The sequence below is a fragment of the Citrobacter sp. CK189 genome (assembly GCF_030333505.1).
In the GTDB taxonomy this organism is placed as follows: domain Bacteria; phylum Pseudomonadota; class Gammaproteobacteria; order Enterobacterales; family Enterobacteriaceae; genus Citrobacter_B; species Citrobacter_B koseri.
In genome coordinates this window covers 57672-114475 of record NZ_JAOWFV010000035.1, presented here as the reverse complement: position 1 = coordinate 114475, position 56804 = coordinate 57672, and the positions used below count along the sequence as shown (strand labels likewise).

Here is a 56804-nt window from a genome sequence, read left to right as displayed (position 1 = left end):
CTCCGTTTCAAAAGAGACATATTCCGTGGTGGCGTAGGGCTTATTTTTTGATTTCACGTACACGATATATTGCACGGTACTGGCCGTCAGCCCCGTTTTCGCCGCGATCTCTTTGAGACTCAACGTCTCAGAGGCATAAAGCGCCTGAACCTGCGCTATGCGTCGGTGATTATACGCCGTCACCCGAAGGCTCAGTTTCAGCCGATAGGCCATATTCCGCACGGCGGTAATATTAGTGTGAAGCAGTTGCGCTATCTGCTCTGTCGTGAGGATGCCCGCGTTTTCCCGCAGAATCGCAAGGCTTTCGTCGTTCCAGATAAATGCCATTGGGTATCTCTCCGTACGCGTCGTTCATCGCGCCGCCAGGCGCGCAAACGTGGCCTCTAACTCAGGCGGCTTACGCATACCCTGGTGTAGCTCCAGAACGCGTCCTTCGGGGTCAATCAGTACGGAGGTCGGCGTGCCGATCACCTGATAACGTTCCTGGGTAATGTTGAGCTGATCGCGCACCACCGGATAGGTTATCTGATGTTTTGCCAGCAGATCGTTGATCCTGACCGTTTCAGGGTCGGTATTGACCGCCACAACCACCACTTTATCGCCCCATTTTTTGCTCAGCGCTTCCAGCGTGTCCATTTCCGCCAGGCACCCCCCGCATCCCGCAGACCAAAAATTCAGGTACACCGCCTTTCCTTGCCAGCGTTCAAGGCCTGACTCCTGGCCTTGCAGATCAAACGCCGCCAGCGCCGGGGCCGGTGCCCCGACCGCCAGCTTTTCTTCTTTACACCCGCTTATCAGGATCGCCGCCGCGAGTAACAGCACATTATGCCAGCGCATGTTGATTGGCCTCCTCACCCAGATATTTACCGTGTTGCAGCCGCAGAATACGGTCGGCAAACTGCCCAAGCGCAGGGTTGTGCGTCACCATCACAATAGTGCGCCCCTGACGATGCAGATCGGTGAGCAGATCCAGCACCCGCTGCTCATTCTCTTCATCCAGGTTGCCCGTCGGTTCATCCGCGAAAATAACCGGCGGTTCGTTGACCAGCGCCCGGGCGATACACACACGCTGCTGCTCACCACCGGAAAGCTGGCTCGGCAGGTGCGTCACACGATGCCCAAGCCCTACCTGCTCCAGCACTTTCCTCGCCGCCGCTTCATCCACCACGCTGTGGTAATGCTGGGCGAGCATGATGTTTTCCAGCGCAGTTAAGAACGGGATCAGATGGAACTGCTGAAATACCAGGCCGATTTTCTCGGCGCGAAAGCGACGGCGCCCCTCTTCATCCAGCGCGGCGGCATCGGTGCCGTCAAGAAACACCTGCCCTTCCGTCGCCGTATCAAGGCACGTCAGAATATTCATCAGCGTGGTTTTACCAGAACCAGAAGCGCCCATAATGGCGACAAATTCACCCTGCGCAATGCGCAGATTAATGTCATCCAGGGCGGTAACGTCACCGAACCGTTTGTATAAGTGGCGGGTTTCGATCGCCACCTGAGGGATATGCGTAACGGACATGGCGCTACTCTCCTTTCAGCACTTTAGCAGGCTCGACGCTTACCGCGCGTCGCACCGGAACAATCGCCGCCAGAATGGCGACCAGTAAAGACAACACCAGAGTAATGGGCAACACCGGCAGACGCAGCGAAATGGCGGCATTAAACACCGTTAATCCCAACAGTTGCGCCAGCAAATATCCCAGTACCCAGCCGCACGCCACCGCCGCCAGCGCGATGATGCTGGTTTCCAGCAGAATTTGCCGCACAATATCGCCGTTGCTGGAACCAAGCGCTTTTTGCAGCGCAAACTCGCGCGCCCGCTCGCCGACAATCGCCATCAGCGTGGTATTCACGCACAGCGAAGAAAGCGCCAGAATCACGATCGAGACCAGTCCCATCAGACCTTTAATTTTATCCAGCACCTGCCCTTCGGAAGCAGAGACCTTACGCACCGGACGAATCTCCAGGTCAGGATACTGCGCCTGCAACCGGCTGGCGTAGTTCTCCACCTGGCCGACATCGTTACTGACGCTCAGCAAGCCGTGGCTGATTTTGCCCGGCTGATGCAGCCAGGCCTGCGCCACGTCGAGGCTGACGATCAGCATGTTGTCCGTCGCATCGCCAGACTCCACAATGCCTTTAATCTGCAAATTCTTACGCTGATTGTGATCCACCAGCGTGATGCTGTCGCCCGGCTGCACGTTAAGGCGCTCCGCCAGTTTGACGCCGATCATTGCATTACGGTCGTCAAAGCTGACGCCAATCCAGCTACCGGTGACCTGCCAGTACGGCACCAGTTTTTGCAGCGACTCGAACCACACGCCAACCATCACCACTTTTTCCAGCTCGGTACGCGCCATGCCGTACAACCACGGACTGGCGCCATGCACCAGCCCCTGCGGCGCCTGATCGAGAATGCTCTGCAACTCCTGCTGCGGCATACTGGAACCGTGCCCCGGCCCGATGTAAAAATTCGCGCCGAAGGTGCGCAGTTCTTCGCTCATTTTGGTGTTAATGTCGAACCAGACGGCAGAAAGCGCCGTCACGATGGTCGCCCCCACCATCAGCGCGGCAAACACCACGCTGACCCGCTGAAAACGCAGACGCAGCGCCCGCCACACCAGCAGCCAGAGCATGGTACGTTTAGCGGCCATACAGCACCTCCACAGGATACAGTCGGGCGATCCGCCGGGCCGGGAACCAGGTGCCGATCAACGCAATCAGTACCGCAATCACCAGTACGCACGGCACCACAATCCAGGCAAAATTAAGCGGCGCGTCGAAGAGCATGACGCCAATCGCTTTCGCCAGCCCCCACCCGGCAATACATCCCAGCGCGCCGCCAGCCAGCCCGCTGGACGCCGCTTCCAGGTAGAACAGCAGCATGATTTGCCACTGTCGCGCACCCAGCGCCTTCATCAAACCGATCTCTTTGGCGCGTTCCATAATGGTGCTGGTCATCAGCGAGGCGATCCCCATTGAGGAAGCCGCCAGCGCCGCGACGGTAACGACCGCCATCAGCAGCTGAATTTTATCGATCACCACCCCTTCGGACGCCGCGACCTGCCATACCGGGCGCACTTCCGCGCCGGAAATCGCCTCTTCCAGCTGATGCGCGATCGACGACACATAGGCCGTGCAATACCAGAGGTCGTACTCTTCGGCATTGAGCGCGTCCAGGTTTTCCCGCGCGCGGCGGGACAGCTCGTTTTCCGGCACCGTCAGCGCCGAGACGCGAATCGCCTGCACTTTTCCGGGTAACCCCAGCAGGTGCTGTACCGTACTTAGCGGCATCACCAGTTGGTTATCTTCATCGCCGCCGCTGGAGAGGATACCGCTGACGGTAACCTGCACCGCTTCGCCTTCGGTACGTAATGTCAGCTTATCACCGGGTTTCCAGCCCATTTGCCGCGCCAGCGCGTGCCCGACTAAGGTCTGCGGCTCTGCGCCTGCGGGTTCCTGCGGCCAGTCGCCGGTCACCTGCCAGTAAGGGCTGACCGTTTTCTGCCCCGTCTCATATCCCTCTTCATCAGGAATATCCACTGACTGACTGAAGAAGGTGCCCAGAATCCGCACCGGTTCTCCCTCCACGCTGGCTTCGCCGCCGAGCATCGGCGCAAACCCGACAATGTTGTTTCGCCAGAAGATATCTTTGATGTTCGGCAGTTCGGCTTCATCAAGAAAATCCTGGCCGGAAAGCGGATTACTGCTCTCACTAAACAGCGCGGGCAGCGCAGCCTGTCCGGCGGGTTCAATCAAAATGTTCGCGCCATAAGACTTCAGCTCTCTGGACATTTTGTCGCCGATATCAATGGACACCGCCAGCAGCGCCGAGATCAGGCTGGAGGCCAGAAAAACGGTGATTATCGCCAGCACTTTGCGGCGTAAATTGCGCCCCCAGGATTGTCGTAACATCCGCCACAGCATGATTATTCCTCCCTCATGTCGGCAGGAACAAACTGCTCCGGCGTTTCACGGAAGCGTTCATAGTTAGCCTCTGACGAGAAGAACCAGGTCTTGCCGCCATAGCTGTATTTGTAATCGGCTGAGGTATTGGTCAACGTTGAACCATCGACCGGATCGGTCACTTTAATAGTCATGACCGTCGAGAAGTAGTTCACCCCTGTCGCCAGTTCTTTACCGGGGATCACCAGCTCTTTTTCATCATTGTGCCAGTTTTCAATCGGCACCGGGTTACAGCCACCGGCCTTGCCGATAGACGGAATAAAAATATGCACTCCGCAGGCGACGCAGATGACCTGATTGCCCTCCATGACATAACCCTGATCGCCGCACAGCAGGCAGGCGTCGAACACCACGCCAAAACGCAGCTTGTCGGGATAGCGGTTAATCACGAAGAAGCGCACCGCTTTGCCATCGTCCGCCACCCAGACGAAACGATGCAGTTTACCGTCACGAAGCTGTTCGACCGGCAGGCGCACCATGCCATCGCTCCCCAGCGTTACGGGCACGGCTTCAGAGAGTTGCGGCGGCTGCGAGGCCACTTTATCCCACCACAGCTGGCCTGCGATAACGACCACCGCGCAACCGATTGTGACCAGCCACAGCCGCAAAGCGTTGCGACGCTGCGCCAGCGCCAGACGGTGAGCGATCGGTTCTTCTGTTTCCCGCGTCTGTCGAAAAGCCCGCAACAGCGCCGGAAGCCAGCACAGCGCCAGGGCCAGCAGCAGCGCGGCTCCCGCCCAGTTATACAGCGCCGTGTTATTTGTGACTTTCGCCACGAAGCTCAGCAGTGATTTACCCAGCGGAACAACCTGTAATTTCATCAGCAACAGCAGCAGGTTGCCGCTCAACGGCAGCCAGATCATCACCAGCAGAATCAGCGTTAACGGCCAGTACAGGCCGCGAATACGCCGCAGCAACATCGCGCAGAGTACGCCCGCCAGACAGAGAATCGCAAAAGCGAGAACGACGGCCGTCAGGTTTAACAGCAGGTCAGTATTCAGCACATGCGTACTGGTCAACCCGCCCAGATTAGGGTCCAGCGCCCAATGGCGGGCAGCGCCGAAAATCAGAATCCCCTGCCACAGATAGCGGATACGCGTTGAAGCCCACCAGAAACTGAGGACAAACAGCAGCGATACCATGACCTCCGCCCCAACCAGCAGCAGTTGTACCGGTTGGCTGCCGTGAATAAACAGTCCCGCCAGCACGCCGGCAATCAGCCCGGTCAGCAGCGTCCAGGTCAGTGGACGTAAAGAGGGAGGATCGTTTCGACTCCAGAGAACACCGGAAAGAAGCGCAATGCAGAAAAAGACCTGTAGCGTCGTGACGAAAAAGTAACTCATAACTTCGACTCTGTACGGCGGGTTGAATTAGGCGACGGGCATATGATCGGTCTGACCAACGCGCCAGAAGGGGGAATCCTCCAGGCGCGTTGGTTAGTCGGTTTTAGTTCAGACCGACATATTTAAACTCGTAGCTCACATCAAACGGTTTCCACCAGCGGCCTACGCCTGTTTCGCTGTCAGTATGGCGATGCATCCCGGCTTTTGACGGCGGTTCAATGTGGTAGGTCACTTTATAGTTGCCCACGCCCATCATTTTGATGTTCGCGCCATAGTGCGGGCCATCGCTGGCAACCATCGGCATGAAGGTGCCTTCCTGTTTTTCGCCCGTGTCGTTGTTGACCAGGGTGTAGCTGATGGTCAGGTACGGGATCCATTCCCCTGCGCCAAAGCCGTTTTTATTGCCTTCTACAGCGTGGATATCCGCTTCAAGGTGAACATCGGCTTTTGCTGCCGGTAAGCCCATGCCGCGCGGTTCCATATCAATCGGTTGCAGGTAAACGGCCGCCAGCTCCATTTCATTCATGGTGACAGGCTCGCCTGCCGGGTACTCTTTAAAAGCAAACGCGGCTGGCGCAGTGAAAATACTGGCCATCACTGCGCTGGCGATCAGGGTTTTCTTCATGGTCATCAAACGTATCCTCTCGTCTAAAACAACGGCTATACAACGATTATGGGTTATTTTTTATCGTCTCCCCGGGAACCGCGCTTTTGCGCCGCATCACCCACAGCGCCACCAGCGCCGCGAGCAGCAATACGACCTGCGGTAACAACGTTTCCACGTAGGGATAAATCCCCAGCCAGCTGATTTCAGGGAAGCCGTTAATCAACGTAGGCTGGAACAGTTTGCCTTCCACCAGTTCCAGAACGCCTTTGCCCGCAAAGACGAAGGCCATCAGATACATGAAACTGCCGGTAAACATAAAGAAGGGTTTCAGCGGCAGGCGTACCACTGAGTAACGCATCACCAACCAGGCGAGCAGCAGCACCACACAGCCAATCACAAAACCGGCGCCAATCGCCATATGGCCGGATACCGTGTTTGCATCGCCAATCAGAGCGTAATAGAACAGCACCGTTTCCGCCCCTTCGCGGTACACCGCCAGGAAGCTGGTCAGCCATAGTCCGACCAGGGAGCCTCGCGACAGGGAATGAGACAGTTTGCCTTCCAGCCAGGCTTTCCAGTGGCGCGCTTCCACTTTGGACAGCAGCCAGTAACTCATAAAGAACAGCATCACGACGGCAATCAGCATCGTTATGCCTTCCAGCAGTTCACGGCTGGCGCCGGAGTTAGTAAACAGCATCTGGAAGATAGCGGCGGTGATAACGCTGGCGATCAGCGCCACAATTACCGACTGACGAATAAGCGGCAGCTTATCCTGATGGTTGTTTTTCACCATGTAAGCCACGATTGCCGCCACAATCAGCAGCGCTTCCAGCCCCTCGCGCACGATGATCATCAGACTATAGAGCAGCAGACTCCACTGGGTTTCTTCGCCTTCGCCCAGCATCGTCACGGCTTTTTGCAGATCCTGCGCCAGCGCGCTGGCCTCCGCATTCAGGCGCTCAACCGGCTGACCGGCCTTCATCAGACTGACCAGGCGGGTAAAATACGCCTCCAGCGTGGTTTTAAATGCCGAATCGCGAGAGCCGATTTTGTTTTCCATGCCGCTGGCTTCGAAGCGGTCGAAGTAGGTATCCTGGATATCCAGAATCGCATTCTTCGCATCGCCGCCCTGATAGCGCGCTATCGCGTCCTGAATGCTCTGGTTAATTCCCGTCGTCACCTCAGCCCAGTCGGTGCGGTTATTTCCCTCGTCCGCCGCCGGAATGTTGTCTGCGCTTTGCGCTGCGGCAACCTGCTGATCGTCACGGGTGGTTGGCAAGCCGGGTAAGATATCCTCGATATCCTGTAGCAGCGTAGTGACCTGATAGGAGACATCGTTGAGATGGTCAGGTTGCGCGGTCAGCGCAATCAGGGATGAGAATTGTTGGTTAATGGCGGCGGCATCTTTTGCAGAACGGTTTTGTCTGAGGGACATCTCCATCTCAGAGTTCTTAAAGCCCTGATAGTGCGCCTGTTGAACGTGCTGACTGGCAACGCTGTAGTTCCCGGCCTGATATTCAGTGACCGCCTGCGCCAGCAGATCGTCGATCGTCCTGAAACTCTCCTGCCAGTGAACGGCAATGTCGTCTCTGGACAGCGCGTTGTGCTGCTCTTCGGCCACCAGACGATGTCCGCCATCCAGCACCGGTTCCACTTCGCGCAGTGCGGCTTTCAGCCAGTCAATGCGCGCCTGAACGTCAGCGAGCGGTTTTTTCTCGCCAATCATTCGACGGATCTCGCCGAATGCGCTCTCCATCTCGTAACTTTTGCGCGCGGAAATGTTGATGCGGATCGGCCCTTCCAGGTTCTCGAACACCTCAAAATAGGCCATTTGTACCGTGCGGCGCGCCTCGTCGGTATGCTGTTGCTGATAAAGTTCCGCTGTTTTATCAAGACGTTGCTCGATATCTTCAATCAAAGGCGCATAATTCGTCGACGCCCAGACACTCATGCTTATAAACAAGCCAAAGAGAGTAACCAACAAAGAGTTACGGAAGTTACGCACGTGCACACCGCCAAAGAATACAAATGATAATTATTATCATTATATCTTTTTGTCGCGTTGTACATGACCTGGATCATAAAAATGTCAGCAGACGACAAGTTATGTAAACTTATTTCATCAAATCGTGATGAACACACACATTATGCGTTGATAAAAGGGACGTTATCTCCCTGTTTTTCTCATGGAATTAACGGCAAGGCAGGCGCGGTAACAGAGGAATAAATTCCCCTGCCGACAGTGATGTCATTCATTGTCGGCAGGCAGAAATAAAACGCGTTATTGCGTACAGCAATATTCAAAGATTAAGGCTATTTCGATCGCTGGCAAGACGCTGTAAGAATTGACCATATCCCTGCGGCCCCATCCAGTAGTTAATACTTTTCTCAACGCCGGTTGATGTCAACGTCGCACCGGAAATACCGTCAACGGTATATTCATCGGCATGTTCAGGTTTATCCTGTACTATTTTCAATGCAGGATGTCCGCTGTTATCTAATAATCGTTTCCCTGGCCACTGTTTGCGCCAACTGGCGTCTTCCACCCTAGCCCCCAGAAACGGCGTTTCCCGTTGCTGATAATAATACAGATTTCTCACCGTACGACCGTCCAGCCCCAGAGCAAGAAACGCATGCATCATGGATTTCGCGCCCTTACCGGTAACCGGAATGATAACCTGCTGAATTTCATTATTTTTATCTTTCACAAAGAACACATCCGCCACCGTACAGCGCTGACGAACCTGCGCTGGGTCGCGTTCAGGGGCGAGTTTTTCACACTTCTGACGTGCGGCGTCCGCACTGCTGTCAGCCACCAGCTCGCCGGAATCTAAATTAACATGGCGTTGAATAATATAACGATGATAGAGCGTTTCGACTGATTTTTTATCCTGGGCCTCTGATTTCATCAGGCCCGCTGCGTGTAAAATCGCCGCCTGTTTTTCCTCCCCTGTCGGCTCCGTCATTTCTCCCTGGAACAGCATAAACCATGCCGCCGCCGCAACAAAAATAAGGACACAAAGCACCATCATTGATGCAACAATAATTTTACCCTTGCGCATTGAATTGTTATCCCTGTCAAAATGGAAATCGAAAAAATCGCCTGAACGTATCACAGACTTTCATTCAATTAAAACAGATATGCCATTATCAATTCAGGTTTGCAACGTCAGGCAGCGGTAAAAAATAATAACTGGCGTCGGTAAAAAAGCAGTAAAAATAACAGAAAACACGCTCTCCGCTCGTTTTACACATCCTGACAATGGGTTAAAAAATGCCGGGTTTCCCCGGCACGCTATCAAAACATGGCTGCCCGCCACAGACGTAACTTCATGCCCCAGTAGCTGGTCCAGCCGCTGGTCGTGGTTACCACCTGCCCCTTCGACACCACTACCAATGTTGGCGTGACGCTGATTTCCCAGTTTCGTGATATCTCACCGCCGCTATCATTCACGACGGGGAACGTCACCCCTTTACGCGATAACCAGCGGGAAACCTCCCCATCATTACCGGAACGCAGCGCGATGGTCATGACGTTATCCCCTTCCGACTGCAAACGGGCGACATCCGGCGTGGTGAAACGGCAGATACCGCACCAGCTCGCCCAGAAGTAGAGCAGCACCGGGCGTTCTTCACTGATCGACGCCAGCGTTACGGTTTCCCCGTCCAGCGTATGCAGCGGCGTGCTGTCAAACATGGCCGGCATCTGCGGAGAACGCCAGACATCCAGCAGGATTATCACGCCAGCCAGCAGAACCAGTAAGATCGCGCCTTCACGCAGCCAGCGGCGCAGTTTACTGAGCATGGGCCACCGCCAGTTTTTCTTTCACCACTGCCTCAAGGGTCTCCCACGATACCGCACCGGGGATCATCTCGTCGCCAATGATGGTTGCCGGCGTCCCCTGAACGCCAACCAGCCGGGCAAGTTGCAGATTGGTGCTCAACGTCTCCATGCTTTTCTCATCCAGCGTAACCGGCGTGGCGGCGGACTTTTCCTGCGCCTGTTTAATACTGGCGGCGGTGTGGTAGCCCTTTTTCTGCATCAGTTTCTCATGTAGCGCTAAAAACTGCTGCGGATGCTCACGCCAGGTGGTTAACGCGGTACGCGCCGACAGTACCGAGCTTTCGCCCTTAAACGGCAGCGGCTTAATCACTACCGCGACCTGCGGATACTTTTGCACGATCTTCTCCAGCAACGGATCAAGCTGCTTGCAGTACGGACAGTTGTAGTCCGTAAAGTTGACGAGCGTCAGCGTCGCCTTCTCCGCGCCTATCCGTGGGCTGGCAGGATCGTTAAACAGCGCTTCCTGGATCAGCGCTTCAATTTGCCTTTCCTGCTCCGGCGTAAACGGCGCGGGTTCTTTCGCCGCGCTCAGACCGGTAAACAGCGCTAACAGCATAATCATCAGATATTTCATGGCGTAACTCCTTTCGCATCGCGCAACGTTTGCAGCACCGCATCGCGCGTCAGCAGCGTGGGCAATGACTGACCCTGCGGTAAACCGGGGCCATAAATCTGGTTAAACGGCACAGCCACCTGGCCGCGTTTTTTCAAAAAGTTGGTGATGTCATCCGCAGGCAGCGTCCAGTCGCCGCGCAATGCGACAACATCCGGCTGTTGCAGCGCATCCTGTATCTCTTCTCGCTGTAACACGTTGTACTTATTGACCTTGCAGGTAATGCACCACTCAGCGGTAACGTCAATGAATACGCGTTTGTGCTGCGCAAGCGCGTCCTGGATCGCCTGTTCGCTCAACGGCTGCCAGACGACGCGCTCTTTCGCCGGGCTGCTTGTCGCGTATCCCAGATGCGGCAGCAGGAGCGTCGCCAGCCAGATTGCCGAACCGAGCATCATAACGCCCAGTACGCGCCGCAATCCGTTCATCCAGCGTCCGGGACGCGGCAGGCGCAGCGCCAGACCAGGGCGTAGCGCGACAAACAGCCACGGCAGGCTCATCCCCACCCCGAGCGCCAGAAACAGCCCCCATAACACCGGGAAGGAGGCCGTCAACGCCACCGCAACGGCCGTCCCGAGAAACGGCGCGCTGCACGGCGTCGCCAGCAGCGTGGCAAACGCGCCCTGCCAGAAATGACCGGCCATCCCGTTGCCGCCGTGGGTGGCAAGTCGGGTCGTCATCGCGGAAGGCAGACGGAATTCAAACAGCCCGAACAGGCTGGCGCTGAAGATCAACATCACCAGCACCATAAACCCGATAAACCACGGGCTCTGGAACTGAATGCCCCACCCGAGCGCCTGATGGGTCAGCCGCAGAACGGTCATTAGCATCGCCAGCGCCATAAAAGAGGCAATAATCCCGGCAACCGACGCCAGAAACTGCCGCCGTATCCGCTGACGACTTTTCTCTTCGACGAGCAGAATCGAGCCGAGCTTCATCCCCAGCACGGGCAGCACGCAGGGCATCAGGTTGAGAATTAACCCACCCGCCAGCGCCATCAACATCACCTGCCAGAGCGGCAGTTCGGCGCTATCGGCCATTTTTGCCGTCGTACTGCCGATCGCCAGGGTACTTTCCTGAGCCACGCCGTCATTCGCCAGTACCAGCGTGACCGTTTGACCACGCAAATCGGGCGCCCCTTCTCCCCAGCCGTCGCTGACAGGAACCGTCACCAGCAGTTTTTCGCCCTCAACACGCAGTTGCGGCTTGCCAAAATCAGCGTTATCAACGGCGTCGAGAAACAATGCTGGCGATGACCAGCCTCCGACACGCGTGGCTTCAACCACCAGCGCACCAGGACGAGCGCCCACGCTGAGCGTCTGCGTCAGCCCCCGGGAGAGCGGGATCTGCCCCATCGCCTGGGCATAGTCATGCGCGAACGCCGGGTCATGCGCCGAAGGTTTGAGGGTAAAGGGGTAATCGGTCAACAGGCAGACATTGCTGCAAGTGGACAAGGTCAGCACGCCGCTGAGCATCGCGGGTGACGGACCGCGAACCGCCATCGGGAAGGTCACGCGGTGGTGATAACCCTGAGTGGTCATACCGGCGACGTCAAAGCGCGACGGCGTCGGCCAGAACCAGTCAACCGCAGGCATATTTTCTTTCCAGGCAATGGCGGGCGCCACGCCCCCTTCCCCCGGCGAACGCCAGTAGGTTTTCCAGCCGTTTTCCAGTTTTACATCCAACAGTAGCCGGGTTTCGCCTTCCGGGGACGTGTCCGCGCGCAGGCGGACGCTGGCATGGTCGTTATCCGGCGAGCGCAGCCAGCCGCTTTCTGCCGCCCACGAGACGGGCAGCCATAGCAATAACAGACAGCACAAAGTCTGCCTGAAAACAGTGATCATATTTTTTCTCCGTGAACAGGTAATTAACAGTCAGCAACGGCCAGACTGTCATTCACGGAATACGCAGAAGCGTAGATGGACTCTGAGTGTGGGAGGCGAGATTGCTCGCGGTGGAAAGAATGGCAGGCGTACGGCGCGTACGGGCGCCAGCAGGGACAACAACAGACACAGCGCGAGAATCGCCCCTTCAAACAACACGGGCGGCGCGGCAAGCAATGATTTCGCGCTGAGTTCGCATGGCGTCACGGGCGAGGCATCATCAGCAGACGAGCTATCCGCCTGAGTGACGACCGCCGTCGCGGCTGGCGCCATCTGCAAGGCGTGCAGACCCGCCATGCGCTGCGCGGTGCACACTATCACCACAACACATGCCAGGCAGAGGAACCACCATCCCAGTTGTTGACGTTTCGCCATGACATCCTCACTGATTGACGCGAGTTATCTTAGCCACTGACAAGGTTTTAGCAACCTTTGCGCTGTAAAGTTATGTCGGCATCGCCCCGCTTATTACAGGCGAAACGCATTAGTTTTAATAATGATTTTGCTGTTTTCATACGCATCTTTCGGGTTTACCCTACACTTAACAACGATGACTTTTCCGGGGATTCCCTGCCGTATGTATTGATTTACGCGAGATAACACTATGGAATTAAAGGATTATTACGCCATTATGGGCGTGAAACCGACGGACGATCTCAAGACTATCAAGACCGCCTACCGCCGACTGGCCCGCAAATACCATCCTGATGTCAGCAAAGAGCCTGATGCCGAAGCCCGCTTTAAAGAGGTGGCGGAAGCATGGGAAGTGCTGAGTGATGAACAGCGCCGCGCCGAATACGACCAATTGTGGCAACACCGCAACGATCCGCAGTTCAACCGACAGTTCCAGCAGGGCGAAGGCCAGAGTTATAACGCCGAAGATTTTGACGACATTTTCTCGTCCATCTTTGGGCAACACGGCCGACAATCCCGCCAGCGTCAGGCGACGCGCGGCCACGATATTGAGATTGAAGTGGCGGTGTTCCTGGAGGAAACCCTTGCCGAGCACAGCCGTACAATCAGCTATAACTTGCCGGTGTATAACGCGTTCGGTCTTGTGGAGCGTGAGATCCCTAAAACGCTGAATGTGAAAATTCCCGCAGGCGTTGGCAACGGCCAGCGCATTCGTCTAAAAGGCCAGGGAACGCCGGGGGAAAACGGCGGGCCGAATGGCGATCTGTGGTTAGTGATTCATATCGCGCCGCATCCTCTGTTTGATATCGTCAATCAGGATCTGGAGATTGTGGTTCCTCTCGCCCCGTGGGAGGCCGCGCTGGGCGCGAAGGTCGCCGTACCAACGCTAAAAGAGAAGATTCTGCTGACCATCCCGCCAGGCAGTCAGGCCGGGCAGCGCCTGCGCATCAGAGGCAAAGGCCTGGTCAGCAAAAAACACACGGGCGACCTGTACGCTGTGATCAAAATCGTGATGCCGCCGAAACCCGACGACAGTGCCACAGCCCTGTGGCAGCAACTGGCGGACGCGCAGTCCTCCTTTGATCCACGCAAAGAGTGGGGGAAAGCATAATGGCTAACGTAACCGTCACCTTTACAATTACCGAATTTTGCCTGCATACCGGGGTTTCGGAGGAAGAGCTTAACGAAATTGTCGGGCTTGGGGTGATCGAGCCCTGCGAGAACGAAACCGCATCCTGGTTATTTGACGATCATGCGGCGATCGTCGTGCAGCGTGCTTTACGCTTGCGCCAGGAGCTGGCGCTGGACTGGCCGGGCATCGCAATGACGCTGACCTTGCTGGAAGAAAATGACCGGCTACGCCAGGAAAACCGCTTGCTGATACAGCGTCTTTCCCGCTTTATCAAACACCCATAAAATAATAAACGGGGGTTGGCACACTGCCCGCCCCCTTATTTTTATCACCGCGATACGGTAAAAAATTCACATTAACGTCACAGGGAAGCTGCTGGCCTCAACGGTTAAACCTTGCAGCCTTTTCCATTCTTTCGGCTGGTCACGCGACTTTCTTTTCTTGTTTCTGACGTTCCGCAAGAAAATCGCTCGCCGTAATCACCCTGCTCATCTCTACCTGAAGGCGGGCATTGTTTTCAGTTTCCCATACATCTACAGCAGTCTGTAGGTTCATCCAGAACTCTACAGAGGTATCGAAAACTTTAGACAGGCGAAAAGCCATGTCAGTCGTGAGTTTACGATTGTTGTTAACCAATGCGCTGGCGGTATTACGATGCACCTGCAACATTTCCGCGAGATCATTAATTTTGAGGTCAAGCGGTTCCAGGTATTCATACAGAAGGATATCACCAACTGTCGTGGGTTTTCTGGTTGCCTGGTTCATGAGTTAGTCCATCCATTTTGAGGGCAATTAAGCCGCTGACTCGGCTTAACCTTGTACAAATGGCTAAGCCGATAGTTTCACGCTTGTTTAATACTCATGTGGATCAAGGTAGAGGTCTTGTGCCTTGCCGTTCACCCATTTGAATATCAAACGATATTGCTTGTTAACTCTTATCGAAGAATATTCCTGCAATTTACCTTCCAGTTCTTCGTATCTGTTACCCGGCGGTGACTTCAAATCCTTGTAGCTCACTGCCGCGTTTATGATATCGAGCTTACGGGCCAATGCTGAATGTATATCCGGGGGAATTTTCTTATGTGGTGCAGAGTACATAAAAAAATCATCCAGCCACTGGTCACGGAAGTCTTCAATACTGACAAGTTTCTTTGGCATTCCAGCTTGCCTTCCGTTTCCTCAGGACAGGAACATTGTAACGCACACACGCACTGTGCACAAGTGCATCCATTTTAACTCAACTCCAAAAGCAGACGCTCGCAAAACAGCTCCATCGTCATTATTCCGTGGCAAAAGCCGTTAATCCGATATAAATCAAATCCTGCCCCCGGGAACCGCCGTAGCATAGTGGCATTCTGAATACATGTTCACAGGGAAATAAAGATCATGGGTGGGATGAAAAGAACGCGCTGGCAGCGTCGACCAGGCACCATCGGCGGTAAATTGCCGTGGAATGACTGGCGAAATGCATCGACCTGGCGCAGGGCGACACAATTTCTGCTCCTGCTGATCAATATTTATATTGGCATCACATTCTATTTTTGGGTCCGGTATTACGAAACTGCCGCCGCCAGCGTTTACGTCCCCAGACCCGGTGGTATTGAAGGCTGGCTTCCTGTCGCCGGTTTGATGAACATCCGATACACCTGGGAAACCGGTCTGCTCCCTCCTGTTCACGCCGCCTCCATGCTGCTTCTGGTTGCATTTATCGTCATCAGCCTGCTGCTAAAAAAATCTTTTTGCTCATGGCTGTGTCCTGTTGGCGCGTTGTCAGAGCTGATCGGCAAACTCGGGGAAACGCTCTTTGGGCCGTCGATTACCCTGCCCCGCTGGCTGGATATTCCCCTGCGCGGTCTGAAATATCTGTTATTGAGCTTTTTTCTTTATATCGCGTTATCCATGCCTGCACAGGGTATTCAGATGTTCCTGATGTCAGCTTATGGCATTATTATCGACGTTAAAATGCTCGATTTTTTCCGCAATATTGGAACAACCACGCTTATCTGCGTCATATTTTTCGCCGTCGCCAGCTTATTTATTCGTCATTTCTGGTGTCGTTATCTGTGCCCTTACGGCGCTCTGCTTGGTCTGTTTTCGTTTTTTTCTCCCTTTAAAATCCGCCGCAATGCCGACAGCTGTATTGATTGTGGAAAGTGCGCTCAAAATTGTCCCTCCCGTATCCCGGTAGACAAGCTGATTCAGGTCAGAACCGTTGAATGCACAGGTTGCATGACCTGCGTGGAGTCCTGCCCGGTTGCCTCGACGCTCAACTTTTCATTACGCACGCCTTCTGGCGCGCCGGAAGGAAAACGCGAGGCGATAAAACCGTTATGGCGACAGGCCGCACTCTCGGGCGTCGCCATGACAATATTGATACTCGGGATACTTTTTGCCGCTATCGCGATTGCGATGTATGCCGGCGCCTGGGATAGCCCGGTGCCGGAGCATCTTTATTTCCGCTTAATTCCCCAGGCGAGGATGATTGGGCATTAGTTAAGAAATAACGCGCCCACGCTGGCGGTGTTTTCATCCTAAATGGCGCTTCGCCTCCTGGCGCACCCGGTGCAATACGTGATGTTTGATCCCACTGTAAGCCGGGTGTTCAGCCAGGGTTTCGATATCGCGTTCGCGCCCAAAAGGCAGGATAACCTCCTCAACGATTTTTCCAGGCTTCGCCGACATAATCAGAATACGATCGGCCAGAAACAGCGCCTCTTCTACGTCGTGAGTCACAAACAGCAGCGTGGTGCCGGTGGCAAGCCAGGCATCGCGCAGGAGTTCCTGCATCATCAGACGTGTTTGCGCATCCAGCGCGCCGAACGGTTCATCGAGTAGCAACACCTCCGGCTCCGGCAGCCAGGCGCGGGCCAGCGCCACGCGTTGTTTCATCCCGCCGGAGAGTTGCCAGGGCGCATGATGTTCAAAGCCTTTCAGCCCTACCCGCGTCAGCCAGTCCAGCGCCTGGGCGTTGACCTCATCTTTGTGGTATTTCCCCAGCCGTGGGCCAAAGGTGACGTTTTCCAGTACCGACAGCCAGGGAAACAAATTTGGCTGCTGGAAGATCATTCCCCGGTCTGGCCCTGGCAGCTTCACTGTCTTTCCGCCTGCCGCCACGCGCCCGCGATCCGGCTTGTTGAATCCGGCGACCAGATTCAGGATCGTGGACTTCCCGCAGCCGGACGGCCCCAACAGAACAACAAACTCCCCTTTCTCCAGAGACAGGCTGATATCGTCCAGCACCGTGAACGGCTGCGGTTTTGCCGCAAAAGAGAGCGATACGTTTTCCAGTGTGATGGCACTCATTACTCTTTCCCCGCCCAGGGCACAAAAAAGCGTTGCAGCCCCAGCAGCAATAAATCCAGTAAATAGCCGATACCGCCGAGCAGCAGGATCCCCAGCATCACGATATCGGTTCGCAGATACGAGCTGGCGTTAATCACCATCCAGCCGAGACCCGAACTGGCCGCCACCATTTCCGCCGCGATGAGCGATGTCCAGCCGATCCCTATCGACAGCCTGACGGTGGTAAACAGTTCCGGCAGCGCATCCGGCAACACCACGCGCAGAAAAATCTGTTTGCGCGACGCGCCGAGCGTTTGCGCCACACGAATACGCGAGCGACCAATACGATCGACCGCAGCAGATGCCCCCACGACCACGCTCAGGAAGGTGGCGATGAAGATCAGAAAGAACTTCGACGCCTCACCGATCCCCAGCCAGACGACCGCCAGCGGAATAAGCGCAATCTTGGGTAGCGGGCGCAAAAACTGCACGAACGGATTCAGTACCGCCGCCAGACCTTCCGACAACCCCATCAGCAACCCCAGGGGGATGCCGATGAGAATTGCCACAGAAAAAGCGCTTAGGGCCCGGGCCAGGCTGACTGCGACATGCTCCCACAACGGCACCTGACGATAACCATCAGCCAACAGCTCTTCGGTTGTCAGACCGATATCCTGTAGCGACGGCAGCAGCAGCGGGTCCACCCATTGCCGCATCGTCGCCACTTGCCAGACGATAAAGAAAATAGCCACCGAAACGACGCTGATGGCGATGTGATAACTCAATCTCATTGCGCTGCTACCGCCGCGTCATGGATGTAGCGGGAGTTAATGGCGCTGTCCCAGTTCGCCGGGATATCACGTTTGCGGATCTCGCCAATCCCCGCCAGGAAGTCAGAGGTTTTGGTCAGCGCTTTACCAATACCGCTGTCAGTCGTCTGGGTTCCATTGCCAAGCCAGTCCGCCGTACCCTGCTGCGTCAGGGTTGGGTATTCCAGCCCACCCAACGTATTCACGGCAGTCGTCACCGGCGCGCCCACCTCTTTCGCCACAATCGCCGCCGCGCGTTCCGGGTCTTTCTTAAACTCATCAACTTTTTCCTGATGAACGCGCAGGAACGCGCTGACGGTTTGCGGATACTGCTCGGCAAAGGCTTTACGCACGACGTAGTTGTTGTAAATCAGGTAGCCGTCCTTTTGCAGATCTTTGGTCGCGAATACCTGATGCCCGCCGGAGGCTTCAAGTTCCTGAGCAAACGGCGCCCAGACATAGCCCGCGTCGATATCGCCGCGTTTCCAGGCCGCGACCATTTCCGCCGGACGCAGCGGCAATAAGGTTATTTTGCTGCGATCGAGATGGTTAACGCTGATGGCGGCTTCAAGCGCATATTGCGCCGTCGAGTTTGGCGGATAGGCTACGCGTTTGCCTTCAATATCGTTAATACGGGTAATGCCGTCTTTACCAATTAAACGCTCGTAGCTGGCAATCACCCCGGAGACGCCGACAATCTCCACCGGCAGTTTTCTGACAATGCCTGCCGTTGCCGGGCTGGAGCCGAAATTGGCAATATCAATCGCGTTACTGGCAAAATAATTTAACGCGTCCGCACCGGACGCAAATTGCACCCATTTGACCTTGCTGTGTAAAGCGTTATCCAGAGAACCATCGGCTTTTGCCAGCATCAGCACCTGAGAACCGCCGCTGTATGCCACGCGGACTTCTGCGGGTGTTTCGGCAAAGCTGGTATTGACCCACAGGCCACCCGCTGCAAGTAATACGCAGAGACTTTTTTTCATTTAATTTACCCTTTAAATAATAACGTTATTAATGCCATGCTTCGCGCTGCGTTAGCCATAACCGGGCACACTGTTGCGCCAGCGCTTCTGCGGGATCAATCGACACGGCTAAATGCGGGGATGTCACCTCCGCCAGCGCAACCGGCACTTCCGTGCAGGCCAGCACCAGCCTCTCTGCGCCGCGATCGCGCAATGCCTGAGCCTGTAAACTCAGCAGCTCACCACCGGTACGCAGTTCGCCGCGTTTTACCGCATAGCACCCCGGCACAAACCACTGCCGCAGCTCCTCTGGCGTCGGCTGCACGCTTTCAATCCCCATAGAGGCGAAACCGTGCTGGAACCAACCGGCATCCAGCGTGCCCTGCGTAGCGATAAGCCCGACCCGGCGGGGCTTCTCTTTCCCTTCAAATACCGCCAGCGTGGCGTCCACAATATGCAGCAACGGCGCGTCGCTGTGCTGCGCCAGCGCCTCATACCAGTGGTGCGCCGTATTACAGGCGATCACAATGTGGCTGGCGCCCGCGCGGTTCAGCTGTTCCACACCGAGCAAGAGCTGCGGCAACGGCGAAGGCCCCGTTCCCGCCAGCGCCTGTTGGCGATCCGCAATTTGCGGCACATTCCACACCACATGGGGGATTTGCTGTTGATCGCTGCTGGCGGGCGTTGCGCGCAGCAATTTATGCATCAAATCAAGCGTCGCCAGCGGCCCCATGCCGCCAAGAATCCCCAGCAGAAAAGGTGTGCTCATGATGACAAAGAATCTGCGATGACCTGACGATAGCCAAACAGACCCGCGCTTCCTCCCGTATGGATAAACACCACATTCTCATCCTTGCGGAAATGGCCTTGACGGATCAGATCAATCAATCCGGCCATGCCTTTACCGGAATAGACAGGGTCGAGCAGAATCCCCTCGTGCTGCGCCAGCAGTTGCAGCGCTTCAAGCATCCCCTCGGTGGGCAGACCATAGCCTTCGCCCACATAATCACTGTTGGCGACCACCGCCTCACGCGGCAATTCACCCGGCACGCCGAGCAGTTCCCGGGTCTGCTGCGCCAGACGCCAGACGTTGTGTTCCTGTTTATCACGCGGGGCGCGTACGCTAATCCCGAGGAGGGGAATGCCGCTGTGCGTGGCGGTTAAACCCGCAATCAGGCCAGCCTGCGTGCCTGCGCTGCCGGTGGCATGGACGATATGATCGATACGCAGCCGTAACTGGCTGGACTGCCAAAGCAACTCTTCCGCGCAGGATACGTAACCCAGCGCCCCGATTGCGTTCGAACCGCCACCGGGGATGACATAAGGGGTATGGCCCTGCGCACGCAGGCTTTCCGCATGATGCTCCATTGCCTGCTGCATATCCGTACCGCCAGGCAAATGGGCAATAACTTTGCCGCCGAGCAAACCGTCCAGCAGCACATTGCCGGATTGCTGATACTCATCACCCAGCGTCGTGACGCGTTGTTCGAGAAAAATATGCGCTTCCAGACCCAGTCTGGCCGCCGCCGCGACGGTCTGACGCACATGGTTAGACTGCGTGGCGCCCTGGGTAATGATAATATCCGCCTGTTTTGCCTGGGCGTCGCCGAGCAAAAACTCAAGTTTGCGGGTTTTATTGCCGCCAGTGGCAAGGCCGGTGCAATCGTCTCGTTTTATCCAGATATTTGGCCCCCCCAGCAAGCGTGAAAGTTGAGTGAGGGGCTCCAGTGGAGTCGGGAAATGGCCAAAATGAAGCCGGGGAAAACGCGCCAGATGCATAATAACTCCTGTAAAGAATAACGACGCCGCACATTAAAATTCGGCAGCGAGAGTAAGAAAGATTCGTGGAATATAAGAATGACTATATTGATTTTCTCACTCGCGGCTTACCAAGTTTTTCAGCTATGGATATGAGGAAAAAAGATAAAACAAAAAACGATCGCGTTATTTATTCGCCAGCATTCATTAACTGACCATCATGCCGATCCGTTTAAACAAATAACCAAATATGTCTTTTGGTGCGCAGGCACGCTCAGGTATTTAATGCTTCCAGGGCGACAAACGCCTGCCAGCTGACGTCATCAATCCAGATGCCCTCTTCCTGGCGCCGGGCATACGCGCGCAATTCCGGTTCTCCGGGGATCTGCACATCGCGCCCTTCCTGCCCGCTACGAACCCAGTCAACCTGCGCTAACAGCGCCTGTGAGTAATGTTCCTCCTCGCCTAACCGCGCGGGGTCAAATAGAATCGACAACATATTGTTGATGATTCCGGCACGCGGCGGAATTTGCTGGCTTTCGGTCTCGCCGCCGGTCAGCGCAGCGCCAAGTAAGCTACATATTAGCGACAATCCCGCGCCTTTATGGCCGCCAAAAGGCAGCAAAGCGCCGGGCGGCTCAGTCATTAATACGGCAGGGTCGGTTGTGGGTTGCCCGTTCGCATCTACCGCGCATCCTGCCGGGATGGCGCGCCCTTCATTCCAGGCGATGCGCGCTTTATTGCCCGCAATGGCGCTGGTCGCGAAATCAAGGATAACCGGAGGGCGGTTCTGTAGCGGTACACCCACGCAAAAGGGGTTTGTACCAAGCCTGGCGCGTAGCCCATCGAACGGCAACACGGCCGACGGCGCCGCCACGTTAGCAAAATGGATCGAGACCAGCCCGGCGCTCGCCACCTGCTCTGCCCATGCGCCGATCCGCCCAAGATGGTGGGTATTAGACAAGCCAATTATTGCCACCCCAAACTGGCGCACACGCTCAATACCCACGGTCATGGCCTGTTCGCCCAACGCCTGGCCGAAGCCATGTCCCCCATCAAAAGAGACAATCGGCCCGGCATCAGACAAGGTGGTCAGCGTGGCGCCAGGGTTCAAATCTCCCGCCAGAATGGCCCGTATATAGCGAGGCAACAGGGTCACGCCATGCGAGTCGTGGCCTTTTAATGAGGATTCGACCAGGTTATCCGCTACTTTTTGCGCGATATCAGATCCCGTACCCGCCCGCACCAGATAGCGTTGTAAAAGCGAACGTAAGTGATGATGTGAAAATAATGGCATGATTCTACTCACGGACATTGCCCCTGCAATGGCAAGGGCTATTAAAGAGGTGAGTCCGACTATAGCGAGGATGTATTTGTTACATAACAATGAATAATGACTAAGCTTTTCCGCTTATTAACTAACACGCCATGAATATCGTTATTCATTTTCCTGATATTCATTGCCATTTAAATCATTTCCTTTCCCTCTCGCCTCTGCCCATGATTTTTTGCTGAGAAACACCTTTCTGGGGAACAGATATGAATAAAAGAAACAGGGTATTTGCCTGGACGCTGGCGTTTTCCGCCCTTGGCGGAGTCAGCCAGTCGGCATTTGCGGAAGGGAACATTAGTATCGCGCAGCAATTTGGCATCGGTTATTTAATTCTTGATGTGGTGCGAGACCAGCAGCTTATCGAAAAAGAGGGGCAAAAAGAGGGACTGGATATCAAAGTAGAGTGGCGCACGATTTCAGGCGCAACCGGGATGAATGAAGCGTTGCTCTCTGGCGCTCTGGACGTTGCGTCAGCAGGCGTTCCCCCGGTACTCACCCTATGGGATCGCACCAAAGGTAAGCAAAATGTGAAAGCGATAGCCTCGCTGGGATCGATGCCCAATTATTTATTGAGTAATAACCCGGCGGTAAAAAGCATTAAAGATCTGACCGAAAAAGACCGTATTGCCGTTCCGGCGGCTGGGGTCGGTTTTCAGTCTCGGACATTACAAATCGAGACGGCGAAATTATATGGCGACCAGGACTTCAAACGCTTCGATAAAATTAGCGTCAGTTTACCGCACCCGGACGCCAGCGCAGCCTTAATTGCCGGTGGCTCGGAAATTACCACGCATTTTTCCAGCCCGCCGTTTCAGTATCAGGCGCTGGAGCACAGCAACGTGCATAAAGTGCTCAGTTCCTATGATGTGCTGGGTGGGCAGGCGACATTTAATGTTCTCTATACCACCCAGAAATTCCATGATGAAAATCCAAAAACCTATAAAGCGTTTTATCGCGCCCTCAGTGAAGCCGCAAATATCATTAACCGTGACAAAAATGCGGCTGCCGAAACGTATATTCGCGTCGAGAAATCACGGCTGCCCTTACCGCTGGTACAAAAAATTGTTAACGATCCAGAAATCAGCTTTACGGTTTTCCCTGAGCGTACTGGCGTATATGCCGAAAAACTCCATGAGCTTGGCGTACTGAAAAATAAGGCCGATTCCTGGAAAGACTATTTCTTTAACGAAGCATGGGAAAACCCAGGCAGTTAAACCGCGACACCGGAGGCTCTGATGGTCACTCAGCAAATCGACGGCCCGCTGCTACAGGTCAGCAATGTTGATATTGAATACCGTACCCGTGAACGGCAAGTGCGCGCGACGCATGATGTCAGTTTTGATGTCTGGCCTGGCGACCGCTTTATTTTGCTTGGGCCGTCAGGCTGTGGGAAATCAAGTCTGCTGAAAGCCACAGGCGGTTTTCTCGCCCCGCGCAGCGGCCACATTTCACTTGCGGGAACGCCGGTTAGCGCTCCCGGCCCGGAACGCATGATGGTATTCCAGGAGTTTGACCAACTGCCGCCGTGGAAAACCGTGCTGGAAAACGTCATGTTTCCTCTGCTGGCCAGCCGGAAAGCCAGTCGTTCACAAGCAAAAGAGACGGCGCTGCATTTCCTCCACAAAGTCGGGCTGGCAGAATTTGCCGACGCCATGCCCCATATGCTCTCCGGCGGGATGAAGCAGCGCGTCGCCATTGCACGGGCGCTGGCAATGAAACCACGCATCCTGCTGATGGACGAGCCCTTTGCCGCGCTGGATGCGCTGACCCGACGCACAATGCAGGAAGAACTGCTTGCGCTCTGGGAAGAAGAGCGCTTTACCCTGCTGTTCGTCACCCATTCGATTGAAGAAGCGCTGGTGGTGGGCAGCCGTATCCTGGTGCTTTCGCCGCATCCAGGGCGCGTCAGGGCGGAGCTTAACTGTCATCAGTTCACGCTTAATGATTTCGGCAGCGAGGCGTTTCAGCACGCTGCGCGCCATATTCACCATCTGTTATTCCCGACAATCGGGAACAGTCCGTCTCACTCATCCGGCGAGGAGCCAGAGTATGTCCCAGCCACCGTACATTCGTCCTGAATTCGAACGCGAATTACCGCCGCTGCGCAATCTGCCGGTGGAAACGCCGCTGCCTTTAAGCCAGCGCCTGTGGAATCAGACGTGGTTGCGCAAGTGTCTGATTGTCGCCCTGGTGCTGGCGCTATGGGAGATCGCCGCGCGAATCCAGCAAAACGATCTGATGTTGCCCGGGGTACTTCAGACGTTGCAGGCGTTTAGCGAAGACATGCGCAATGGCGAACTGCCGGAAAAAATCGTCAACTCACTCAGTACCCTGCTGAAAGGGTATCTGGCAGGCAGTGCGCTGGCGCTGATTGCCAGCGCGCTGGCCGTGACCACCCAGTTTGGCCGCGATCTGCTCAGCACATTAACCGCGATGCTAAATCCGCTGCCGGCAATTGCGCTGCTGCCGCTGGCTTTGCTGTGGTTTGGTCTGGGGAATGCCAGCCTGATATTTGTGCTGATACATTCAGTGATGTGGCCAATCGCGCTGAATACCTGGTCTGGCTTTAGCAGCGTACCGGAAACGCTACGCATGGCGGGGCGCAACTACGGCCTCAGCGGGCCACGCTATGTGATCACGATTCTTATTCCGGCATCGTTGCCCGCTATCCTGTCCGGGCTCAAGATCGGCTGGGCGTTCGCCTGGCGCACGTTGATTGCCGCCGAACTGGTATTTGGCGCGTCCAGCGGCGAAGGAGGCCTGGGCTGGTATATCTTCCAGAATCGCAATGAGCTGTTCACCGACCGGGTATTTGCAGGACTGTTAACGGTAATCGCGATTGGCCTGCTGGTGGAAGGCGTGGTATTCGCCAGTCTGGAAAAGATCACGGTGAAACGCTGGGGGATGCAGCGTTAACCCCTCCCCGCGTTCTTTGCAGCCGGACGTTGTCCGGCTTAGCGCGAAATGGTCTTAGTTCCCTTTTTGCTTTTCACGTAGCCACGGCGTTCTGGCGATCAAGACCTGCTCACACTTTACCGATAGCGGTTTCATGAAAGACGACAGCCTTTCGATGCAAATCAGAATCCCAAAATACAGCATCACCGCCTGGGTCGCATTCAGTACCGACATATCGATATTGGCGCTGACAAATATCACCACCACATGCTGCAACAGCATAATAATGTAGGCCCGCGACGCCAGGCTGGATAACCCCTGCCGGAAGCGATCCAGATTAAACAGAGGATGAATCAGCGGGTATCCCGCCAGCAGAATGAAGAGGAAGGCCGCAGCAAACAGCAGGCTTGAGGGTTTCAGAGGAAACAGCACCTCCCGAACCGGTAGCTGATCGATATGCGCCACAATCACCCCGGTCACCACCAGCAGCAGGCTGACTGACGCCGCCTGAAGACGGTAGCGCGTGAACCACGGCTGAAAGTGTATGAACAGCATCCCGAAGGTAAAATCACTCACCCGAACCTGTGCTGACCAGTAAGGGTTCACGATGCTTTTATCATATGCCAGTAGCGTAACGACGACCGCCGCCAGCATCGTACAGACAGGAAAACGGACAATGGCCCAGTAAATCACCGGAGAAACGGCGTACAGCAGGATAATACAGCCAATAAACCACTCTCCGGTGAAGTACGCGGTATTGATGTCGTAGACACCGTGCAGATAATGGTCAAACCCGAGAACGGAAGGCAGCAGCGAGTGAAATGCACGCTTCCCGGCGAGCACGTCAGCCAGCGGATTGCCTGGATAGAGGAAAAACACGCTCAGGATGAGGAACAGGATCGCCATTGAGAAATAAGCGATGTTGTAGGGAAGCAGGATCGAATAGACGCGTTTCAGGTAATACTCCTGTACAGAGTATTTACGCAGCGACAGGTAAGCCAGCGCGCCGGATATCATGAAGAAGAAAGAGACGCCCAGCCGCCCTATTCCTCCGGTCAGGTATTCGCGCGGGAACGTCAACACGGTACTGGTATCGAACATGTAGCTGTAATGCGAGGTAACAACCAGTAGTACAGCCAGAATGCGGAGAATATCAAAAAAATAATTACGTGTTGTTTGCATACTCTTTCTTGTTAACAAGCCAGCAGACAACATGACAAAGGTCCGGTTGCATACTGGGAAAATGACCAGGCCTGTTCAAGGATAACGTGTAGATTACGCTTGCGTGATACTTTGCAGATCCCTCAGCATCCTTCTGAGGCACTTAAGTTTGTTTTTATCCCGTATAACGCTCCAGAACTTGCTCAGTTGAAAGAGCGTCTTATCCCCAAAGCCGTCAATAACTTTGAAGCGGTACTCCTGACGAGCATCGTCCCAGGCATAAACAATATTTTTGCAATGCAGCGAGTTGATAATGACGTCTGTATAAATAAACCACGCTAAAAAAGCGTTGAGCTTACTGAATTTCTCCGCGTCCAGTTCGTTGTGCTTTGCAAGGTCATACAATGTTCTGGCAATGTTGCCCTGTTCGTCATGCTCTTTGACGATAACCTGCCCAATCCCTTTATCTGTCTCCACTAGCCCTTCAATTTTCTGGATGAAGAGCGAGTCAGTTTCGTCGCGCGGCTTGCACTCTTTGACGTCCCGATAGACTTCACGAAGCTTACTTTTATATTTGGGAATGGTCGGGATGACGACTTTGATCAGTAGTTGATGATTGTGCGGATGCTGAAAGACGTAACGATCGTTCCCTCTGGCCAGTAAATCATTTTCGGTCAAGGTAAGCTTTTTCATACAGTGTTGACTCATAAAAGAAAAAAACAGACTGGCCCATGCAAACGAAGAGATGGCGTTACGTCATATCCTGGTTACAGCCGAGACAGTTTAATGTTAATAACCTAAACGGCAGGTCAATGAGTCATGAAGTCGGCGGACGGTTCACGTCCGCCGGAAGGCTATCAAAACGTCACGTTCACTTTTCCCCAGAATGTTCTTCCCGGTTCATTCACCGACGTATTCGCGGAGTAACCAAAGCTGCTGTTACCGGCAAGGTTCAGATGTTCGCTGTAGGCTTTATCAAACAGATTATCAACGCCCGCGCTGAGTTTCACAGACTTGTTCAGCCGGTAGGCCGCATTCGCGGAGAATATGGCGAACCCCGCGCTGCTATCAAAATCTTTACCCACGACGTTCCCTTCGTTAATTGCGACACGATGCTGGCTGCTGACCAGACGCAGCAGACCGGTACTGCTCCAGTCGCCGCGCTCCCATGTCAGACCCAGGCGCGCTTCAAGCGGTGGAATCTGCGGCAATGGCTGATGGTCGTCGGTATTTCGCCCCCAGGAATAAGCAAGGCTGGCATCGGTTTTCCATGTTTCGGTCAATTGATAGCCGATGCCCGCTTCTCCCCCCATGATGGTCGCATTGACGTTATCAACCTGACTTATACGGGGATGATGAGGGTCGTAACGGAACAGAATAAAATCATTAACCCGGCCAATATAGGCAGAAACCCAGCCGTTAAGACGCTTACCAGTATACTGCGCGCCAATATCAAGCTGAGTCGTCTTTTCCGTTTTGACGTTATCGAAAACATCTGCCGACCCGCCAGGGCCATAGGTGGGAGAAAAAAGCTCCCAGTAGTCGGGGAAACGCTCGGTATAGCCGATCCCCGCGTAAAACATCACGGGCATCTCCGCCAGATTATGCTCAACGCGCACAAACCCGGCCGGTAGTAGATCCGTGCGCTGCGAGGAGCCGGTGTCAGTGAAATTGTCCACCAGCACGCGATCAAGACGCGCGCCGCCTGTCACTTTGCTTTGCTCCGTCGCAAGCCAGGTCAATTCACTGAATAAACCATAGTCGTGAAAACGGGCGTCTTTGTCCCAGCGGTCATCGTCTTTACTGCGATGCGTGCTCAGTTGCGTATCAACGCCGCTGCGTAACTCATAGTCTGACCACAACCACGTTCCCATCATCCGCCCGCCAACGGTACGGCGATCCAGCTGCATTGCCATTGGCATACTCATCGAATGCATGGCAGAACCGTGTTCCATTGCCGAACCCATCGCCGAACCCATGCTTCCTGACATATTCATGCCGGGAGCGCGCAGCGAGTAGTTATCCATAACGTGATTCGCATAGTTGTAGTAGATATTCGCTTCTAACTTATCAAATACCTCGCCGATGCCGGATTTTTCAAACCGCATCCCCAGGCTTTCACGCCTGAAGCGGGAGCCGTCCATACTGCGCCCGGCATAGCGGGCTTCACCGTCGCCTTTACCCGCCGTCATTTCCAGCAGCGTGTCTTTGTCTGGCGTCCAGCCCAGCGCCATATCGCCGTTCCATTTATCCCATTTCGACGGCACGCGATCGCCATTGCCATCTTTGTAGTCACCCGCCCGGGATTTGTTGCCAATAAGCCGCAAATAGCCGTCCTCACTTCCCAGACTGATGTCCGCATTTTCATCCCAGCGGTTATTCGAGGCGGCAAGGACGCTGGCCGTCCCCTGAATACCGGGTTTATCAAAACGCGGCTGTTCCCGGTCAAAGCGGAGGGTTCCCGCAGAGTTACCCGGCCCCCAGAGCACAGTTTCCGGCCCCTTTATCAGGGTCAGCACATCAAAACTTTCCGGGGAGATATAAGAACTCGGCGCATCCATACGTGCCGGGCAGGCTCCCGGCATTTCGCCGTTATCGGTCAAAATTCGCAGACGAGAGCCAAACATCCCGCGAAAGACCGGATCGCCGTTTGTCCCGCCATTGCGAATTTGCGAGAACCCAGGGATCGTTTTCAGATAATCAGAGCCATCGCTGGCGGGAACGGGCTGACGAGGCGTTTTTGGCGACGTGACGATTTCCAGCGGAGAAGCGACCGGCGCGGTCACAATCATTACCGAATCATCCGCCATTTTTGCATGATCGTGCTGTTCGCTTGCCCACGCCGCCTTTGCGGTCAGCGCGATCAGAACCAGAGAGGCCAGAGGAGTAAGCCCGAAGTATTGCCGTTTCATAACATTCCTTACTGTTTTTCAGGCGCAACGACGCATTGCCCGTCAAAAGGGCAAAACGCTACGCAATGTCTGTTTTTTTATTGTTTAAAACGAAAACGGAAATACAGCAGGCGGCGCGCGAGCGCGCTGAGGCGCCCACGGGCGGAAGATAACGGAAAGGTGTAATGGCCGTACCGAACAACAGATAACAAACAGCAGCAACAGCCAGAGCAAGAACACCAGCGCAAACTGGACAAACGGCAGATGTACCAGCAACTGGCAGTACCCGCAGACGATCTCTTCCACGGGCGACATCGCTTTGCCGGACATCATCTGGTGAGCGACCGAAAGAGAAGTCTCACACGGCGCAGAAGCCGCCATGTCATGGTGCGAGCCTGACGACATCATCACCATTGAGTGCGACGAGTGCTCACAGTCGGCCTGGCGGGCAATTGATTTTGAAATAACGGGCGCAATAAACAACATGGCGACGGCAAATAATGCCAGCCATGCTGTTATTCGGTTGATTCGCGTTCGCCCGTGCAAAACGTTACCCGGAGTTGAGGTGTTTGTCAGATTGTAACTGATTTACATTCGCAATATCACAACTAATTACAGGGGAACAGGTGATTCATAGCCCCACACATCACATCTCGCTCCCCTGACCTGCGCTAAAACTTATAGTGCTCTTTACTCAGGCCATATTTCTTCATTCTGAGATAGAGCTTTTTACGGGGAATTTGCAGGTACTCTGCCACTTCGTTAATGCGCCCCTGATGGATATTCAGCGCTTCGGTGATGATCTGCCGTTCAACGTCTTCAACCCGCTGGTCAAGCGGCGTCGGCTCACCGACATGCATCTGTGGATTCGCCGTTTCCGCGAGCGGCAATACCCCCACGGCAAACAGTTCGGCGGCGTTCGCCAGTTCACGGACGTTGTTCGGCCACACCCGGCGCATCATCCCCTTCAGCAGGTCGTTATCCACCTCCGGCACCGGATGATTCAGCCGTTGACAGGCTTTCTGCAAATAGTGATGGAACAACGGCCCGATATCATCAGGTCGCTGTGACAAGGGCTGACAGGCGATTTGCGTCATAGCGAAACAGTAATAAAGCTCCGCCACAATCTGGTTGCTGGCCGCCAGTTCCACCAGCGAAGTGTTGCCGATACCGATCAGGCGAAAAGGCCGCCGCTCCAGACTCTGCAACTGCACCAGTTGATGCTGCTGTTCACGGGTCAGATTCTCAGGGTGACTTAATACCAGCGTCCCGCCCTGAACCTGCGCGATAAGCTCATTAAGTTTTTGGGCACTGGCAGGGGTCAGTTCGCAGTAAATAAAGGGGCCCCCGGCGTTACGCCCCAGCTGGTGCAAATAGCGCGCGCCGGTCATGCGGCCGGTTCCCGGTTCACCGTAAAGCCAGACCGCAATATCCGTTTCTGCCAGTTGCTGTAAGCGCTGACGATACTGATGCGTCCATTGGCTGCGCCCAATTAGCTCAACCTGCAACTTCTGCTGGCAGTACTGGCGACGCGCTATCACCGATTGCCTATGGCGTAACGCCGCCTCAACCAGCGAGAGTAACTTGCCCGGGTCTACCGGCTTTTGCAGGAAATCCCAGGCTCCTTTTTTCACCGCATCCACCGCCATAGGCACGTCGCCATGTCCGGTGATAAGCAGAATCGGCAGTTGCTCGTCATCCTGATGAAACAGCGTCATCAAATCGATGCCGGAGCAGCCAGGCATGCAGACATCACTCAACACGATACCGGGCCAGTCCTTCTGCACCCACTCCCGCGCATCAAAGGGATTATTGCAGACACAGACGCGATAGCCCGCCTGCTCAAGCAGTTGTGTATAGGCATCAAGCACATCGGCATCATCATCAATCAGCAGAATCGAACATTCATTACTCAACATCTTTTACATCCGTCACATTGAATTGCAGCACCACGCAGGCATTTCGCGTCAACGTGGACGCCAGGCGCAACGCGCCTTCCATTTGCGTCATCAGCGAAACACAAATCGAAAGCCCAATGCCCAGCCCCACATCTTTACTGGTCGTAAACGGCTTCAGTAATGAGGGTAGCAAGGCCGCAGGCCAGCCGGGGCCATTGTCGGCAATCAACACGCACAGCGTGTCGCCCTGAATTTGCCAGCTCACCGTAATTGCCGCCGCGTTCGGGCAGGCGTCGAGCGCATTCGCCAGCACGTTCACCAGCACCTGCTGGATGCGTACTTCATCACCGCTGACCCAAACGGTTTCATCCGGTATCGCGAGCGCCCCCTGCTGAGGCTTATGGCGCATCGCCAGCAGTTCCCACGCCGCCGTAAACGTCTGACGCAAATCAACCGGATGCAGCGGCGTTTCCAGTTCAGCACGACGGGTAAACTGGCGCAGCGAGCGGATAATCGCGTCAATGCGGTTAATCAGCCCTTCCGCTTTGCTTAACGTCATTCGCGCCTGTTCCGTCTGCCCCTGTTCAATCGCCCGCCCCGCCGTAAACAGATACATCGACAGCGCATTCAGCGGCTGGTTGATCTCATGCGCCAGCGTGGTCATCGTCTGCCCGACCACCGCCAGTTTTGCCGTCTGGATCAGCTCGTCCTGGGTGGCGCGCAGATCGGCCTCAATCGCTTTTCGCTCGGCGATCTCCTGCTCAAGTTGCTGTTTTTGCGCGTTAAGCTGACCCAGCGTGTGGCGAAGCAAACCCGCAATACGCCCCAGCTCATCCCGCCCATACACCGGAATCGTGGCATCCGTCCGCCCTAAACCAATCTGCACCACCGCCTGATTCAGCGCGGTAAAGCGTTTCACCAGCCGCGAACGGATAAAATAATGGTTCAACACCCACGCCAGCAGCAGCGCCAGCAGCGTCGCCACCAGAATCAACCCGCCGCTAACGCGGACAATCTGCTCCATACGCTGATTAAACATCTGCATTTGCTGGTGACTGCTGCCAAGCTGGGCCTCAAGCAGCGTCCTGAAGCGCCCCAGCGTCGCTTCTCTGGCGCGGCTGGCATCCACTAACGCTTTTTGCGCGGCGACATAGTCGCGCATGGTGTCCGGCATTTTATTTTTCACCATGCCGATTTCCAGCAGCTCATCAATGGTTTGTCGCAGGGTGATCGTGCTCGGCCAGTCATTCAGCACACGAATATTTTCATCCGCCGTTTTTTTCAGGTTTTCGAGATAGCGGATATGCGTCTCAACCAGCATGCCATCATCATTTCCAGACTTCAGTTCATTGAGCCTGTCGCGCAGGTCGTCAACAATTTGATTCTCGATGCGCGCCAGCGTATAGACCTGCTGCTGCTCGTTCTGTACTTCACGGGAGCGTTTCAGGTACTGCGCCGCATCGCCTTGCCGGGCTTCAATCTGATCCAGCAGCGTTCCCTGTTGCCAGGTGAAATCCTGCACCAGAGAATTCAGTTCGGTGGTGAAATCGTCGTGCAGCCAGTCAATACGCGCAGACAGCTCACCCACCTTTTCACGTACCAGAAACATGTTGTAGAGCACGCGATCCAGTTCCGCCAGCAGCGCGCGGCTGTCCTGCAAAATCACCGCCAGCTGCTGGCGTTCTGCGGGTGACAGCCCCTGGCTCAGCCGCTCGATTTTATCCAGATGCTGAATAATCTGGTTGCGCAGTTGCAGGCGCACCGTAGTGTTCGGCGCCAGCAAAAACTCATTCAACTGATCCACCACCAGATTGAGATTCCCTTCAATCAGAAAAGCAGAATGGATGCGGGGAAAATACTCATCCAGCGAATAGCGTATTTGCGAGCTTTGCTCATGCCATGAATAGAGGCTGACGCTGCTGACTATCAGCGTCAGCAGCGCGCCCATCAGGAAAGCGCCCCGTAAACTGCTGCTGATGCTGATTTGCCGCAGACGTTGCAGCATTGACCCGCCCTTCATTTCAGTTCTTCCAGTTTATTGATCGCCTGACGCTGGTTGTTGAGAAACCAGATCTGCCACTCCATCATTTGCTGCTCAGCAAAGCTCTTATTGTCGAACTGCGCCAGCCAGGCTTCATCTTCACTGCTTGCCGGATCGACCGGCACTCGGGTTAACAGCGCGCGTATTTCAGGCAACGGACGCTTAAGACGGGCTTCCGCGCTGTGCAGCGCTCGCCAGGCATCTTTCAACTGGGCGAGACGAAAGCTGATTGCCGTATCAAACATACGCTGAACCAGACGCTGACGTTTCAGGATCAACCGATAATTTAACGGCGGTTGATTCATCAGCACCGCCTGTTGCGCTGCCCGTGGGTTTCCTGCCGCCAGCGGCGTAACCGGATATTTCCCCGTATTGGCGTCAGCGAGGATCCGCTGCCCTTCCAGGCTTAGCAGATAGCGAATAAAACGCCGCGCTTCGCTGGCATGCTGGCTGTTTTTGAGTACCGCGACATAGGTGGGCGAAACGGCCGACTGCGGAAAGTAGGTAAAGGCCAGATGAGGATCGTTCAGCAACAGATTGGCATAGTTATCAATCACCGGGCCAGCCACGCCCAGCCCGCTTTTTATTTTATCCGCCACGCCAAAGCTGCGTGATGAAATCGTCACGAGGTTTCCCGCACTCGCCAACAACGTTTCCCATCCCTGCGCCCAGCCTTTTTGTTGCAACAGCGCCTCCACCATCAGGTGGTTGGTATCCGAGCGCGATGGGCTGCTCATCAGCAGCGCCCCCTGATATCTGGGATCGGTCAGGTCGTCCCAGTCCGTTGGCGAAGGCAGATGCCGTGCAGTCAGCGCCGAGCGATTAATCAGCAAACCGAATCCCGATATAGCCACGGCAACGGAGGTTGAACGGATCGATTCCGGCACCAGATGTTGACTGACTGACGGCGCACCGTTGAACGGCGCCAGTTTTTGATGTTCCTGAAGATGCTGAAGCAACATCGGCGACGAGGTCAGAATCAGATCAACGTTTTCCGCATTTGCCGTATCAAGCAACTGTTCCAGCGAGGCGCTGGTGCGATTGAGCGTGCGAATCATCACCGACCCCGGCTCCGTCTGCCAGCGCTGGATAATCCACGCGGTGGCGCTGGGGGAAAATGTTGTCGCCATCACCAGTTCATTGCTTTGCGCCGCACAGGGTCTGAACAACGCGGTCAGCAGCAGCAACGCGAACGTTTTGCGAACCATCCCGCCCCGACGAAGAAACATGTTTGTGATCCCGTTCATAAATATTGAGATATCGAAAAAATAACGTTGAGACAAAACTTACCCGTTTGTGACGATTAGCGGATGAATAACCACTATCGTAAAAATATTCGTGCTGGCATCCGAAAATACCAGCAAAGATTACCAGATAATGAATGTGGAATTTGTTAATATCCGCACAAGCCAGACATAAATTCAGCGTCTGATTAATTACGCCGCATTTCACTCATTCAAAACGTGTCGAAAATAACCTTTCAATTCATCATTTTGAGTCAATTTTGACACATTTCATCCACTTGAGTTTCATCGCCGCTTATTTCACTCTTCATGCCGAATACTCCTGATGTTCATACCAATATAAAATACAGGTGACGACATGTTATCAATATTTAAAACAGGGCCATCGGCGAATAAAGTTCCTGCTGAGAAAATTCAGGCAACTTATGGTCGATACCGTATGCAGGCGCTGCTTAGCGTATTTCTGGGCTATCTGGCGTACTATATTGTGCGCAATAACTTCACATTATCCACGCCTTACCTGAAAGAACAGTTAGACCTGAGCGCCACGCAGATCGGTTTGCTCAGCAGTTGTATGCTCATTGCGTACGGAATCAGCAAAGGCGTCATGAGCAGCCTCGCAGATAAAGCCAGCCCGAAAGTCTTTATGGCCTGCGGCCTGGTGCTGTGCGCTATCGTAAACGTCGGATTGGGGTTCAGTACCGCATTCTGGATCTTCGCTGCGCTGGTTGTCCTGAACGGCCTGTTTCAGGGGATGGGCGTCGGCCCCTCTTTTATCACTATCGCTAACTGGTTCCCGCGTCGGGAGCGTGGACGTGTGGGGGCGTTCTGGAACATTTCGCATAACGTTGGCGGCGGGATTGTCGCCCCGATCGTAGGTGCCGCGTTTGCAATCCTCGGCAGTGAACACTGGCAGAGCGCCAGCTACATTGTTCCGGCCTGCGTGGCGGTGGTTTTCGCCCTGATTGTACTGCTGCTTGGTAAAGGCTCGCCGCGTGAGGAGGGCCTGCCTGCGCTGGAAGAGATGATGCCGGAAGAGAAAGTGGTGCTAAAGACCAGACACGCCGTAAAAGCGCCGGAGAACATGAGCGCATTCCAGATCTTCTGCACGTACGTGCTGCGTAACAAAAACGCCTGGTATGTCTCCCTTGTGGACGTGTTCGTCTATATGGTGCGCTTCGGCATGATCAGCTGGTTGCCTATCTACCTGCTGACGGTGAAACATTTTTCCAAGGAACAGATGAGCGTTGCCTTCCTGTTTTTTGAATGGGCGGCCATTCCTTCTACCCTGCTGGCCGGCTGGCTCTCCGACAAACTGTTCAAAGGGCGTCGGATGCCGTTAGCCATGATCTGTATGGCGCTGATCTTCGTCTGCCTGATCGGTTACTGGAAAAGTGAATCTCTGCTGATGGTGACGGTTTTCGCGGCGATTGTTGGCTGCCTGATTTACGTCCCGCAGTTTCTGGCCTCCGTCCAGACGATGGAAATTGTTCCCAGCTTTGCCGTAGGTTCAGCCGTTGGCTTACGCGGATTTATGAGCTACATCTTTGGCGCCTCGTTAGGTACCAGCCTGTTTGGCGTAATGGTGGATAAAATGGGCTGGCACGGCGGTTTCTATCTGCTGATGGGCGGGATCGTCTGCTGCATTCTGTTCTGCTATCTCTCTCATCGCGGCGCGCTGGAACTTGAGCAACAGCGTAAGAACACTCAGCAGGAAGACGCCTCTTTAACACTGGCCGACGCACAATAATCGCCCACACCAGGGAAAAGAAAACCCCGGATAGCTTTTGTTATCCGGGGTTCGACATGATCTGAAAGAAGCGGGATACGATATTCTTCGCCATAAAAACAAAGGGGCTACCTTTCGGTAACCCCTTGTTTAATCTGGCGGAAGCGCAGAGATTCGAACTCTGGAACCCTTTCGGGTCGCCGGTTTTCAAGACCGGTGCCTTCAACCGCTCGGCCACACTTCCTGAATGAGGCGCACTATAAACATCCCGATGCGCCGTGTAAAGCCCGAATGTGTTCGTTTGCCTGAAAAACAGTCAAAAAGCTGTTAATAGCCTGAAATAACAACAAATTGACCATTTATTCAGCATAAAAAAGAGGCCCGGCGGCAAATGTTCCGTTGCGCCTCTTTTATTATGCGCTCATCATCAACCTTTACTGCCGCCTCTTCTCCCCCGTCACGTTTTATGTCGGGTGAGTTTCGCGACAACGCCTGAAATAACATGCTTAACCTGTTAGAGATCAAATGCGTAAAGATGGGTAAAACCGCTGTGTGATTATCAGCGGTTTTATTATCCTCTTTCGCTAACTACATCTGTCATAAGAGAGTGACTCATGGATCGTATTATTACTTCTTCACGCGACCGCACATCGCTACTCAGCACCCATAAAGTGCTGCGCAATACCTATTTCCTGCTGAGCCTGACGCTGGCGTTCTCTGCGATCACCGCCACCGCCAGTACGGTACTGATGCTGCCGTCTCCGGGTCTCATTCTGACGCTGGTAGGCATGTACGGTCTGATGTTCCTGACCTATAAAACGGCGAATAAACCCACCGGTATCCTGTCGGCGTTCGCCTTTACCGGCTTCCTGGGCTACATTCTTGGCCCGATTCTCAACGCCTACCTCTCAGCGGGTATGGGCGATGTTATCGGCATGGCGCTGGGCGGTACGGCACTGGTCTTCTTCTGCTGCTCCGCTTATGTACTGACAACGCGTAAAGATATGTCCTTCCTGGGCGGTATGCTGATGGCGGGTATCGTTGTGGTGCTGATTGGCATGGTTGCGAATATCTTCCTGCAACTGCCTGCGCTGCATCTGGCCATCAGCGCGGTGTTTATCCTGATCTCTTCCGGGGCAATCCTGTTCGAGACCAGCAACATCATCCGTGGCGGTGAGACGAACTACATTCGCGCAACGGTCAGCCTGTATGTCTCGCTGTACAATATCTTCGTCAGCCTGCTGAGCATTCTGGGCTTCGCCAGCCGCGATTAAGATATAAGAACGCATTAACCAGGCCCCGCTTATGCGGGGCTTTGTTTTTTGGTAAACTGACGCCAGTTTGACTAACGCTGTGAAGAATTTATGTTGATCTTTGAAGGCAAAGAAATCAGTACGGATAGCGAAGGCTATTTAAGAGAGACTGCGGAATGGAGCGAGCCTCTGGCAGTCGCGATTGCTGAAAAGGAAGGTATTACCCTCTCTCCTGAACACTGGGAAGTGGTGCGTTTTGTGCGTGATTTCTACCTGGAGTTTAATACGTCTCCGGCCATCCGTATGCTGGTGAAAGCAATGGCGAATAAGTTTGGCGAAGAAAAAGGCAACAGCCGCTACCTGTATCGCCTGTTTCCGAAAGGCCCGGCAAAGCAGGCAACGAAGATTGCTGGCCTGCCTAAACCGGTGAAATGTATTTAATAGCGGATACGGAAACCTGTTAACTCCTCGCCAGGGCGATGTGGCTCACTCAGAACCCTGTCTACCCTGGCGCTACGTGGCCCACCATCCTTCAGCCACTTCATCAGTTTGTCCACCTGTTCACTTTCGCCACAGGCCACCACCTCCACGCTTCCATCATCCAGATTGCGCGCATAGCCAGTCAGCCCCAGACGCTGCGCCTCATGCTGCGTGGTATAGCGAAAACCAACGCCCTGAACCCGACCGTGTACCCAGGCGATTATGCAAACTTTCGACATTGTTGTGCTCCTTATCATCGCGGGGCGCGTTGCAAATCCTCGCAAAACTCAGGACAATGGCGCCCATTTCTTTGATTCGACAGAATAGCAAATTATGAGTGTACGTTTAGTGTTAGCCAAAGGGCGCGAAAAATCTTTACTTCGTCGCCATCCGTGGGTCTTTTCCGGTGCCGTAGCCCGAATGGAAGGTAAAGCCAGCCTCGGTGAAACCATCGATATTGTTGACCATCAGGGTAAATGGTTAGCGCGCGGCGCCTATTCTCCCGCCTCGCAAATCCGTGCACGCGTCTGGACATTCGATCAGGCGGAATCCATCGACATTGCGTTCTTCACTCGTCGTCTGCACCAGGCGCAACAGTGGCGCGACTGGCTGGCGAAAAAAGACGGGCTGGACAGCTACCGTTTGATCGCCGGTGAATCCGATGGTTTGCCGGGCATCACTATCGACCGCTTCGGTAACTTCCTGGTTCTGCAACTATTGAGCGCAGGCGCGGAATATCAACGCGCCGCGCTGATCAGCGCATTGCAAACGCAGTATCCCGAATGTGCGATCTACGACCGCAGCGACGTCGCCGTGCGTAAAAAAGAGGGGATGGAACTCACCCAGGGGCCCGTCACCGGCGAACTGCCGCCTGCCCTGCTGCCCATTGAAGAGCATGGCATGAAGCTGCTGGTGGATATTCAGGGGGGTCATAAGACAGGCTATTACCTCGATCAGCGTGACAGCCGCCTGGCGACGCGTCGCTATGTGGAAAACCAGCGCGTGCTGAACTGCTTCTCCTATACCGGCGGTTTTGCCGTGTCGGCACTGATGGGCGGTTGCCGTCAGGTGGTGAGCGTTGATACATCGCAGGAAGCGCTGGATATCGCGAAGCAAAACGTTGAACTGAACAAACTGGATCTGAGCAAAGCCGAGTTTGTGCGTGACGATGTGTTCAAACTGCTGCGCACCTATCGCGATCGTGGAGAGAAATTCGACGTCATCGTGATGGACCCACCGAAGTTCGTCGAAAATAAAAGCCAACTGATGGGGGCCTGTCGCGGCTATAAAGATATCAACATGCTGGCTATCCAGTTGTTGAATCCGGGCGGCGTGCTGTTGACGTTCTCCTGTTCCGGCCTGATGACCACAGATTTATTTCAGAAAATCATTGCAGATGCCGCAATAGATGCCGGTCGTGATGTACAATTTATAGAGCAGTTCCGTCAGGCTGCCGATCATCCGGTGATCGCTACCTACCCGGAAGGGCTGTATCTGAAAGGGTTTGCCTGTCGCGTCATGTAACTTGAAAAGTGGAATGTTACCCTCATATTGAGAGTATCTATTTCCCGGGAGGTGACTATGATTGCCAGCAAATTCGGTATCGGCCAGCAGGTCCGCCATTCCCTGTTAGGTTACCTCGGAGTGGTCGTGGATATCGACCCGGAATATTCGCTTGATGAACCGTCACCTGATGAGCTGGCGGTTAACGACGAACTTCGCGCCGCTCCCTGGTATCACGTGGTGATGGAAGATGATGAAGGCCAGCCTGTACATACCTATCTGGCTGAAGCCCAGTTAAGCAGTGAAACGCAAGATGAGCATCCCGAGCAACCCTCGATGGATGAACTGGCGCGCACTATTCGCAAACAGCTGCAAGCGCCGCGTCTGCGCAACTGATTCAACGTAAAATGCCCGATAGCGCGACGACGCTTATCGGGCTTACACGCTATGTCTGAGCCCTTATTTCGCCAGCCCTAAACGCGGAATCTCTATTGCCGGACAGCGATCCATCACGACTTTCAATCCCGCATTTCGCGCCAGCACGGCGGCCTGCTCATTAATTACGCCCAGTTGCATCCATAAGGTCTTCGCGCCAATGGCGATAGCTTCCTGCGCGACGCCCCATGCGGCTTCTGAATTACGGAAGACATCAACCATATCGACCCTTTCCGGTATGTCCGTCAGCTTCGCATAGCCTTTCTGCCCCAACAACGTGGTTCCGGCCACCTTCGGCGAGACAGGAATAACGTGGTAGCCCTGGTCGAGTAAATATTTCATCACACGGTAACTTGGGCGCTCGGGCTTATCACTTGCCCCCACCAGCGCGATGGTACGCGTGGACGTCAAAATGCCAGCGATATCGGTCTCTTTCATCATCTTTCTCCAGGCTGTTTTGCAAAGTGTACGACAAACCTGACATTGCAACCATTCATCCCATACGGACGTATGAGAGCAAAAGCTAAAAATATGTCTATATGTTAGTAAACATGATTAGCGAAAAATTTTGATACATTATTAACCGGGCGGTTTTTGGACAGGAGAACCCTATGAAAACCGGCATTATAACCATGTTATTCGTTCTGTATTTGCCGGTAACCGCCTTTGCCACGACCCTTCGTCTTTCAAATGACATTGACCTTTTAGTGTTAGACGGCAAAAAAGTCTCCAGTTCATTGCTGCGCGGCGCGGACAGCATCGAACTGGACAACGGCCCGCATCAGCTTGTGTTTCGCGTTGAGAAGACCATTCGCCTGTCCAGCCACGAGGAACGACTCTACATTTCTCCCCCGCTGGTGATCAGCTTTAACACGCAACTCATCAGCCAGGTCAATTTTCATCTTCCGCATCTGGAAACCGAACGAGAAGCCGCGCATTTTTCCACCACGCCGCGTCTGGAACTGCTGGACGGCGACGCAATGCCGATTCCGGTCAAACTGGATATTCTGGCAATCACCTCGACCGCCAAAATCATTGATTACGAAACCGAAACCGAGCGCTACAACAAAGCCGATAAACGCGCCTCCTTGCCGCAGTTCGCCACGATGATGGCCGATGACAGCACGCTGCTTTCCGGGATCTCTGAGCTGGACGCCGTTCCGCCGCAGTCTCAGGCACTCACGGAGCAACGACTCAAATACTGGTTCAAACAAGCCGATCCGCAAACGCGTAATAACTTCCTGCAATGGGCGGAAAAACAACCGCCCTCCTGACATTTTATGTCGACGCTGGCGAGTATGACGAGTCGGCGCGCATTTTTTTCGTCTTTCTCTTGCAGCGTCAAGCGCTTCCAGTACTCTGTAGCAAGGTTAACTACGGAATTGAACTATGGAACTGACGACTCGCACCTTGCCTGCGCGCAAACACATTGCTCTGGTGGCGCACGACCACTGCAAACAGATGTTAATGAGCTGGGTGGAACGCCACCAGCCGCTGCTGGAAAAGCACGAGCTTTATGCCACAGGCACAACCGGAAACTTAATTCAACGCGCCACGGGAATGAACGTTAACGCGATGCTGAGCGGCCCGATGGGCGGCGATCAGCAGGTCGGCGCCCTGATCTCTGAAGGGAAGATTGATGTGCTGATTTTCTTCTGGGACCCGCTCAATGCCGTTCCGCACGATCCAGATGTGAAGGCGCTCCTGCGTCTGGCTACGGTGTGGAACATTCCGGTCGCCACCAACGCGTCTACGGCTGACTTTATTGTCCAGTCTCCCCATTTTAACGATGCCGTGGATATCCTGATCCCGGATTATCAACGTTACCTGGCTGAACGCCTGAAATAACGCTCCCACAGGCGGCACAAGCCGCCTGCTCTTAAGGTTTCCTCGCCACCGGCACATCCAGATGCTTAAGATCGTCCACAAAGCGCGACGGGTTCTCTTTGTTAAATAACAACCAGACCCGATGCCGGGCGCGCGTCAGCGCCACATACAGCAGTCGCCGCTCTTCCGCATCCGGGAAATCCTCCACCTGCGGCAATAATGCTTCTTCCATAATCGACTCGCGCGCAGGCGCCGGGAAACCATCACTGCCTTCCTGTAACCCGACAATAATCACATAGTCAGCCTGCTGGCCCTTACTGGCATGGATGGTCATAAAATCCAGTTGCAGCTTAGGCCAGCGGGTCGCCGCTTTTTCAAGACTGGCTGGCTTCAGATGGTGGTAGCGCGCCAGCACCAGAATGCGCTCATCCTCTTTCGCATATCCTGAAAGCTTATCCAGCAAGGCATCCAGCTGGTTTTCATCCAGTAACGTTACCGCTTTCTTATCGCCCGCCGTCAGACTGTTAAGCGGCTTTTTGAGCTGATGCGGGTTTTGCTGGATAAAACGATTGGCGATTTCGCCAATGCGCCCGTTAAAACGGTAGGTTGTATCGAGGTCACAGCGATCGCCCTCGCCAAAAGAGTGATGAAACGCGGTCGTTAAAGAGAGCTGCGCCCCGCTGAAACGGTAAATCGCCTGCCAGTCATCGCCAACGGCAAACAGCGTGGTATGCGAATTTTGTTTGCGCAGCGCCGCCAGCAACGCCGCACGCTGCGGGGAGATATCCTGAAATTCGTCCACCAGAATATGCTTCCAGGGGCTGATAAAACGCCCCTTTTCCAGGATAACGATCGCCTGGTGGATAAGCCCGGAGAAATCGACGGCGTTCTCCTCTTTCAGCGCGCCTTTCCACGCTTTCAGCAACGGCGCCATCAATTTGATGCGCTTACTGAACAGATCGCGAATCTCCTCAGGCGCACTGGCGATCATCTCAGCCTGAGCGCCGCCATGCATTCGCATCAGGCTCACCCAACGGTCCAGCCGGGAGGCCAGACGGCGCTGTAGCTTTTCATCATCCCAGAAATTGCCCTCAGGCAGCGGCCATTGCATTTCCTCTTCCAGCCACTGCCGCCACCCTTTCGCCTGCGCTTTTTTCTCGCTGCACTGCTGACGCCAGGTTTTGATGAACAGTTTATGTCGCGCGGCAGCGTCGTTTTCCAGTTTGCTGATGGTCGGGACTTTCTTACTCCCCTGCTGAATGATATGCAGCGCCAGGGCGTGGAACGTACGGGCGGCGATCGCGTCCGTATGCAATCTTTCACGAATGCGTTCGTCCATCTCTTCTGCGGCCTTGCGGCCAAAGGCCAGCAGCAGAATTTGCTCAGCCGCCGCTTCCCCCCTGGCTAACAGCCAGCCTGCGCGCGCGACCAGCACAGACGTCTTACCGCTCCCGGCTCCCGCAAGCACCAGCAAAGCATGTTCACCATTGACCACTGCTCTGGCCTGCGCCGGATTCAGCGGCGAGGACTCAATGTTCTGGAAGAAGTCAGCATATTCCGTCAGCATCACCTCGGTATAGGCCTGGTTATGCTGCTGGCGGCATCCCTCGATATCGTTCAACCATGCCAGACAGCTACGCCAGGCATCGCGGCAGTTCTCGAACTCCTCCAGGCGATTAACCGGCAGCGGTAACGCAGCAAAAGCGCGGCGAATGTGTTGCTGTAATCCTGACGTTTGCTCGCGAGTTAACCACCGTTTTTCTCCGGTTCGCTCGGCAATAAGATCCCGTTGTTCCTGTAAAACCCGGGCCGCCACCTCGCTCATCTCCTGGCTCCAGCGCTGCCAGTGCGCATCCAGGTAGTGATGAAAACGCTGCGTCTCTGCCCATTCAGTACCGTGCAGACGCACCACTTTGTCATCCGGGAGGACAAACTCAAGCTCCCCCCACACCAGCCCCCGTTTACAATGAATAGCCAGTAACTGATTGAATGGAATAAGATACTCGTGGCGATCGCCCGAGACTTTAATACCGGCATTGAGAATAACGGCCCGATCGTACGGGTGTTGCGCCAGACGTTTTCCAAGAGAAGTTGCTTTCAGTTCCATGACTCAGCGAATCCAGACGAAGAGTATTTCTTGTCAGTGTAACCGCCAGAGAAAACGTGCTCCAGCCCAAAAAAACGTTACAATTGCCTGCAATCACAGAAAACCAGAGTTAGCCGAGGGTTTATGCGTACTGTTCTGAATATTTTAAATTTTGTATTGGGTGGTTTTGCCACCACTCTGGCCTGGCTGCTGGCGACGCTCGTCAGCATCGTGCTCATTTTCACATTACCGTTAACCCGCTCATGCTGGGAGATTACAAAACTTTCGCTGCTTCCCTACGGCAATGAGGCCGTTCATGTCGACGAGCTGAACCCGGCAGGGAAAAGCACGCTGTTGAATACCGGCGGTACGGTACTCAATGTTTTCTGGCTGATCGTCTTTGGCTGGTGGCTCTGCCTGATGCACATCGCCTCCGGCATTGCGCAATGCATTACGATCATCGGCATTCCCGTCGGCATCGCGAATTTTAAAATCGCCGCCATTGCGCTCTGGCCGGTAGGACGCCGTGTGGTTTCCGTAGAGACAGCTCGCGCGGCGCGTGAAGCCAGTGCGCGTCGCCGCTTTGAGTAATCAGGACTGATGGCCTTTATGTTAAGTCCCTTGCTCAAACGCTATACCTGGAACAGCACCTGGCTGTATTACGTTCGCATTTTTATCGCGCTGTGCGGCACAACGGCCCTGCCCTGGTGGCTGGGCGATGTCAAACTCACCATACCGTTAACACTCGGTATGGTCGCCGCCGCCCTGACCGATCTGGATGATCGTCTCACCGGGCGTCTGCGCAATTTAATCATCACATTAATCTGTTTTTTTATCGCCTCCGCTTCCGTGGAATTGCTCTTTCCCTGGCCGTGGCTGTTCGCGATTGGATTAACGCTCTCTACCAGCGGATTTATTCTGCTCGGCGGTTTAGGGCAGCGTTACGCCACCATTGCTTTCGGGGCGCTGCTTATCGCTATTTACACGATGCTGGGCACCTCGCTTTACGACCAGTGGTATCAACAGCCCATTCTGCTCCTTGCTGGCGCCGTATGGTACAACCTGCTGACGCTGACCGGGCATCTGCTCTTCCCGATTCGCCCCTTACAGGATAATCTGGCGCGCAGCTACGAACAGCTGGCACGCTACCTGGAGTTGAAGTCGCGCTTGTTTGACCCGGATATCGAGGATGAAAGCCAGGCGCCGCTGTATGATTTAGCGCTGGCCAACGGACAACTGATGGCGACGCTGAATCAGACGAAAGTCTCTCTTCTTACCCGCTTACGCGGCGACCGGGGGCAACGGGGAACCCGTCGCACGCTGCACTACTATTTTGTCGCGCAGGATATTCACGAGCGTGCAAGCTCATCGCATATTCAGTATCAGACGCTGCGCGATCATTTCCGCCACAGCGACGTGATGTTCCGTTTCCAGCGCCTGATGTCGATGCAGGGGCAAGCCTGTATGCAGCTCTCACGCTGTATATTACTGCGTACGCCTTATCAGCATGATCCACACTTCGAGCGCGCGTTTACCCATATTGATGCGGCGCTCGAACGTATGCGCGCCGCTGGAGCATCCGCTGACTTACTCAAAACACTGGGCTTTTTGTTGTCCAATCTGCGGGCGATTGATGCGCAACTGGCGACAATTGAATCCGAGCAGGCGCAGGCAATGCCGCGTAGCGAATCAGAAAACCTGCTTGCCGACGACAGTCCTCATGGGTTCAGTGATATCTGGCTACGTCTGAGCCGTAACTTCACCCCCGATTCAGCGCTATTTCGCCACGCGGTGCGTATGTCGCTGGTACTCTGCGTCGGTTACGCGCTGATCCAGATTACCGGCATGACTCACGGTTACTGGATCCTGCTCACCAGCCTGTTCGTCTGCCAGCCGAACTATAACGCCACGCGGCACCGGCTGGCGCTGAGGGTCATCGGGACGCTGGTCGGCGTCGCCATTGGTATACCAATCTTGTGGTTTGTCCCCTCGCTTGAAGGCCAGTTGATACTGCTGGTCATCACCGGCGTACTGTTTTTTGCTTTTCGAAACGTACAGTATGCCCATGCGACGATGTTCATCACCCTGCTGGTGCTACTCTGTTTTAACCTGCTGGGTGAAGGCTTCGAAGTTGCCTTACCGCGCGTGATCGATACGCTGATCGGCTGTGCGATCGCGTGGGCCGCCGTCAGCTTTATCTGGCCCGACTGGCGCTTTCGTAACCTGCCGTGTGTCCTGCAACGGGCCACGGATGCGAACTGCCGCTACCTGGACGCGATCCTTGAGCAGTATCATCAGGGGCGGGATAACCGGCTGGCCTACCGCATTGCCCGCCGTGACGCCCACAACCGCGATGCCGAGCTGGCCTCGGTGGTGTCGAATATGTCCAGCGAACCCGATGTCACTGCCGAAACTCGTGAGGCGGCGTTTCGGTTACTCTGCCTCAATCATACCTTTACCAGCTATATCTCTGCTCTGGGCGCGCATCGCGAACAGCTCACCAACCCGGATGTTCTGGCGCTGCTGGATGATGCTGTGTGTTATGTCGATGATGCGCTTCACCATCAACCCGCCGATGAACAGCGCGTTCACCAGGAGCTGGCAAGCCTGAAAGATCGGATTCAGCACCTGGAGCCAAAACCAGACAGTAAAGAACCCCTGGTGGTGCAACAAGTCGGCCTGCTCATTGCATTACTGCCTGAGATTGGTCGTTTACAGCGGCAAATCACGCCGTCGCCTTCTGGCGCTCCGGCGTAAGCGACTGCGCCCACTCAGCAAGCTCCTGGCGGCGTACCGCCGGGAGCGCCGCTTCATGTACGCCAGCGATTGCCCCTTCTAACGCATAGAGAGTTTTCACCGTCAGCAGCTTATTGCTCTCTCTTAGCCGCAGCCAACACATTTTTGCGCCGAGTATTCGCAATGTGTTTTCATCATTAATTCCGGCCTCATGCAGAAGGTTCTCCAGATGAAACGTCACGTTTGGCAGATTCTTCAATCGACGTTGTGAAAAACGGGTACGTTTTTCTTTTATGGCAGCATCCAGCGAATACTGAGATAAAAGCACCAGTTGTTGTTGATCGCGCCATAAGCTTTCATCCACCCGGTAATAATTCAACATAACGGGACGGCCACGTTTCATAAATGTTAACCAGACGGGGGAATGCTTCACGCAGTACGCGACGCTTTGCTCACAGGCGCGCAGGTATAGTTCTCCCTCAGCCACCATCGCAAACACCGTATCCTCGATTGTCAGGCTGTAGCTACCAAACAGCGAACGATAGTGAACCGTGCCCAGAGAGGCTAAATATTCTTGTGATTTATAGATCTTGTCATAGGAACGTAATTTCATAAAATCCCTTTTAAATCATAAAGTAAAAGAATGATTTGCAGTAACAGATCCGTTAATGACGAAAATAGGCAACTTATTCTCAGTGAGCAAGATGAATTTCATTTTTACGGCGACAACAGATAAAAATTGCGAGTCTGTTTCCGAAAATAGGGTTGATCTTTATTGGCGGCAGGGTTACTGTATATCCATACAGTAACTCACAGGGCTGGATTGATTATGTACACTTCAGGCTATGCAAATCGTTCTTCGTTGTTCTCTTCCACTGCGGGCAGCATTGCGCGCGTCTCTTCAGAGAACACCACCGCCGGGCTTATTAGCGAAGTGGTCTATCGCGAGGACCAGCCCATGATGACGCAATTACTGCTTTTACCGCTGCTGCAACAATTAGGTCAGCAATCACGCTGGCAGCTCTGGCTGACGCCGCAACAAAAGCTGAGCCGGGAATGGGTTCAATCTGCGGGGCTGCCTTTAACAAAAGTGATGCAGATCAGCCAACTTTCTCCATGTCATACGCTGGAGTCGATGATTCGCGCATTGCGGACGGGCAACTACAGCGTCGTTATCGGTTGGCTGGCGGATGAGCTTAGCGAAGAAGAACACACCCGGCTTGCGCAAGCGGCAGATGAGGGAAATGCGATGGGATTTATCATGCGTCCTGTGAGCGCACACGCTCATGCCACGAGACACCATTCCGGGCTAAAAATTCACTCAAATTTATATCATTGAGTGAAATTAGGATTTATCCTGGAATTTTTTTTCTGCTCTTTCATCTGCTCTGAAGCTTAATACTTTTTGTGTGTGAATGCTTGTCAGAAGCGGTTTCCGCGATTTTCGCTGAGCGATTTCTCAGCAGGAAATGTTAAATATTATGTATACAAGCCTTTTTTTTTCATATGCCTGACGGAGTTCACACTTGTAAGTTTTCAACTACGTTGTAGACTTTACATCGCCAGGGGTGCTCGGCATAAGCCGCAGATATCGGTAGAGTAACTATTGAGCTGATCCCCCGGTGAAGGATTTAACCGTGTTATCTCGTTGGAGATATTCATGGCGTATTTTGGATGATAACGAGGCGCAAAAAATGAAAAAGACAGCTATCGCGATTGCAGTGGCACTGGCTGGTTTCGCTACCGTAGCGCAGGCCGCTCCGAAAGATAACACCTGGTACACTGGTGCCAAACTGGGCTGGTCTCAGTTCCATGATGTTGGCAACAACCAGATCGACAACAACGGCCCGACCCATGAAAGCCAACTGGGTGCCGGTGCGTTCGGTGGTTATCAGGTAAACCCGTACGTTGGTTTTGAAATGGGTTACGACTGGTTAGGTCGTATGCCATACAAAGGCAACACTCAAAACGGTGCATTCAAAGCTCAGGGCGTTCAGCTGACTGCTAAACTGGGTTATCCGATCACTGACGATCTGGATGTCTACACCCGTCTGGGTGGTATGGTTTGGCGCGCAGACGCTCAGAACAACACTGGCTTCAAAGATCACGATACCGGTGTTTCCCCAGTATTCGCTGGTGGCGTAGAGTACGCTGTAACGCGTGACATCGCTACCCGTCTGGAATACCAGTGGACTAACAACATCGGCGACGCAAACACCGTTGGCGGTCGTCCAGATAACGGCCTGCTGAGCGTTGGTGTTTCCTACCGTTTCGGCCAGCAGGAAGAAGCAGCTCCGGTTGCTCCAGCTCCGGCACCGGCTCCAGAAGTACAGACCAAGCACTTCACTCTGAAGTCTGACGTTCTGTTCAACTTCAACAAAGCAACGCTGAAACCAGAAGGCCAGCAGGCTCTGGATCAGATGTACAGCCAGCTGAGCAACCTGGACCCGAAAGACGGTTCCGTCGTGGTTCTGGGCTTCACTGACCGTATCGGTTCCGACGCTTACAACCAGGGTCTGTCCGAAAAACGTGCTCAGTCTGTTGTTGATTACCTGATCTCCAAAGGTATCCCGGCTGACAAAATCTCCGCACGCGGTATGGGCGAATCCAACCCGGTTACTGGCAACACCTGTGACAACGTGAAAGCTCGCGCTGCACTGATCGACTGCCTGGCCCCGGATCGTCGCGTTGAGATCGAAGTTAAAGGCGTTAAAGACGTTGTAACTCAGCCGCAGGCTTAAGTTCCCGTCTAATAAAAAACCCCGCACTGCGGGGTTTTTTTCGTCTGAAACCAGAAGAAAGAAGAAACAAACCGCTACTCTTTCCCCAGTAATGCCTGCAAATCCTGCTTCAGGGTCGACATCTTGCTGGCGTATTTCTCTTTATGTTCCGCATCCTCAATCAACTGCACAATCGTTTCTGAAAGCGTTTTGCCACGTCGCTGCGCGAGTCCCGCCAGACGCTGCCAGACAATAAACTCCAGATCGATAGACTTCTTGCGCGTATGTTGATGCTCGGCATTAAAGTGTCGTTTACGCCGTGCTCGTATGGTCTGCTTCATACGGTTTAACAGCGCAGGATTCATATGCTCTTCAATCCAGGCATTTACCCGAACCGGTTCATTTTCGAGGGTTAGCAACAAATCAACGGCTTCTTTGGCAGCACTGGCTTCCACGTACCGGGTAATCAACTCCCCTTCGCGGTGCTTCTTCACCAGATACTTCCATTTCCAGCCGCTTTCAAGGTTTTCAAGTTGTTGATATTTCATTGCGCTCTCAACGTTACCGTGTAACTCCTATCAGAATATCAGTTTTTTGGGCATCTGAAGAAAAGAATATCCAGCCTGTGAACTCTCACGCGTCGTCCTGCACGTTTACATTCGCTTTCCGCGTGTGCAGCGTTGCCTGTTACGGTATAATCGCGTTTTTTACAACAGACTAAAAAACCTCAACTTTGACCATTACGAAACTTGCATGGCGTGATCTGGTTCCTGATACCGACAGTTATCAGGAAATATTTGCACAGCCACACGTTACTGACGAAAGCGCCACCCTACTCAGCGATACTCAACCGCGACTGCAATTTGCGCTGGAACAACTTCTCCAGCCCTGGGCGTCGTCCTCTTTTATGCTGGCGAAAGCGCCGGAAGAGCCCGAGTATCTCACTCTCCTTTCTGATGCGGCCAGAACGTTGCAAGCCGATGCCGGTCAGCTGACCGGGGGCCATTACGAAATTTCGGGCCACACCATCCGTTATCGCGCAGCAGAAAAAGCAGAAGACAATTTTGCCACGTCGGCGCAGGTTGTCAGCGCTGACTGGGTTGAAGCCGAACAGCTGTTTGGCTGTCTGCGCCAGTTTAACGGCGAAATTACGCTGCAACCGGGTCTGGTGCATCAGGCTAACGGCGGCGTTCTGGTGATCTCCTTACGCACCCTTCTGGCGCAGCCGTTGCTGTGGATGCGTCTGAAGGCGATTGTCAGCCATAACCGATTCGACTGGGTCGCGTTTGACGAGTCGCGTCCGTTGCCGGTCTCTGTGCCGTCTATGCCGCTCAAGCTGAAAGTCGTGTTGGTCGGCGAACGTGAATCGTTAGCCGACTTCCAGGAAATGGAGCCGGAACTGGCTGAACAGGCGATTTACAGCGAATTTGAAGATAATCTGCAAATAGTGGATGCCGAAACCATGACCCAGTGGTGTCAGTGGGTTCAGCACACGCTTAAACGCAATAATCTGCCAGCGCCAACGCCTGATGCCTGGCAAGTGCTGGTACGCGAAGCCGTTCGCTACACGGGAGAACAGGACACGCTTCCACTGTGTCCGCTATGGATTTCCCGCCAGTTCAGAGAAGCCGCGCCGCTGTGCCAGGACGGGACATGCAGCGCCGAACAGCTCGCCCTGATGCTTGCCCAACGCGAATGGCGTGAAGGCTATCTTGCGGAGCGCATGCAGGACGAAATCCTGCAAGAGCAGATCCTGATTGAAACGGAAGGCGAGCGCATTGGTCAGATTAACGCCCTTTCCGTCATTGAATTTCCCGGCCATCCGCGCGCGTTTGGCGAGCCTTCACGTATCAGCTGCGTCGTTCATATTGGCGACGGTGAATTCACGGACATCGAGCGAAAAGCCGAGCTTGGCGGTAACATTCATGCCAAGGGGATGATGATCATGCAGGCTTTCCTGATGTCGGAACTACAGCTTGAACAGCAAATTCCATTCTCCGCCTCGCTGACCTTTGAACAGTCCTATAGTGAAGTGGATGGCGACAGCGCCTCAATGGCAGAGCTGTGCGCATTGATCAGCGCTCTGTCCGATGTGCCGGTTAATCAAAATATCGCAATTACCGGCTCCGTCGATCAGTTTGGACGCGCCCAGCCTGTTGGCGGCCTGAACGAAAAAATTGAAGGCTTTTTCACAATTTGTCAGCAGCGTGAACTGACGGGTAAACAAGGCGTTATTATTCCGGCGGCTAACGTGAGACACCTCAGCCTCCAGCCTGCGCTGTTGCAGGCCGTGGAAGAAGAGAAATTCAGCATCTGGGCGGTAGACGACGTAACAGACGCACTGCCGCTTCTGCTTAATCTGGTGTGGGATGGCGAAGGTCAGACAACATTGATGCAGACCATCCAGGAACGTATTGCCCAGGCTACACAACAGGAAGGACGTCATCGTTTTCCCTGGCCGCTACGTTGGCTAAACTGGTTTATACCGAACTGATCGGACTTGTTCAGCGTACACGTGTTAGCTATCCTGCGTGCTTCAATAAAATAAGGCTTACAGAGAACATGGTAGATAAACGCGAATCCTATACAAAAGAAGACCTTCTTGCCTCTGGTCGCGGTGAACTGTTTGGCGCTAAAGGCCCACAACTGCCGGCACCAAACATGCTGATGATGGACCGTGTCATCAAAATGACAGAGACTGGCGGTAACTTCGACAAAGGTTATGTTGAAGCTGAGCTGGATATCAATCCAGATCTCTGGTTCTTCGGATGCCACTTTATCGGCGATCCGGTTATGCCGGGCTGCCTGGGTCTGGACGCAATGTGGCAGTTGGTTGGATTCTATCTCGGCTGGCTGGGCGGCGAAGGTAAAGGCCGTGCGCTGGGCGTAGGTGAAGTGAAATTTACCGGTCAGGTTCTGCCAAGCGCGAAGAAAGTGACCTACCGTATTCACTTCAAACGTATCGTTAACCGTCGTCTGATCATGGGTCTGGCGGATGGCGAAGTTCTGGTTGATGGCCGTCTGATCTACACCGCCAACGACCTGAAAGTAGGTCTGTTCCAGGACACGTCAGCGTTCTGATCGCGGATATTTCCAGGTCTGATAAGCGTTGCCATAAGCGTGGCGTCATTGCCGGATGGCAGCATAACCACGTTATCTGACCTGCCTGTAAAAAGGCGAAACCTCCGCACTGCGGAGGTTTCTTTTTTCTAAAGAGACAGAATCAGGCCATTACTACCCTGTCCGCCATGGCTTCTCGCCAACCTCCCAGCCAGTGCGACCTCTGATTCAGCGTCTGATAGGGACACATTTCTTTTGAGCGTCCGGCAATGCCGGCCTGATATCCACGTTGATGTGCCCGTTCCAGGCGATCTCGTTTTTGTCTCTTCATGCCTCGTTTCCCTCATCTTCATGTCTGGTGGAAAAGAAAACAGTGATTACGAAATGTGCAATCACAGTAAACGAATACCGCGAAAAAGTTGTCCCGTCAATGCGCAAAATTCACGCCATTGTCATATTTGTGAGCTACTCAATAAATCATTTGTACAAAAATTGTGAGCCAGAACAGCTATTTTCACCGGGCAGAAAAACAAAAAAACCGCCCCCGGCGACGTGCCGAAAGCGGTTAAATTTACAATATTTTTAACTTATGGTATTTGCTTCAGCGCCTGAGCGATAGCGGCGGCTTCCTGATTCCAGGCGGCTGCCAGCACCTTGACCATTTCGTCATACCCGTCCTGCTGCTGCGCGGTTTCGATGTGGAATGGGCGCTTAATCAACTGCCCCTGATGGTTCAGTAGCCACTCCCCGCTTACGATAACTTTGCCATCATAACGGCCATGAAATCCCGTCACCGTCACGTTAAGCGTATCCTGCACGCTGCCCAGCGGCTGTGAGGCAACCACCCAGCCCGGAAGCTGGGCGCTCAGATTCGCCACCAGCGTATTGCGCAACTGCTGGTCCAGCGGGCTGGCCCAAAGATTGTTACTCGCAATCACGTACTGCACATCACTGGTTTGATACACCACGCCGTTGCCCGCCAGGTAGTCCGGCACCGAAACCTGTTCCACCCACAATAAGCGGTTTCCCTGGCTTGCCGTACTCTGTACGCCCCCTTGCGCGACGGGTAGCTGGTAGTAGCTCTTGTTTTCTCCGCTACTGCTACATGACGTTAACCAGAACGCCATCATCACCACTAGCCACTTTTTCATTGTTTCGCCCTCTTCGGCTCTGGATCTTTCTTGTCCTTCGCTTCAAATACCAGCGCGTTGCTCTTTTCGTTCAGCGTTTTCAATACCGGTTGCAGTTCACGGAGAACCTGATCAAGACGCTGCATATCCGCCACCATCTTGTTATACGCCGCGGAGCCAGGCTGGAAGCCCTGCATACTACGGTTCAGTTCGCGCAAGGTGTTCTGCATATCCGCCGGAAGCTGCTGCATCGACTGGCTGGAGGTAATCTTGTTCATATTATCCAGCGTGGTTTGCAGATGCTTCATCGTCCGCTGGCTTTCCGACAGCGTATTGGTCGCCTGTTGAATCATCGGGTTCAGCGGCAGGTTATTAATTTTATCCAGCGCTTCCATCAGACGCTGCTGGATTTGCGCCAGACCGCCGCTTACCGTCGGGATGATCTGATAACCGTTAAACTCATGAATGCCCGTAATTGGCGGCTCTTTCGGATAGAAGTCCAGATCAACATACAGCGCGCCGGTCACCAGATTGCCCGTTTTCAGTGAACCGCGCAGGCCGCGTTTGAGCAGTTCGGCCAGATGCGCGCCGACATCCGTCTCTTCGCCCAATTGTGCTTTCAGGCGTTCCGGCTCAATGCGTACCAGCACCGGAATACGGTAGTCAGTGTTAAATACCTGACGCATATTCGGCGCAAAGAAAGGCACTTTGCTGACCGTCCCCAGGCGAATCCCGCGGAACTCCAGCGGTGCGCCCGGTTGCAGACCGCGAATCGAATCTTTGAAGAACATCAGATAGTCGATGTGGTCGGTATACAGCGAATCCTGAATGCTTCGCTGATCGTCATACAGGCTGAAAGCAGTTTTTTCCGCAACCGGCTGCCCCAGTTCAAGCCCTTCCGGCACGTCAAAGCTCACGCCACCGCCAAACAACGTGCTTAGCGATCCCATTTCAACCCGCATACCAGCGGAAGTCAGATCCACCGCAATACCGCTGTCCTTCCAGAAACGGACGTTGCTGGTCACCAGGCGATCGTTTGGCGCATTAATGAAGAGTTGATAGCTGATGGAGCGTTTTTGCGGATCAAAGGTGCTGGTTTCAACCGAGCCAACGCGGTAGCCACGGAAAAGCACCGGATCGCCCGGACTGAGCTGCCCGGCTTTTTTGCTGTCAAGAATAACGCGGATGCCTTTCGCATCTGGCGGCGCCAGAGGTGGGGAATCCAGCAACTGGTAATCCTCCAGCCTGTTACCTTTCGTCCCCGGCTGCAACTCAATATATGCCCCGGACAGCAACGTGCCTAAGCCGCTGATCCCTTCACGCCCGACCTGCGGTTTCACCACCCAAAAGACCGAATCTTTGTGCAGCAGTTTTTCCATGCCGGAATGCAGTCTGGCCTTGATCTCTACATGCGTAAGATCGTCGGTCAGCGTCGCGCTTTCCACCACCCCCACATCCACGCTACGGCTCTTGATGGTGGTCTTACCGCCTTCAATACCTTCAGCATTCGTGGTGATCAAGGTGACTTCAGGCCCCTGATGGCTGTAGTGATAAAACAGCACCCATGCCCCAATCAGCGCAGTGACGATAGGGAATATCCACACGGGAGACCAGTTTTTTACCTTCTGCACTTTGGCTTCCCCATTTTTAGATTCCATACTGTCAGGACTCCTCATGGCCTGGTTCAGGTTCACGATCCCACGACAGACGCGGATCAAAGGTCATCGCAGAAAACATTGTCATAATGACGACTAAAGCAAACATCAATGCACCCATCGCTGGATAAATATTCATTAACCCCCCCATGCGCACCAGCGCAGAGAGTACGGCAATTACAAACACATCAATCATTGACCAGCGGCCAACAAATTCCACCACCTCATAAATCAGGTGCATTCTTTCACTGTCGCGTTTGCCATGCCCTTTCGCATCCCAGCACAGCCAGGCAATCGCAATCATTTTTAGCGTTGGCACCATAATACTGGCAATAAAAATAACCGCCGCCACCGGATAAGACCCTTCACTCCAGAGCAAAACGACCCCGGCGAGGATCGTAGAAGGCATCTTCGATCCCAATAAATCGGTGATCATGATCGGCATGATATTCGCGGGCAGATAAAGCATGATCGACGTAAATAACAGAGCCAGCGTCCATTGCAGGCTGTTTTTGCGTCGCACATGACCCTTTGCATGACAGCGCGGACACACTAATTCATTCTCCGGGAGAATGGCCGTACAGCAGGAGCAGGAACGCAGTCCCTGGCGGATGCCGGTAACGCCAGGTTTCAGCGGCTGCGCCAGCACAGGCATCGGCGTAATATCGTCCCATAACCAACGGCGATCGACGCACTGAAACGCGCGCAATTGCAGGATGCAGAAAAAACACCACGGAATAAAACTGCTTCCAACCCCGATATCCCCGTAAGCCATCAGCTTAACAAAACTGACCAGCACGCCTGCGAGGAAGATCTCCGCCATTCCCCAGGTTTTTAGCTGGAACAGCACGCGCGCCAGAACCTTTTTCACACGTAGCGGCAATTCGACGCGATTCACAAGCAATAATATCGTCACCAGACAAAAAGCCGGAACCAACTGGACAAACAGCAAAAAGAAGGTGCCAAGGCTGGCGTAATTTTCCGAAAACATGACGCCGGGGATTTCAAGCAGCGTGACTTCGCTCCTCACACCCGCGACGTTCATATTCACGAAAGGGAAAAGATTGGAAAGCAACAGCATAAACAACGCCACTAACGAATAGGCGGTGGGACGCTGCCTTGGCGCGTCCCACTCGGTCGTCAGCGTTGTGCCACATCTTGGACATGCCGCTTTCTGCCCATGCTCAAGGTGGGGCAACGCCACCAGCATGTCACATTGCGAGCATAAAATGTGCTTCGCAGCATGATGATGTTCGCACATATGCGCTCCTTTAATTATGCGCCATTCTTCAAGGCTTCAAGATACTCCCAGCGCTCAAAGGCTTGTTCAAGTTCCTGCTCTGCGTGACTCAAATCGGCCAGAACTTTTTGCGTATGATCATGCGGTTGGCTGAAAAAGGCGGCATCCGCCACCTGCGCCTGCAACGCTTCCAGTTTGGCCTCCAGCTCTTCCAGTAACTGGGGGAGCTGTTCCAGTTCGCGTTGCAGTTTATAGCTTAGTTTGTTACTGCCGCGCTTTACAATTTCTGCTTTCGGGGCAACCACTTCCTCAGTTTTCTTGACGACGGGTTGTTTAAACGCCAGATGCTGTTCCTGCTGACCACGCGCATCATGGTATCCGCCGACATAGCGACCAATCTTACCGCCGCCCTCGAAGATCCAGCACTCGGTCACGGTGTTATCCACAAACTGACGGTCATGGCTCACCAGCAGGACAGTTCCCTGATAGCCGTCAATCAACTCTTCCAGCAGTTCCAGCGTTTCAACGTCCAGATCGTTGGTCGGTTCATCGAGAATCAGCAAATTGCTGGGTTTCAGGAATAAACGCGCCAGTAAGAGGCGGTTACGTTCTCCGCCAGACAGGGCGCGAACCGGCGTCATGGCGCGCTTAGGATGGAACAGGAAGTCCTGAAGATAGCCCAGCACATGACGCGGCTTACCGTTAACCAGCACCTCTTGCTTACCTTCAGCAAGGTTATCCATCACGGTTTTATCGGGATCCAGTTCCGCGCGATGCTGATCGAAATAAGCCACTTCCAGCTTCGTGCCGACATGAATACGTCCGCTGTCCGCCTGAAGCTGGCCCAGCATCAGTTTCAGCAACGTGGTTT

General features: G+C 54.2%; 57 protein-coding genes and 1 tRNA gene (2 of these 58 cut by a window edge). 19 read left to right on the top strand and 39 right to left on the bottom strand.

What is annotated here, in order from left to right; all coding sequences use genetic code 11:
* The 13 genes from OGV83_RS04805 to OGV83_RS04745 all read right to left on the bottom strand — a co-directional run.
* On the bottom strand, nt 1-327 hold the 5' portion of the coding sequence (locus tag OGV83_RS04805) for a hypothetical protein (protein WP_000874189.1). The gene continues 159 nt to the left of window position 1, outside the view; the window shows 327 of its 486 coding nt (coding positions 1-327); the start codon lies at nt 325-327; the stop codon falls past the left edge of the window.
* 24 nt (nt 328-351) lie between these two features.
* The gene (locus tag OGV83_RS04800) at nt 352-837 is read right to left on the bottom strand and encodes a TlpA family protein disulfide reductase (protein WP_012132911.1); all 486 of its coding nucleotides are present in this window, start codon (nt 835-837) and stop codon (nt 352-354) included.
* A complete protein-coding gene (locus OGV83_RS04795) occupies nt 824-1519 on the bottom strand; it encodes an ABC transporter ATP-binding protein (RefSeq protein WP_000117262.1) in 696 nt (231 codons plus the stop codon). The genes OGV83_RS04800 and OGV83_RS04795 overlap by 14 nt, the downstream gene beginning before the upstream one ends.
* A 4-nt stretch (nt 1520-1523) precedes the next feature.
* A complete protein-coding gene (locus tag OGV83_RS04790) occupies nt 1524-2654 on the bottom strand; it encodes an ABC transporter permease (RefSeq protein ID WP_000729219.1) in 1131 nt (376 codons plus the stop codon).
* A complete protein-coding gene (locus OGV83_RS04785; RefSeq protein ID WP_071258253.1) occupies nt 2644-3927 on the bottom strand; it encodes an ABC transporter permease in 1284 nt (427 codons plus the stop codon). The genes OGV83_RS04790 and OGV83_RS04785 overlap by 11 nt, the downstream gene beginning before the upstream one ends.
* Before the next feature lie 2 nt (nt 3928-3929).
* Nucleotides 3930-5309, bottom strand: a complete 1380-nt coding sequence (locus OGV83_RS04780) for a Fe-S-containing protein (RefSeq protein ID WP_000119836.1) — start codon at nt 5307-5309, stop codon at nt 3930-3932.
* A 103-nt stretch (nt 5310-5412) separates the two neighbouring features.
* The gene (locus OGV83_RS04775) at nt 5413-5940 is read right to left on the bottom strand and encodes an iron transporter (RefSeq protein ID WP_012132914.1); all 528 of its coding nucleotides are present in this window, start codon (nt 5938-5940) and stop codon (nt 5413-5415) included.
* Nucleotides 5941-5980: 40 nt separating this feature from the next.
* A complete protein-coding gene (locus OGV83_RS04770; protein WP_012132915.1) occupies nt 5981-7867 on the bottom strand; it encodes an FTR1 family iron permease in 1887 nt (628 codons plus the stop codon).
* 349 nt (nt 7868-8216) lie between these two features.
* Nucleotides 8217-9032, bottom strand: coding sequence for a Na(+)-translocating NADH-quinone reductase subunit C (locus OGV83_RS04765; protein ID WP_286463211.1), 816 nt, complete (start codon nt 9030-9032; stop codon nt 8217-8219).
* Nucleotides 9033-9214: 182 nt separating this feature from the next.
* Nucleotides 9215-9721, bottom strand: coding sequence for a protein disulfide oxidoreductase (locus OGV83_RS04760; RefSeq protein WP_286463209.1), 507 nt, complete (start codon nt 9719-9721; stop codon nt 9215-9217).
* A complete protein-coding gene (locus OGV83_RS04755) occupies nt 9711-10334 on the bottom strand; it encodes a DsbA family protein (RefSeq protein WP_115609403.1) in 624 nt (207 codons plus the stop codon). The genes OGV83_RS04760 and OGV83_RS04755 overlap by 11 nt, the downstream gene beginning before the upstream one ends.
* Nucleotides 10331-12217: a cytochrome c biogenesis protein CcdA gene (locus OGV83_RS04750; protein WP_286463208.1), complete on the bottom strand. Its 1887-nt coding sequence runs from the start codon at nt 12215-12217 to the stop codon at nt 10331-10333. Before OGV83_RS04750 ends, OGV83_RS04755 begins: the two co-directional genes overlap by 4 nt.
* 48 nt (nt 12218-12265) lie before the next feature.
* Nucleotides 12266-12631, bottom strand: a complete 366-nt coding sequence (locus OGV83_RS04745) for a hypothetical protein (RefSeq protein WP_047457658.1) — start codon at nt 12629-12631, stop codon at nt 12266-12268.
* Between the two features lie 229 nt (nt 12632-12860).
* On the opposite strand from OGV83_RS04745, the gene cbpA reads away from it, so the two are divergent.
* A complete protein-coding gene (cbpA, locus tag OGV83_RS04740) occupies nt 12861-13781 on the top strand; it encodes a curved DNA-binding protein (protein ID WP_047457661.1) in 921 nt (306 codons plus the stop codon).
* Nucleotides 13781-14086 carry a chaperone modulator CbpM gene (gene cbpM / locus OGV83_RS04735; protein ID WP_047457663.1) on the top strand — a complete coding sequence of 102 codons (306 nt, stop codon included), beginning with the start codon at nt 13781-13783 and terminating at the stop codon, nt 14084-14086. Before cbpA ends, cbpM begins: the two co-directional genes overlap by 1 nt.
* A 139-nt stretch (nt 14087-14225) precedes the next feature.
* Here the strand turns inward: cbpM and OGV83_RS04730 are convergent, their stop codons facing one another.
* Nucleotides 14226-14567 (bottom strand): HigA family addiction module antitoxin, encoded by a 342-nt coding sequence (locus OGV83_RS04730; RefSeq protein ID WP_012132926.1) that lies wholly within the window; start codon nt 14565-14567, stop codon nt 14226-14228.
* An 87-nt stretch (nt 14568-14654) separates the two neighbouring features.
* Entirely contained in the window at nt 14655-14960 is a 306-nt protein-coding gene (locus tag OGV83_RS04725; RefSeq protein ID WP_012132927.1) for a type II toxin-antitoxin system RelE/ParE family toxin, read from the bottom strand.
* A gap of 228 nt (nt 14961-15188) precedes the next feature.
* Between OGV83_RS04725 and OGV83_RS04720 the strand changes: the two genes are divergently transcribed.
* Entirely contained in the window at nt 15189-16295 is a 1107-nt protein-coding gene (locus OGV83_RS04720) for a 4Fe-4S binding protein (protein WP_112002286.1), read from the top strand.
* A gap of 33 nt (nt 16296-16328) precedes the next feature.
* Here OGV83_RS04720 and OGV83_RS04715 read toward each other — a convergent pair whose 3' ends face one another.
* From OGV83_RS04715 to OGV83_RS04690, 6 genes are all read right to left on the bottom strand, one after another.
* Nucleotides 16329-17105, bottom strand: coding sequence for an ABC transporter ATP-binding protein (locus tag OGV83_RS04715; protein WP_012132930.1), 777 nt, complete (start codon nt 17103-17105; stop codon nt 16329-16331).
* Nucleotides 17105-17875 carry an ABC transporter permease gene (locus OGV83_RS04710; RefSeq protein ID WP_058668982.1) on the bottom strand — a complete coding sequence of 257 codons (771 nt, stop codon included), beginning with the start codon at nt 17873-17875 and terminating at the stop codon, nt 17105-17107. Before OGV83_RS04710 ends, OGV83_RS04715 begins: the two co-directional genes overlap by 1 nt.
* Complete coding sequence (locus OGV83_RS04705; protein ID WP_286463207.1) at nt 17872-18879, bottom strand: taurine ABC transporter substrate-binding protein; 1008 nt, start codon at nt 18877-18879, stop codon at nt 17872-17874. The genes OGV83_RS04710 and OGV83_RS04705 overlap by 4 nt, the downstream gene beginning before the upstream one ends.
* Before the next feature lie 28 nt (nt 18880-18907).
* Nucleotides 18908-19627 (bottom strand): cysteate racemase, encoded by a 720-nt coding sequence (cuyB, locus tag OGV83_RS04700; RefSeq protein ID WP_012132933.1) that lies wholly within the window; start codon nt 19625-19627, stop codon nt 18908-18910.
* Nucleotides 19624-20637: a D-cysteate sulfo-lyase gene (gene cuyA, locus OGV83_RS04695; protein WP_071258262.1), complete on the bottom strand. Its 1014-nt coding sequence runs from the start codon at nt 20635-20637 to the stop codon at nt 19624-19626. The genes cuyB and cuyA overlap by 4 nt, the downstream gene beginning before the upstream one ends.
* A gap of 253 nt (nt 20638-20890) precedes the next feature.
* Nucleotides 20891-21913, bottom strand: coding sequence for a malate/lactate/ureidoglycolate dehydrogenase (locus OGV83_RS04690; RefSeq protein WP_286463205.1), 1023 nt, complete (start codon nt 21911-21913; stop codon nt 20891-20893).
* Between the two features lie 242 nt (nt 21914-22155).
* Here OGV83_RS04690 and OGV83_RS04685 point away from each other — a divergent pair, with 242 nt between their 5' ends.
* From OGV83_RS04685 to OGV83_RS04675, 3 genes are read left to right on the top strand one after another with little or no spacing between them, the layout of a single operon-like run.
* Nucleotides 22156-23163: an ABC transporter substrate-binding protein gene (locus OGV83_RS04685; RefSeq protein WP_012132938.1), complete on the top strand. Its 1008-nt coding sequence runs from the start codon at nt 22156-22158 to the stop codon at nt 23161-23163.
* Between the two features lie 21 nt (nt 23164-23184).
* Nucleotides 23185-24027 (top strand): ABC transporter ATP-binding protein, encoded by an 843-nt coding sequence (locus OGV83_RS04680; protein WP_101744364.1) that lies wholly within the window; start codon nt 23185-23187, stop codon nt 24025-24027.
* Complete coding sequence (locus tag OGV83_RS04675; protein WP_047457694.1) at nt 23999-24865, top strand: ABC transporter permease; 867 nt, start codon at nt 23999-24001, stop codon at nt 24863-24865. The genes OGV83_RS04680 and OGV83_RS04675 overlap by 29 nt, the downstream gene beginning before the upstream one ends.
* 54 nt (nt 24866-24919) lie before the next feature.
* Here the strand turns inward: OGV83_RS04675 and OGV83_RS04670 are convergent, their stop codons facing one another.
* The 7 genes from OGV83_RS04670 to pgtC form a co-directional block, all read right to left on the bottom strand.
* Nucleotides 24920-26026, bottom strand: a complete 1107-nt coding sequence (locus OGV83_RS04670) for an acyltransferase family protein (RefSeq protein WP_012132941.1) — start codon at nt 26024-26026, stop codon at nt 24920-24922.
* Nucleotides 26027-26119: 93 nt separating this feature from the next.
* Nucleotides 26120-26698 (bottom strand): PhoP regulatory network YrbL family protein, encoded by a 579-nt coding sequence (locus tag OGV83_RS04665; RefSeq protein ID WP_286463203.1) that lies wholly within the window; start codon nt 26696-26698, stop codon nt 26120-26122.
* A 164-nt stretch (nt 26699-26862) separates the two neighbouring features.
* Nucleotides 26863-28917, bottom strand: a complete 2055-nt coding sequence (locus tag OGV83_RS04660) for a TonB-dependent copper receptor (RefSeq protein WP_012132943.1) — start codon at nt 28915-28917, stop codon at nt 26863-26865.
* 84 nt (nt 28918-29001) lie between these two features.
* Nucleotides 29002-29442: a DUF2946 domain-containing protein gene (locus tag OGV83_RS04655; RefSeq protein WP_101744361.1), complete on the bottom strand. Its 441-nt coding sequence runs from the start codon at nt 29440-29442 to the stop codon at nt 29002-29004.
* 125 nt (nt 29443-29567) lie between these two features.
* Nucleotides 29568-30815 carry a two-component system response regulator PgtA gene (pgtA, locus tag OGV83_RS04650; protein ID WP_286463200.1) on the bottom strand — a complete coding sequence of 416 codons (1248 nt, stop codon included), beginning with the start codon at nt 30813-30815 and terminating at the stop codon, nt 29568-29570.
* Entirely contained in the window at nt 30805-32799 is a 1995-nt protein-coding gene (gene pgtB / locus OGV83_RS04645) for a two-component system sensor histidine kinase PgtB (RefSeq protein WP_464222912.1), read from the bottom strand. The genes pgtA and pgtB overlap by 11 nt, the downstream gene beginning before the upstream one ends.
* Before the next feature lie 11 nt (nt 32800-32810).
* Nucleotides 32811-34043 (bottom strand): phosphoglycerate transport regulator PgtC, encoded by a 1233-nt coding sequence (gene pgtC, locus OGV83_RS04640; RefSeq protein ID WP_286463302.1) that lies wholly within the window; start codon nt 34041-34043, stop codon nt 32811-32813.
* Between the two features lie 394 nt (nt 34044-34437).
* On the opposite strand from pgtC, the gene pgtP reads away from it, so the two are divergent.
* Nucleotides 34438-35829, top strand: a complete 1392-nt coding sequence (gene pgtP / locus OGV83_RS04635) for a phosphoglycerate transporter PgtP (RefSeq protein WP_024130464.1) — start codon at nt 34438-34440, stop codon at nt 35827-35829.
* A gap of 135 nt (nt 35830-35964) precedes the next feature.
* On the opposite strand, the gene OGV83_RS04630 is transcribed toward pgtP, so the two are convergent.
* Nucleotides 35965-36052: transfer RNA gene (locus OGV83_RS04630), tRNA-Ser, on the bottom strand.
* 370 nt (nt 36053-36422) lie between these two features.
* Here OGV83_RS04630 and yccA point away from each other — a divergent pair.
* Together yccA and tusE are read left to right on the top strand one after the other, a co-directional pair.
* Entirely contained in the window at nt 36423-37082 is a 660-nt protein-coding gene (gene yccA / locus OGV83_RS04625; RefSeq protein WP_012132952.1) for an FtsH protease modulator YccA, read from the top strand.
* A gap of 90 nt (nt 37083-37172) precedes the next feature.
* Nucleotides 37173-37502, top strand: coding sequence for a sulfurtransferase TusE (gene tusE / locus OGV83_RS04620; RefSeq protein ID WP_286463196.1), 330 nt, complete (start codon nt 37173-37175; stop codon nt 37500-37502).
* Here the strand turns inward: tusE and yccX are convergent.
* Entirely contained in the window at nt 37499-37780 is a 282-nt protein-coding gene (yccX, locus tag OGV83_RS04615) for an acylphosphatase (RefSeq protein WP_012132954.1), read from the bottom strand. The two genes, tusE and yccX, sit on opposite strands and share 4 nt — an antisense overlap.
* A gap of 94 nt (nt 37781-37874) precedes the next feature.
* On the opposite strand from yccX, the gene rlmI reads away from it, so the two are divergent.
* On the top strand, nt 37875-39065 hold the full coding sequence (rlmI, locus tag OGV83_RS04610) for a 23S rRNA (cytosine(1962)-C(5))-methyltransferase RlmI (RefSeq protein ID WP_049008455.1): 1191 nt from the start codon (nt 37875-37877) through the stop codon (nt 39063-39065).
* Between the two features lie 57 nt (nt 39066-39122).
* The gene (gene hspQ / locus OGV83_RS04605; RefSeq protein ID WP_012132956.1) at nt 39123-39440 is read left to right on the top strand and encodes a heat shock protein HspQ; all 318 of its coding nucleotides are present in this window, start codon (nt 39123-39125) and stop codon (nt 39438-39440) included.
* Between the two features lie 63 nt (nt 39441-39503).
* Here hspQ and OGV83_RS04600 read toward each other — a convergent pair whose 3' ends face one another.
* Nucleotides 39504-39917, bottom strand: coding sequence for a CoA-binding protein (locus OGV83_RS04600; protein WP_024130466.1), 414 nt, complete (start codon nt 39915-39917; stop codon nt 39504-39506).
* A gap of 173 nt (nt 39918-40090) precedes the next feature.
* On the opposite strand from OGV83_RS04600, the gene OGV83_RS04595 reads away from it, so the two are divergent.
* Both OGV83_RS04595 and mgsA read left to right on the top strand, forming a co-directional pair.
* A complete protein-coding gene (locus OGV83_RS04595) occupies nt 40091-40753 on the top strand; it encodes a DUF2057 family protein (RefSeq protein WP_012132958.1) in 663 nt (220 codons plus the stop codon).
* Nucleotides 40754-40868: 115 nt separating this feature from the next.
* On the top strand, nt 40869-41327 hold the full coding sequence (gene mgsA, locus OGV83_RS04590) for a methylglyoxal synthase (RefSeq protein ID WP_012132960.1): 459 nt from the start codon (nt 40869-40871) through the stop codon (nt 41325-41327).
* Nucleotides 41328-41358: 31 nt separating this feature from the next.
* Here the strand turns inward: mgsA and helD are convergent, their stop codons facing one another.
* Nucleotides 41359-43413 (bottom strand): DNA helicase IV, encoded by a 2055-nt coding sequence (gene helD, locus OGV83_RS04585; protein ID WP_198448286.1) that lies wholly within the window; start codon nt 43411-43413, stop codon nt 41359-41361.
* A 123-nt stretch (nt 43414-43536) separates the two neighbouring features.
* Here helD and OGV83_RS04580 point away from each other — a divergent pair, with 123 nt between their 5' ends.
* Together OGV83_RS04580 and yccS are read left to right on the top strand one after the other, a co-directional pair.
* A complete protein-coding gene (locus OGV83_RS04580; protein WP_012132963.1) occupies nt 43537-43983 on the top strand; it encodes a YccF domain-containing protein in 447 nt (148 codons plus the stop codon).
* A gap of 18 nt (nt 43984-44001) precedes the next feature.
* The gene (yccS, locus tag OGV83_RS04575; protein WP_214318964.1) at nt 44002-46149 is read left to right on the top strand and encodes a YccS family putative transporter; all 2148 of its coding nucleotides are present in this window, start codon (nt 44002-44004) and stop codon (nt 46147-46149) included.
* Here the strand turns inward: yccS and OGV83_RS04570 are convergent.
* Complete coding sequence (locus tag OGV83_RS04570) at nt 46118-46741, bottom strand: TfoX/Sxy family DNA transformation protein (RefSeq protein ID WP_153258378.1); 624 nt, start codon at nt 46739-46741, stop codon at nt 46118-46120. The two genes, yccS and OGV83_RS04570, sit on opposite strands and share 32 nt — an antisense overlap.
* A gap of 216 nt (nt 46742-46957) precedes the next feature.
* Here OGV83_RS04570 and sulA point away from each other — a divergent pair, with 216 nt between their 5' ends.
* Complete coding sequence (gene sulA, locus OGV83_RS04565; protein ID WP_012132966.1) at nt 46958-47467, top strand: SOS-induced cell division inhibitor SulA; 510 nt, start codon at nt 46958-46960, stop codon at nt 47465-47467.
* Nucleotides 47468-47822: 355 nt separating this feature from the next.
* Nucleotides 47823-48869, top strand: coding sequence for a porin OmpA (gene ompA / locus OGV83_RS04560; protein WP_047463714.1), 1047 nt, complete (start codon nt 47823-47825; stop codon nt 48867-48869).
* 74 nt (nt 48870-48943) lie between these two features.
* Here the strand turns inward: ompA and matP are convergent, their stop codons facing one another.
* Complete coding sequence (gene matP / locus OGV83_RS04555; protein WP_012132968.1) at nt 48944-49396, bottom strand: macrodomain Ter protein MatP; 453 nt, start codon at nt 49394-49396, stop codon at nt 48944-48946.
* A gap of 185 nt (nt 49397-49581) precedes the next feature.
* Between matP and OGV83_RS04550 the strand changes: the two genes are divergently transcribed.
* On the top strand, nt 49582-51342 hold the full coding sequence (locus OGV83_RS04550) for an AAA family ATPase (protein ID WP_286463194.1): 1761 nt from the start codon (nt 49582-49584) through the stop codon (nt 51340-51342).
* A gap of 68 nt (nt 51343-51410) precedes the next feature.
* Nucleotides 51411-51929, top strand: a complete 519-nt coding sequence (fabA, locus tag OGV83_RS04545) for a bifunctional 3-hydroxydecanoyl-ACP dehydratase/trans-2-decenoyl-ACP isomerase (RefSeq protein ID WP_012132970.1) — start codon at nt 51411-51413, stop codon at nt 51927-51929.
* 142 nt (nt 51930-52071) lie between these two features.
* Here the strand turns inward: fabA and rmf are convergent, their stop codons facing one another.
* The 5 genes from rmf to OGV83_RS04520 form a co-directional block, all read right to left on the bottom strand.
* Nucleotides 52072-52239, bottom strand: a complete 168-nt coding sequence (gene rmf / locus OGV83_RS04540) for a ribosome modulation factor (protein ID WP_012905338.1) — start codon at nt 52237-52239, stop codon at nt 52072-52074.
* A gap of 256 nt (nt 52240-52495) precedes the next feature.
* Nucleotides 52496-53059, bottom strand: a complete 564-nt coding sequence (gene pqiC / locus OGV83_RS04535; protein WP_012132972.1) for a membrane integrity-associated transporter subunit PqiC — start codon at nt 53057-53059, stop codon at nt 52496-52498.
* Entirely contained in the window at nt 53056-54696 is a 1641-nt protein-coding gene (pqiB, locus tag OGV83_RS04530; RefSeq protein ID WP_047457720.1) for an intermembrane transport protein PqiB, read from the bottom strand. Before pqiB ends, pqiC begins: the two co-directional genes overlap by 4 nt.
* A gap of 4 nt (nt 54697-54700) precedes the next feature.
* Nucleotides 54701-55954, bottom strand: a complete 1254-nt coding sequence (gene pqiA, locus OGV83_RS04525) for a membrane integrity-associated transporter subunit PqiA (protein ID WP_024130471.1) — start codon at nt 55952-55954, stop codon at nt 54701-54703.
* Between the two features lie 14 nt (nt 55955-55968).
* Nucleotides 55969-56804, bottom strand: the end of a protein-coding gene (locus tag OGV83_RS04520; protein ID WP_024130472.1) for an ABC transporter ATP-binding protein. Its footprint extends 1072 nt past the window's final position; 836 of the gene's 1908 nt are visible here — the last part of the coding sequence; its start codon lies off the right edge, out of view; it ends in the stop codon at nt 55969-55971.

Excerpts from the sequence above, each read along its gene's own strand:
- OGV83_RS04800 (WP_012132911.1), bottom strand. The coding sequence starts at position 837 with ATGCGCTGGCATAATGTGCTGTTACTCGCGGCGGCGATCCTGATAAGC.
- OGV83_RS04795 (WP_000117262.1), bottom strand. The coding sequence starts at position 1,519 with ATGTCCGTTACGCATATCCCTCAGGTGGCGATCGAAACCCGCCACTTA.
- OGV83_RS04790 (WP_000729219.1), bottom strand. The coding sequence starts at position 2,654 with ATGGCCGCTAAACGTACCATGCTCTGGCTGCTGGTGTGGCGGGCGCTG.
- OGV83_RS04785 (WP_071258253.1), bottom strand. The coding sequence starts at position 3,927 with ATGCTGTGGCGGATGTTACGACAATCCTGGGGGCGCAATTTACGCCGC.
- OGV83_RS04780 (WP_000119836.1), bottom strand. The coding sequence starts at position 5,309 with ATGAGTTACTTTTTCGTCACGACGCTACAGGTCTTTTTCTGCATTGCG.
- OGV83_RS04775 (WP_012132914.1), bottom strand. The coding sequence starts at position 5,940 with ATGACCATGAAGAAAACCCTGATCGCCAGCGCAGTGATGGCCAGTATT.
- OGV83_RS04770 (WP_012132915.1), bottom strand. The coding sequence starts at position 7,867 with ATGAGTGTCTGGGCGTCGACGAATTATGCGCCTTTGATTGAAGATATC.
- OGV83_RS04760 (WP_286463209.1), bottom strand. The coding sequence starts at position 9,721 with ATGCTCAGTAAACTGCGCCGCTGGCTGCGTGAAGGCGCGATCTTACTG.
- OGV83_RS04755 (WP_115609403.1), bottom strand. The coding sequence starts at position 10,334 with ATGAAATATCTGATGATTATGCTGTTAGCGCTGTTTACCGGTCTGAGC.
- OGV83_RS04750 (WP_286463208.1), bottom strand. The coding sequence starts at position 12,217 with ATGATCACTGTTTTCAGGCAGACTTTGTGCTGTCTGTTATTGCTATGG.
- OGV83_RS04745 (WP_047457658.1), bottom strand. The coding sequence starts at position 12,631 with ATGGCGAAACGTCAACAACTGGGATGGTGGTTCCTCTGCCTGGCATGT.
- cbpA (WP_047457661.1), top strand. The coding sequence starts at position 12,861 with ATGGAATTAAAGGATTATTACGCCATTATGGGCGTGAAACCGACGGAC.
- cbpM (WP_047457663.1), top strand. The coding sequence starts at position 13,781 with ATGGCTAACGTAACCGTCACCTTTACAATTACCGAATTTTGCCTGCAT.
- OGV83_RS04730 (WP_012132926.1), bottom strand. The coding sequence starts at position 14,567 with ATGAACCAGGCAACCAGAAAACCCACGACAGTTGGTGATATCCTTCTG.
- OGV83_RS04725 (WP_012132927.1), bottom strand. The coding sequence starts at position 14,960 with ATGCCAAAGAAACTTGTCAGTATTGAAGACTTCCGTGACCAGTGGCTG.
- OGV83_RS04720 (WP_112002286.1), top strand. The coding sequence starts at position 15,189 with ATGGGTGGGATGAAAAGAACGCGCTGGCAGCGTCGACCAGGCACCATC.
- OGV83_RS04715 (WP_012132930.1), bottom strand. The coding sequence starts at position 17,105 with ATGAGTGCCATCACACTGGAAAACGTATCGCTCTCTTTTGCGGCAAAA.
- OGV83_RS04710 (WP_058668982.1), bottom strand. The coding sequence starts at position 17,875 with ATGAGATTGAGTTATCACATCGCCATCAGCGTCGTTTCGGTGGCTATT.
- OGV83_RS04705 (WP_286463207.1), bottom strand. The coding sequence starts at position 18,879 with ATGAAAAAAAGTCTCTGCGTATTACTTGCAGCGGGTGGCCTGTGGGTC.
- cuyB (WP_012132933.1), bottom strand. The coding sequence starts at position 19,627 with ATGAGCACACCTTTTCTGCTGGGGATTCTTGGCGGCATGGGGCCGCTG.
- cuyA (WP_071258262.1), bottom strand. The coding sequence starts at position 20,637 with ATGCATCTGGCGCGTTTTCCCCGGCTTCATTTTGGCCATTTCCCGACT.
- OGV83_RS04690 (WP_286463205.1), bottom strand. The coding sequence starts at position 21,913 with ATGCCATTATTTTCACATCATCACTTACGTTCGCTTTTACAACGCTAT.
- OGV83_RS04685 (WP_012132938.1), top strand. The coding sequence starts at position 22,156 with ATGAATAAAAGAAACAGGGTATTTGCCTGGACGCTGGCGTTTTCCGCC.
- OGV83_RS04680 (WP_101744364.1), top strand. The coding sequence starts at position 23,185 with ATGGTCACTCAGCAAATCGACGGCCCGCTGCTACAGGTCAGCAATGTT.
- OGV83_RS04675 (WP_047457694.1), top strand. The coding sequence starts at position 23,999 with ATGTCCCAGCCACCGTACATTCGTCCTGAATTCGAACGCGAATTACCG.
- OGV83_RS04670 (WP_012132941.1), bottom strand. The coding sequence starts at position 26,026 with ATGCAAACAACACGTAATTATTTTTTTGATATTCTCCGCATTCTGGCT.
- OGV83_RS04665 (WP_286463203.1), bottom strand. The coding sequence starts at position 26,698 with ATGAAAAAGCTTACCTTGACCGAAAATGATTTACTGGCCAGAGGGAAC.
- OGV83_RS04660 (WP_012132943.1), bottom strand. The coding sequence starts at position 28,917 with ATGAAACGGCAATACTTCGGGCTTACTCCTCTGGCCTCTCTGGTTCTG.
- pgtA (WP_286463200.1), bottom strand. The coding sequence starts at position 30,815 with ATGTTGAGTAATGAATGTTCGATTCTGCTGATTGATGATGATGCCGAT.
- pgtB (WP_464222912.1), bottom strand. The coding sequence starts at position 32,799 with ATGCTGCAACGTCTGCGGCAAATCAGCATCAGCAGCAGTTTACGGGGC.
- pgtC (WP_286463302.1), bottom strand. The coding sequence starts at position 34,043 with ATGGTTCGCAAAACGTTCGCGTTGCTGCTGCTGACCGCGTTGTTCAGA.
- pgtP (WP_024130464.1), top strand. The coding sequence starts at position 34,438 with ATGTTATCAATATTTAAAACAGGGCCATCGGCGAATAAAGTTCCTGCT.
- yccA (WP_012132952.1), top strand. The coding sequence starts at position 36,423 with ATGGATCGTATTATTACTTCTTCACGCGACCGCACATCGCTACTCAGC.
- tusE (WP_286463196.1), top strand. The coding sequence starts at position 37,173 with ATGTTGATCTTTGAAGGCAAAGAAATCAGTACGGATAGCGAAGGCTAT.
- yccX (WP_012132954.1), bottom strand. The coding sequence starts at position 37,780 with ATGTCGAAAGTTTGCATAATCGCCTGGGTACACGGTCGGGTTCAGGGC.
- rlmI (WP_049008455.1), top strand. The coding sequence starts at position 37,875 with ATGAGTGTACGTTTAGTGTTAGCCAAAGGGCGCGAAAAATCTTTACTT.
- hspQ (WP_012132956.1), top strand. The coding sequence starts at position 39,123 with ATGATTGCCAGCAAATTCGGTATCGGCCAGCAGGTCCGCCATTCCCTG.
- OGV83_RS04600 (WP_024130466.1), bottom strand. The coding sequence starts at position 39,917 with ATGAAAGAGACCGATATCGCTGGCATTTTGACGTCCACGCGTACCATC.
- OGV83_RS04595 (WP_012132958.1), top strand. The coding sequence starts at position 40,091 with ATGAAAACCGGCATTATAACCATGTTATTCGTTCTGTATTTGCCGGTA.
- mgsA (WP_012132960.1), top strand. The coding sequence starts at position 40,869 with ATGGAACTGACGACTCGCACCTTGCCTGCGCGCAAACACATTGCTCTG.
- helD (WP_198448286.1), bottom strand. The coding sequence starts at position 43,413 with ATGGAACTGAAAGCAACTTCTCTTGGAAAACGTCTGGCGCAACACCCG.
- OGV83_RS04580 (WP_012132963.1), top strand. The coding sequence starts at position 43,537 with ATGCGTACTGTTCTGAATATTTTAAATTTTGTATTGGGTGGTTTTGCC.
- yccS (WP_214318964.1), top strand. The coding sequence starts at position 44,002 with ATGTTAAGTCCCTTGCTCAAACGCTATACCTGGAACAGCACCTGGCTG.
- OGV83_RS04570 (WP_153258378.1), bottom strand. The coding sequence starts at position 46,741 with ATGAAATTACGTTCCTATGACAAGATCTATAAATCACAAGAATATTTA.
- sulA (WP_012132966.1), top strand. The coding sequence starts at position 46,958 with ATGTACACTTCAGGCTATGCAAATCGTTCTTCGTTGTTCTCTTCCACT.
- ompA (WP_047463714.1), top strand. The coding sequence starts at position 47,823 with ATGAAAAAGACAGCTATCGCGATTGCAGTGGCACTGGCTGGTTTCGCT.
- matP (WP_012132968.1), bottom strand. The coding sequence starts at position 49,396 with ATGAAATATCAACAACTTGAAAACCTTGAAAGCGGCTGGAAATGGAAG.
- fabA (WP_012132970.1), top strand. The coding sequence starts at position 51,411 with ATGGTAGATAAACGCGAATCCTATACAAAAGAAGACCTTCTTGCCTCT.
- rmf (WP_012905338.1), bottom strand. The coding sequence starts at position 52,239 with ATGAAGAGACAAAAACGAGATCGCCTGGAACGGGCACATCAACGTGGA.
- pqiC (WP_012132972.1), bottom strand. The coding sequence starts at position 53,059 with ATGAAAAAGTGGCTAGTGGTGATGATGGCGTTCTGGTTAACGTCATGT.
- pqiB (WP_047457720.1), bottom strand. The coding sequence starts at position 54,696 with ATGGAATCTAAAAATGGGGAAGCCAAAGTGCAGAAGGTAAAAAACTGG.
- pqiA (WP_024130471.1), bottom strand. The coding sequence starts at position 55,954 with ATGTGCGAACATCATCATGCTGCGAAGCACATTTTATGCTCGCAATGT.